Source organism: Aquimarina besae (genome assembly GCF_042434905.1).
Lineage (GTDB): Bacteria > Bacteroidota > Bacteroidia > Flavobacteriales > Flavobacteriaceae > Aquimarina.
Genome location: NZ_CP170199.1, coordinates 3,574,387 through 3,632,057, shown reverse-complemented (window position 1 = coordinate 3,632,057; position 57,671 = coordinate 3,574,387). Strand labels below are relative to the sequence as shown.

Here is a 57,671-nt window from a genome sequence, read left to right as displayed (position 1 = left end):
CTACCGTTAATGCTGACTATAATCGTGTCACGATGCACGGTTTAAGAGAGGAATTATTGGATAAGCAAATACATAGCTTAGATTTACCGTTTCAAAAAGTATATCTTCCTAAGGACGTATCGATGGAATTATATGAGGAGAAGATGCTAGAGGCGGTATCTCAACTTAAAGCAGAAGGCTTTACCCACAGTATTTTTGGTGACATTTTTCTACAAGATTTGCGAAGTTATCGAGAAGAACAACTCAGAAAAATAGGAATCAAAGCTGTATTTCCGTTATGGAAAAAAGATACAAAAGAATTATTAGTAGATTTTATCAATGAAGGTTTTAAGGCTATAACCGTTTGCGTAAATGCCAAATATCTTGATAAATCCTTTTGTGGTAGACTTATAGATCATAGCTTTCTAAAAGACTTACCAAACAATGTGGATCCATGCGGAGAAAATGGAGAATTTCACACCTTTGTTTTTGATGGTCCGATCTTTGCCAAACCAATTAATTTTACAATAGGAGAGAAGGTATTACGAAGTTATACGTTATCAAAGAACAACACTGATAATTGTTTTACCGATACGGAAGAAAAAAATTGGGATTCTTCATTTTGGTATTGTGATTTGGTCCCTAAATAAAATTTATAGAGAAGAGTAACAATTTTTACGTTTTGGACACTAATATATAACTTAACATTATATTTATTAATAAATGAAAATTTTTTATACGTCAATTTTGTTTCTTTTTATTTCGATTTTAACTCAGGCTCAGGATACTAAAGTTCGATATGGAATAAAAGGAGGAGCAAATTTATCTACAATTACCGGAAGAGAAATATTTGATAAAAATAATCCAAGAATTAGCTTTCATGCAGGGGGGGTTATAGAAATACCTTTATCTGAGGTGTTTTCTTTACAGCCCGAATTATTGTATTCACAACAAGGATCCAGGTTTGTGCAAACTATAGAATTAAGAGATGGAGCCAATGAAGAACCAGTCTTGCTTGATATTAATTATGATTTCAATCTAAATTATATCACAGTTCCTTTATTAGCAAAGTATTATGTTTCAGAGCGATTTAATTTTAATTTAGGTCCTCAAATTGCATATTTACTTACTGCGAAAGAAAAGAATAATTTTCCAACACAGACACAAGGAGAATCAGAAACACAAAACGATATAAAAGATGGTTATAAAGATTTAGATTTTAGTGTGAAGATTGGTGCAGAATATTACTTTAAAAGCGATATATTCTTAGGAGTTTCTTATGGGTTAAGTCTTACCAAAATCAATAAGTTTGAAAATACTATTGAAGATAACGCACAAAGGAATAGCGTATTTCAATTATCAATAGGTTATAAATTTTAATGCCCCTTTTGTTTGTTAAAAATACTATATTTCAAGATAAAAAAAATAGACCTGATTTTCTTCAGGTCTATTTTTATATACTTTTCAGCATTAGGAATCGATTGACCCCTAGGATTATAAATGTATCACTTCATCATAAGCATCCGCAACAGCTTCCATAACGGCCTCGCTCATGGTTGGGTGTGGATGTATTGCTTTTAAAACTTCATGTCCTGTGGTCTCAAGTTTTCTACCTAAAACTGCTTCTGCTATCATATCCGTTACACCAGCTCCTATCATATGGCATCCTAGCCATTCTCCGTATTTAGCGTCAAAAATCACTTTTACGAAACCATCTTTGGTTCCTGCAGCACTAGCTTTACCAGAAGCAGAGAATGGAAATTTACCAACTTTGATTTCGTAACCGGCTTCTTTTGCTTGCTTTTCTGTCATACCAACACTAGCGATTTCAGGAGAAGCATACGTACATCCAGGAATATTACCATAGTCAATAGCTTCTACATGCATTCCTGCAATTTTTTCTACACAAGTAATCCCTTCTGCAGAAGCAACGTGTGCTAAAGCAGGTCCGTGTACCACATCGCCTATTGCATAAATCCCGGGAATATTAGTTTGATACCAGTCATTTACAACAATTTTATCTCTATCTGTAGCAATACCTAATTCTTCTAATCCGATATTTTCGATATTTGTTTTAATGCCTACAGCTGATAAAACGATGTCTGCTTCAAGGATTTCTTCTCCCTTTTTAGTTTTTACCGTAGCTTTTACGCCATCACCGCTGATATCAACACTTTCTACTGAAGAATTGGTCATTACTTTAATGCCGGCTTTTTTGAAACTTCTTTCAAATTGTTTTGATACTTCTTCATCTTCTAACGGCACCAGATTAGGCAAGAATTCTACAATGGTAACTTCAGTTCCCATTGCATTGTAAAAATGAGCAAACTCTACACCAATTGCCCCGGATCCCACTACAATCATTTTCTTAGGTTGCGATTCTAGAGTCATCGCTTCTCTATATCCAATTACTTTTTTACCATCTTGCGGCAAGCTTGGTAATTCTCTCGATCTTGCTCCAGTAGCTACTATGATATTTTTAGCTTCATAATCAGAAGCATTACCATCTTTATCGGTAACAGTTACTTTATTGTTGGCTTTTAATTTACCAAAACCTTCAATTACATCAATTTTATTTTTTTTCATTAGGAACTGAACACCTTTGCTCATTCCTTCTGCAACGCCACGACTTCGTTTTACAACTGCATTAAAATCTTTGTCGAATTTTTCAATCGTTAAGCCGTAGTCTGATGCGTGTTTCAGATAATCAAATACCTGGGCACTTTTTAGCAATGCTTTTGTAGGTATACACCCCCAATTTAGACAGACACCTCCTAGGCTTTCCTTTTCAATAATAGCAGTTTTAAACCCCAATTGAGAAGCTCTGATAGCAGTAACGTAACCACCCGGTCCACTTCCTAATACGATAATATCATATGCGCTCATAAATGTGAATTTTTTGAAGACACGAATTTACGCATTATTCGGTTAACCTAAAAAGGATTTATAGATTCCATTTTCAGAATAATTGACGAATAAATACCATGAAAAAACACTACCGTAAGGATAGTGTTAATTTTTTTAAATTTTCCTTGTTTTTTTTGAATTATAAAGAAGGATTTTTAATTATTTGATAGATTAGAATTCTAAATTTAATGCGGATTGTACTTCATTAAAATCCAATAAGTTTATATCAGTATTTTCTGCAAATTCTGCCGGAACCACTACAATTCTAAAAGTTTGATTGTCTGTAAATTCTGGACCTGCTAGATTAGGTGCGTCACTTTCTAAGATAATGTCAACATCTCCAACTGTAAAATTAAATCTATAATAAAGAAATCCTTCTATAGCACCCGTAGTATCATTAAAAAAGAAAACAGATCCTGTAGGTAAAGGTTCCCAAACATCTAATCCATTATCAACGGCTTCTAATCTATAGACTAATACCACATCAGAATCGAAAATATTTTGATTGAAGAAAAAACGATCTGCATAATCATTAGCTTGATTAAAACTAGTCGTAAACTCGTAGGTCGTACCAATTTCTCCATCTAGCCCAGGAGGTCCAGGAGGTCCAGGTAATCCTTGGTCGCCCTCACAGGCAGTAAATAAAAATGCTGATAAAAATAATAGTGTGAAAATCTTTTTCATAATATGTACTTATTTGTTGTTTTGATATAGGAATTAGTAATCAATAAGTGTTCCAAAGTTTTTAATTCGCGTTTTTTATGATTTGTCAAAATCTATACTCACCGAATTTACGCAGTAGCGCTGTCCCGTTTCTGTTGGGCCATCATTAAAAACATGTCCTAAATGACTACCACAATTAGCACATAATATTTCTGTTCTAATCATTCCGTGAGAAGTATCTCTTATGTATTCCACACTACCTTCAATAGATTCATCAAAACTAGGCCAGCCGCAACCCGAATCAAATTTAGAGCTACTTTCGAATAATGGGGTATTACAAGCCATACACTTATAGGTGCCATCTTCTGCGTGTATATTATATTTACCAGTGAAGGGACGTTCAGTTCCTTTTTGCCTTAATACTCTGTACTGTTCTTCAGAGAGTTCTTTTTTCCACTCTTCTTCTGTTTTTTGATAGGGATATTTATTCATTATTTAGTCTCTTTTGGTTCAAAAATTAAAGCATCGCCATTGATACAATGTCTTTTGCCGGTAGTTTCTCTTGGTCCGTCATTAAAAACATGTCCTAAATGTCCACCGCAGGTGGCACAAAGTAATTCGGTCCTGGCGTATCCTAGCTTATAATCTGTATCGACAGTAACATTTCCTTTTACAGCTCTGTCAAAACTTGGCCAGCCGGTACCGCTATCAAATTTATGCTCACTTTCGTACAATGGAGTTTTACAACCGGCACAGTAAAAAGTTCCTGCTGCATATACTTTATTTAATGGACTAGAAAAAGGTCTTTCAGTCCCTGCTTGTCTAAGAATGTAATACTGATCGTTTGTTAGTATTTCTTTCCATTCTGCGTTTGTTTTAGAAACCGGATATTCCTTTTGTTCCTTTTTTACTTCTTTCTGAGCATTACCAGTGCAGCTTATTGTCAAAACACTGATAAAAAGTATAAGAATTTTATTCATTGTCATTATTTATAATGGTTATTTTTATATAGTCGTAAAATGCTTGTCCACATAACGTAAACGTCATTTTAGTAAAATAAAATTTATGATTTTATTAATTATTTCTTCATCTCCTAAAATCTTTCTATGGCCTAGTTTTTCTGTAAGTAGTAGTGTTCCGTTTTTAAGTTTTTCATGAATTTCTACAGCTGCGCTGTAATGTACATCAACGTCATTTTTATCGTGAACTACTAATGTTGGTATTTTTATGCCTTCTGCAGAGATTGCACCAGAATAATTATCTAAATCTTCTTGATAGCGTTCATCAAAATACCGTTTCATTAATTTACCTGTTTTCTGCCCTAATTGTAAATTTTTAACAAAGTTTTGAGTTATTTTAGTAATACTATTGGCTGTACCTATAATCACCAGTTTATGAATGTCAAGACCATTTTTCGTAGCTCTTAGTAAAGACATGCCACCTAACGAATGACCAATCGCAGCCTTAAAAGGCCCATGTGTGGCACTTAGTTGATGGATTGTTTCTATGAAATGTAGCATGTTACTTCGTTTTCCTGGTGCTTCGCCATGTGCAGGAGCATCAAAACTTACCGTACTATATCCGTTAACAAGTAATTGATCCGCAATCTTAGAAAGTTGAGTGCCACTTCCAGACCATCCGTGTGCCAGTAAAATCTTTTTATTAGAATGACCGTATTTGTAAATAACCACTTCTCTGTTTATCTTTTCAATTTTAATTTTTTCTCTATAACTATTTAGGGCCATGTTTTTTTCTCGTTCAGGCCGCTCATACTTAAAAGGCGTTAAGAACAATCGAGCACCAAATCTTGAAGCCAAAAAAGGTGAAATCCAACTTAGTATTTTTCCTGTATACAAAATTGGTTTTGGTATAAGTAGTGTTTGAACAGGTATTAGATCTTTATTAATCTTTGTCATTAAAGGACTAATCAATTTTTAACTAAAATTAAAACAACAAATACATTTGTAAGAAATATTATGAATAATTAACATTATGTAGGAGAACTGTCGAATTAAAACTAAATATATCCTCCTTATTCTTGTGTTTAAGCTATGAAAGTGTTTAATTTTGTAGCTTATTTTTAATTTGAAGCAAATGCGGGTGGATCCCACGGAAATAGAAAAAAAAGAACAAAAAGTACTTTATGACTATCAGGCCAGAGATATAGATAAAATTTTTGGGCGTTTGCAGGAGTTTCCAAATAACTATAATTTATTGTATCAGCTTCCTACAGGAGGAGGAAAAACGGTAATTTTCTCTGAGATAGTAAGAAGATACATCGAAACTACCAGAAAGAAAGTCGTGGTGCTTACACATCGTATAGAACTGTGTGATCAAACTTCTAATATGCTTACTGAGTTTAAAGTTAAAAACAAGATTATTAACAGTAATGTAAAAAAACTGGAGGATCAACATGAGTATATGTGCTTTGTAGCCATGGTAGAAACACTTAACAACAGATTAAATGATGATCAGTTAGAGATTGATAATGTAGGTATGGTAATCATAGATGAAGCTCATTATAATTCTTTTAGAAAGTTATTTCGTTTCTTTAAATCTTGTTTCATTTTGGGCGTTACTGCGACTCCTCTTAGTTCTAATATGAAACTCCCAATGAAAGATAACTATCGGGAGCTGATTGTTGGAGATACGATTTCATCTTTGATTCAGAATGGGTTTCTGGCCAAACCGGTAACATATACCTATGATGTAGGATTGGGCTCGCTTAAAATCGGAATGAATGGCGATTATACCGTAAAATCATCAGAGGAACTTTATACCAATGCTTTGATGCAGGATAAACTTCTGAAGGCTTATGAGGAAAGAGCTAAAGGAAAAAAAACATTAATTTTTAATAATGGAATTAATACTTCTATTCAGGTATATGATGTTTTTCGTAGGGCGGGATATCCCATAAGACATCTGGATAATACAAATAGTAAACAAGAAAGAGCGGATATTTTAAAATGGTTTAAAAAAACGGATGATGCAATATTGTCTTCCGTAAGTATATTGACTACAGGTTTTGACGAACCAACTGTCGAAACTGTAATTCTTAACAGAGCTACCAAATCTTTGACACTCTACTTTCAGATGATCGGTAGGGGATCCAGAATATTGCCGAACAAACAAGAATTTTCTATCATAGATATGGGAAATAATATTGCGCGATTTGGGCTTTGGAATGGAGAAATTGATTGGCAATCTATATTTAGATCACCAGATTTTTACTATGACAGTTTAGTAAGTGATGATGAAATAGAGCGTAACTTTAAATATGTAATGCCCGAAGAGGTTCGAAAGGAATTTAGCAATTCTACAAATGTCGATTTTGATATCGAGACTGAGTACGCGAATACTAAAAAATACGGCTTGCGTAGCAAAAGCGTTTTGGAAAAATCGATAGAACAGCACGCCAAAATGTGCGCCGAGAATAGTGAGGATGTTTTTGATGCACGTATTTTAAGCAAATTACTTGATCAAGATATTGAATATAGAGTTCGAAGGTATTCTTATTGTATCAGTAAAAGCACCAAAAATTATAGAGATTGGTTGCAAGAAGATTATAGCAGAAAACTCCGTTCTCGTATTAATCAGATGTTTCTGTAAAACTTTTGATGCTTTTTTCGATACGCATTTTTTAAATTTCAATTTCACCAATTAAATAAGGAACTGCATACCCACTAAGAAATACTCTATCACCTTCTAATCTACAATCAATCTCACCACCTCTTTTAGATAACTGACGCGCTTTAAGTTCTGTTTTTTTTAGTTTTTTAGCCCAAAACGGGACTAGTGCTGCATGAGCAGAACCTGTAACAGGATCTTCTAGAGGTATATCCGGATTGGCATCAAATACTCTGGATACAAAATCTGATGTAGTTCCTTTACTAGTAATAATCGTACACAAATAGGGAAGTCCTTTCAATAATGCTAGTTTCGGTTCTTCTTTTAGTATTTCTTCTTCAGACGCAACAGTAATTATTAAATCTCTTCCCGCGAATGCACTTATGGGTTTAGCATTAAATGCATCGTATACCTCTTTCGGGATATCAACTGAATGCGGTGGTCTTGAAGGAAAATCTAGTGTTATAGATCCGTTTTTCTCTTTTTTTGCTTTTAGAATTCCGCTTTTGCAGGTAAAAGTCACTTCGTTAATTGAAGTGTCTATGTAGTTAAAGATAACAAAGGCCGAAGCTAAAGTCGCGTGACCACAAAGATCAATTTCTGCATAGGGCATAAACCATCTGATTTCATAAATATCATCCTTTCGTACAAAATAGCCTGTTTCTGCAAGATTGTTTTCGATCGCAATATTTAATAAGGTTTCGTCGTCTAACCAATGAGGTAAATGACAGATTGCTGCTGGATTGCCACCAAAAAGTTTTTGTGTAAAAGCATCGATTTGATACATTGGTATTTTCATAAGTTCTGGTGGTTTAATAAAATTTAAGAATTTGACCTGTTTTGTTATTGTGTAAAATTTGTTTGTATATTTCAACTACATCTTTAATATGTACAGGAAAATACCCTGCAAATTTTTTGTCTTTAGGAAAGTCATTGCTAATCGCTCCCGGTGCTACTACATTTAGGCGTATGCCTCGTAGTAATTCATTAGAAGCGGCGTTTACAAAGCTATGAATGGCACCATTGACCAAAGAAAGAGCTACTGCGTTGGGTTCGTAATGTTCTGCGAGTATTCCCGTAGTTAATGTAATTGACCCTTGATCATTAAGATGATCTTTGGCTATATGTACAAGATTTACTTGTCCCATTAATTTACTTTTGATGCCCAAATAATAATCATCTTCAGTAAGTTCAGATAGGGATTTCCAGCTTGCTGTACCAGCCGCATTGATTACTGCATCCAGCTTTGGTAATTTTTCAAACAATAATTTAATAGAGTTTTTATTTGTAATATCAATAGGGTAGGTGTCGCTATTTCTATGAGCGCCATATACTTCGTGATTACTTTTTAGGGATGCATAAATTTCTTTACCAATAGTTCCTGTAGAACCAATTACTAAAATCTTCATAATTATATATTTAATTTTATAAATATGTATAGATAAAATTTTATAAATTTTCTATCATTTCATCAATATATTCCTTGATAACTTTTTCATTTCTTTTAAAATAGGTCCACTTTCCGTGCCTGGTTGGAATTAACAATCCTGCTTTATGCATCGTAGCTAAATAATGAGAAATAGTGGGTTGAGATAAACCGGACTTATCTTGAATAAATTGTCCACAAACACCAAAGTCGAAATGTCCCAATTCTGAATGTGGTGGAAAATTGGATTCGGGATCTTTTAACCATTTTAATATATCCAACCTTGTGGAATTGGCTAAAGCTTTTTTTATTTCAAGTATTTCCTTTTTCTTCACGGTCCAAATATACATATTTAATTTTATAAATATGTTATATGGCTGTTTTTTTGTATTTTAATCTGCTGTTAGCGTGCTAAACATTCTTGATTAATACATTAATATATTTATCCAGATTTTTCAAAACGATATCACTACCTTTTACAACTACTTCTAGAGGATTATCTCCTTTGTATACGGGCAATTCGGTAACAGTCGAAAATCGTATGTCCAAACCTCTTAACATAGAGCCTCCTCCTGTTAAGAAGATACCTGTGTTATATATGTCGGCAGAAATTTCGGGCGGAATATCTGATAATGTTTCCAAAACAGCATTTTCTATCTGTGTAATAGACTTATCAAGGCTTCTGGCTATTTCTTTATAAGTAATATAGACTTGTTTTGGTTTGCCTGTTAACATATCTCTACCTTGTACCGAGATTTTTTTTGGGGGAGATGCTAATACATCAAGTGCAGAACCGATTCTAATTTTTATCTCTTCCGCAGTGCTCTCGCCGATATGCAAATTATGCTTTTCTCTTATATATTGAATAATGTCATCATTAAATACGTTGCCCGCAATTTTTACAGATTGGCCTGATATAATTCCGCCAAGTGTAATGACTGCGATTTCAGTAGTACCACCTCCAATGTCGATCACCATATGACCTTTTGGCTGTAATACATCAATACCGGCTCCAATGGCAGCTGCCATTGGCTCAGGAATAAGATATACTTGTTTTGCATTAAGACGTCTTGCAGAATCTTTAACAGCCCTCATTTCGACCTTGGTAATTCCGCAAGGAATTGCAATTATCATTTTAAATGATTTAATAAAAATCGTGTTGCTTAGATCAGATAGCTTTTTGATAAGAATTTTAAGCATTTTTTCCGATAGGTCAAAATTTGCAATGACTCCATTTCTTAATGGATAAAATGTTTTAATGTTTTTGTGAATTTTACCACGCATCGAATTCGCCTCTTTTCCTACAGCAATTATTTTTCCACTTATTCTGTTTACCGCAATGATAGATGGTGTATCGATCGCTATTTTGCCTTTGTGAGCAATTAGCGTGTTGGTGGTACCTAAATCCACCGCAATTTTATTGGTTAAAAAGTCAAAAAAGCCCATTGTTGTTAGTTAAGTTAGTATTGATTTGTGGGTGGCCATAATAAATGGTCGCTAATGCATAATAACTCGAATAAGTCAATAATATTGTTGTTTTATATACATTAAATTGATTGTCAGTTGTTTATGTGTTTTATGTATAATTTTTGTTTACTATGATTCTGTATCCTTTTATATACGACTAGCTAGCTCGATGGCAAATCAGTACGTGTATCGTGAGGGTTTTATTTAGTGCCGGATAAAATTTTTGTTACTAACTATCGTTTTCCAGATAGTTTCTTTTATTTTTGCTGCTAATGATGCGTACATACATATTTTTGGTAATTGTTCTTTTTACCACTTTTACCTATTCGCAAATAGGAGGAAGGTATACCTATCAATTTTTAAATTTGGTTTCTTCGCCAAGACAAGCGGCACTGGGTGGGAAGTATGTTACTGGTTATAATTCTGACCCAACATCGGCGATGTTAAATCCTGCTGCAATAAATATTGAGATGGATAACCAATTGGCAGTAAATTATGTAAACTACATCGCAGATGTAAATTATGGTTCTGTATCGTATGCTAAATCCTTTGGAGAAAAGAGCCGAGTGTTTCATACAGGAATAACATATATTAATTATGGTCGATTTGATGGATTTGATGAATTTGGAAACGCCACAGGTGATTTTGGAGCGGGAGAAGTTGCCATATCTGTTGGATACGGGTACGCTATTCCTAATTCAAATTTTCACGTAGGTGCCAGTGGGAAATTTATTTCCTCGAAGTTGGAGGAATATACTTCATTGGGTGGCGCATTAGATCTAGGAGTCATATATCACAACCCGGAGTCTAAATTTGATTTTGGATTTTCGGTACGTAATCTTGGTACACAATTTACAACGTATGCCGACACAAGAGAAGATCTACCATTATCTGTCGATATGGGTTTTGCACAAACACTAAAAAATGTACCTATCCGATGGAATTTAACTTTAGAAAATTTACAGGTATGGGATGTGGCATTTCGTAACCCTGCTCGAGATATAACGGATCTAGAAGGAAATGTGGAAGCCGATGATCCTAGTTTTTTCAATAATGCATTACGCCATGTGGTTTTAGGACTTGAGTTTTTTCCTGAAAGCGGTTTTAATATTCGATTAGGATATAATTTTAGAAGATCAGAAGAATTAAGAATTGAAGATCAACGATCTTTCGCAGGTTTAAGTGGAGGATTTTCACTAAAACTTGGTAAATTTCGATTTGCTTATTCGTATGCACGTTACAATTCTGCTGCCTCTTCTAGTACTTTTGGCGTTAACGTAAATCTTCAATAATGAATAAAAAAATCATTATAGCGATAGATGGTCATTCTTCAACTGGAAAAAGTACCGTAGCAAGACAATTAGCAAAAGAGCTTGGATATATATATGTGGATACTGGTGCGATGTATCGAGCTGTAACATTATATGCGATGCGGAAGTGTTTTATAGACGAAAACCATTTCAATGAAGAAGCTTTAGAACGATTTTTACCTTTTATCCATATTAAATTTGAGGTAAATTCTAAAACTGGTTTAGCCGAAGTTTTTTTAAATAATGAAAATGTCGAAAAGACTATACGTAAACTTGATGTGTCCAATTTTGTAAGTCAAATAGCAGCTGTTTCACTAGTTCGAAAAAAGCTGGTAGAGCAACAACAACTTATGGGTAAGGACAAAGGTATCGTTATGGATGGCCGCGATATTGGCACTGTTGTTTTTCCGGATGCAGAGTTGAAATTGTTTATGACGGCAACGGCTAAAGATCGAGCAGAACGCAGATATAATGAGCTTTTAGAAAGAGGTGAAAAAGTTACATATGAAGACGTTCTAAAGAATGTAGTTGACAGAGATCATATTGATAGCACCAGAAAAGACTCTCCCTTAAGAAAAGCAGAAGATGCTATTGTGATTGACAATTCAAATTTGACCTTGGAGGAGCAATTTGATCAAATTCTTACGATAGCTAAGAATGTTATTTCAGAACAAGCTAATTGATCATAACGGTTTTATAGTGATGTGAGTTCTTCTTAGTATTAGATAAAAGAGAAATCTCTCTTATTTCAATACATCAACAAGTTTTAACTAATCTTTGTTAAAACTATTTCGTATCTTATGGTTCTCTGAGTTCGTAAAATGTCATTTTGCCTTTTACCCATTCTATAAGCTGCTTTTGTTTATTTTCTTCAGCAACTAATAACACCCTATTTAAAATAAGTGTTTTATCTTTAAACGTATACTTTAATGGAATGGTTGTATCTGTGACTGCATAGAGAGGAGTTTCTTTTAGAATTTTATACTCCTTGCCATTGTTCATTACGACAGATTTTTTAGACTCATAAATAATACTGGTTTTGGATAAAACTTGCCCATAGCCAGAAATTGTTAATATAAGGAAAAAAGAAAATAAGATGGTTTTCATAATTAATTATAGATTTGGCGGGGTTTACTTACGGTAAAACCACAAATTTAAGCATTTTATTGTTTTTGACCAGTACTTTTCGGCGAACGTCTAAATTTTATATTTTTTTTATGATATATATCTTGAACTTTGAGAGTCTTACTAAACAGAAAAACCATCAAAACTTATGTTTTGATGGTTTTTAATTTTTACATACGCTACTAAAGCGTTTTAGTTATCCAATTGCAGGTATTGCTTATTTTACAATAACTGCGTGTGTAGATAATTTTCCTGCAATATCCAGCGAAAGAATATAGGATCCCGCTTGAATACCATTTATGTTGATCGATTTATTTGTCACTTTTCCTTGTAAAACTCTTCTTCCTTGAAGATCAAAAAGGTTATAATTAATATTTGTGTTTGGAGCTACAATGTTAAGCACTCCGTTCGAACTAACAGGGTTTGGATAAGCTCTAATTTGAACAGCTTCAGTTGTTGTAAAGCTTTCTACTTCTGGACCTCTTGCCGAACCTCCAACAGAGAAGGTTGTTGATTCAGATCCACCAAATGCTCCTCCACTTGCTAATGTTGTACTTCCTGCCGTAAGAGCATATGATCCGTTTCCGTAGGCGCAGCAGATACCATCGCCATACGAATCATTGATAGTAAAGGTATATGATCCTGCATCCAAACATTCTGTAACGGTAACCGTTGATCCGTCTGGTTGAGAGGCGTATGTTCCACCCGACGCTACTATTTGATTGCTACTATTTATAATTTGCCAACTTGTTTCTTCAGGATAGTTGTCTAAAGTAATCGATAAGGTAACATCTGTGCACGTTGGAGGTGTTACCGTTCCTGTTGTTAACCGAATATCATCTACAGTCATATCTCCTGCCCAGGAAGAGCCGGTAAGACCGTTAAACCTAAGTTGAACTCCAGCACCGGTTAGTGACGCAAGGTCTACACTAGCTGATTCCCACGAGTTCCCCTGATTTCCTGATCTAGACCATAAGGAAACCCAAGTAGCTCCATTATCATTACTAGCTTCTAAAGTTAGGCTACCCATACTGTTTCCATACATATGATATTGAAATGTAAACGTAGCTTGAGAAGTTCCTGTCAAATCAAAACAAGGAGAGTTTAAAATAGCTCTTTTGTTTGGATATCCGTTACCGTTACCAGATGCCTCTACATACATATAGAAAGATCCTTCGGTTGCGCTTGACGGTCCGGTATTTCGAGATGGAGTTCCATTTGCATCTCTTGTCCAGTTAATATCATCACCAGAAGATTGAGTCCAGCTACCTAGTCCACTTTCAAAACCTTCGCTATAAGGGAATGAAGAAATCCCACCTGTACAACCTGTATTTGGTGTTCCTGCTTCGGTTGTAATATTTACTGTATTACTGAAACCAGATTCATTTCCTGCAGCATCTTTGGCTTTAACTCTAAAAGAATAAGTTGTTTCTGGAGATAAACCAGAAGCAGTATACGATGTACTTGCAACAGTAGCAATAACCGTACTTCCTCTATATACATCATATCCTGTAACTCCAACATTATCTGTAGATGCATTCCAAGATAAATCCGTAGTACTAGTTGTAGTATTAGAAGCTGTTAGGCTTGATGGAGTAGAAGGAGCTTGTGTATCTGGAGTGACAACACCAGAAATTTCAAAATTTGTATTAGAAATATCGAAAAAGATGTTTCCTGATCCTTTTACCATTACTCTATTTTGAGTACCCTGAACATTTGGAACGGTAATATCGTGAGAACCATCGTTAGGGACTCCGGTTGCCAAAGCAATTGGGTACGTGTCTCCACCATCTGTAGATAATAGTATATCTACATTGGCAGCATTGATTCCATTTCCTGTAGTACCAGCTACATCCCAGGTTACAGTTTCTATTGCATTTGCTGCCCAGCTTACGTTGGTATTTGGCACATTCACCACAAATGGTCCTGCATTAGCCGTAACATTTACGCTCATATCATCACTATTATTTCCGCCGCCACCAGCTCTGTTATCTCTTACAGACAATCGGAAATTTAAGGTTCTGGTAACATTAGGAACCGCTTCCCATTGCCATGAAGTAGCACCTGTTTTTATAGTTGATAATCTAGGAAAATATCTTTTATTAGAAGTCGTTGGGTTAAATGACCTAAATGCGACTCCAGAAGTTCCCGTAACACTTGGATAAGTAGTTGCAGCGTTGTTTTCATCTCTTTGTTCCCAGCAATATGTTAACACATCACCAGAATTAGCGTCAGACGCCTGACCTTCTAAAACAAAAGGTGTTCCTCTTGGTATTGTATAGTTTGCTCCAGCATTAACGGTTGGAATTGAATTACCGGTATTTGTATTGGTTTGGCAACTTGTAGTTTTTATATAGTTTGTTACTTGCTGAATAGAGAAGAAGTGAAAATATGGATCACTATTTTGTTGTACATCCGTTGCTCCGGTAATTCCTGCATATCCCATAATCGTAGTACCACTACCTGGTTCGAAATGCGCATTAGTGCCTTCATTTCTGAATGAGAATGTATGGTTAGCACCAAACTGATGACCAATTTCGTGAGCTACGTAATCCACGTCAAATGCATCTCCTACTGGTGTACTTCTGGATGTAAATCCACTTCCTTTACTTCCGTTAACACATACACAACCAATACATCCTGCATTTCCGTTGTCACCAGCTTTTGCAAATAAATGTCCAATATCATAATTGGCTTCTCCAATAACACTAGTAAGTGTAGATTGTAGCTGACTGTTAAAATTTCCTGTGTATGGATCTGTACTAGGATTCGTGTAGATCACATCATCCGTATTTCCGATAACAACCATAGTTACGGCGAAATCACTTTCAAAAATACCATTCACACGTGTCATAGTTGTATTGATGGCAGCCAAAGCACCTGCTTTAGTTCCTCCGTGAAATTGAGTGTATTCTCCGTTTGTAGAAACGGCAATTCGGTATGTACGTAATGTACTGTCGTCTGCATTTTTATTATTAAATGAAGGAGAATTACTTAAGTTAGGAGTATTTCCATCTACTAAACATTCGAATTTTTCTATACTAGCAGATTTTTGGTCTCTGGTATAGATGGCATAAGTAGATCCATCTATCGAGATTGGTTCAATAAAAACTGCTGCTGCTTCTCCACCCAGACGCATACTTTGCAAACCTAAAGGCGATACACTGAATCGTACTCTTGCCGATGGATTTTGAATACTTTGTCCTGCATATGATTTAATTCCTGGATATTTTGCTGCAAGTTCATCGCTTAAAACCGGCGCTTCCATTACTCTATAAGACTCCATACTACCATCAGCATTTGGAAGTGGAATGATTACAGAAGAAAAATTTGACTTTCCTCTTAGCGGAGAATCCGCAAGCATTTTTTGAATACTATTGATATCCAAATTGAAAAGGATGTTTGTTGGTAAGTCCTTTTTTGTAGCGATTAAATCAGTACTTTTTAAGTTAGTGGTGGTTCTAGTCCAAGGATTTTGGGAGAAACCAAGACTTATCATAAGTAAGCCCATGATTAAAGATAATCGTGTTTTCATATTAATAATAAATTGAGTTAGCAACGCCAAATGTAAAAATATTTTTAATATAAATGTGAAATATTTAACAATAAAACAATGTTTAGTTAATAATAAGACTGTTTTTGATAATTTTATATTGATTAAAATATAGATTATGTAATTGGGTAGTGGAATTTTAAATTCAAATTATCATATCAATAATGTTAAAGTATTAAGAAATCATCAAAAGGTGTAAATAAGCAATTTTATGGTAATCCATATTTAGATACATAAAAAAAAGACCGCTCACTGGCGGTCTTTCTAAAAGTATGTTTAAAATATTTCTTAGAGATTAGGAATGATCAATTCCTGATCTGGATGAATTACATCGGGATTTTTTAGTATATGCGTATTTGCGGCAAAAATTTCCTTGTATTTCATAGGATCTTTATAATAGTGTTTAGCAATTTTACTCAAAGACTCTCCGCTTTTTACCGTGTGTCTATGATAAATAGAAGTATCAGCTACATCAATATCCGCTTCAATATCAGAAGGGGATTCGCCACCGATTTCTTTTATTTTGTCCCAAAGTTGATTTTTTTCATATTGTGTCTGGGCAGTTCCTTTCACCTTAAGAACACCATTTTCTTCAGAAACATCGCCATTTTGTATATTTAATTCTTGTCCAAGATCCAAAACATCTTGATATTTTGCTTTAACCATAACTAAGTTGATTTTTTAAATTATTAATTTAGATTTACTCAAATATAATAATTTCTGAAGACGATTTTATATTATTTCATTATTAAAAACCTTCTTATTATCGATGAAATACATAATTTATCTATATTCGATTACTTATTAATCTATTTTATATGTTTCGAAAAAGATTCTACTACCTTATTCAACTACAATATTTAGGTTTTAGATATCACGGATGGCAAAAGCAGCCGTCTGTAAACACTTTACAGAGAATGGTGGAGCGAACCATAAAATATGTTTTAGAAATCAATGATTTTAAAGTATTGGCAGCCGGACGAACTGATGCAAAAGTTTCTGCGAATGAAGCCTTTATTGAACTATTTGTCGATCATAAACCACTAGAATTGAAAGTCTTTTTTGATTTGTTTAATCAAAATTTACCACAAGATATTAGGGCTATTAGCATACAAGAAACAGATGAACAGTTTAATATTATACAACACCCTAAAATAAAGGAGTATCTATATCTTTTTGCTTTTGGTAAAAAGTTTCATCCGTTTAGCGCACCCTTTATGTATAATATTATGGAAGACCTCGATATTGATACAATGATGAAAGCTGCTAAATTGTTTGAAGGAAAACATAACTTTAGGTCTTATTGCCATCGTCCCAATGAGAATACAATAGTCTACGGAGAAATTATACAGTGCGAAATAGAAAAGAATACCTTATACACAGCAAATTTTTTTCCTGAAGAGAGTTATCTATTACGTGTGAAAGGAGAAGGGTTCAAAAGAAATCAGATTCGCTTAATGATGGGAGTACTGCTTGATTTAGGTAAGGGGAAAGTCAATATCGATTTCATAAAAAAAACGTTAGATCCAAATGAAGAAGAAATTGTCTTGGAGCATATAGTGCCAGGTTCCGGGTTGATTTTAAATTCAGTAACACTTAAAAAAGAAGCATAATGAAAGTTGTATCTACTAACATAGGAGAACCACAAGTGATTTCCTGGAGAGGAAAAGAAATAAAAACCGGTATTTACAAATATCCTGTGAACAAACCTATTTTTTTGGATACCGAAGATGTAAAAGATGATCACGTAATTGATAGGCGTGTTCACGGAGGTGTTGACAAAGCATGTTACCTTTATGCAGCAGAACATTATCCGCATTGGAAAGAAAAATATCCTGATCTGGATTGGAACTATGGTATGTTTGGAGAAAACTTAACTGTTTTAGGTTTAGACGAGCGTATTATTAAGATCGGAGATATTTATAAATTAGGTGATGCTATAGTTCAGGTTTCTCAACCCAGACAACCTTGCTATAAATTGGGAGTGCGTTTTGGAACACAAGCCGTTTTAAAGCAGTTTATCCAAGCATTAATGCCAGGTATTTATGTAAGAGTGTTGACTTCAGGGAATGTTAAGACGGGTGATATGATGGTGCCCGAAGAAATTCATACTGATGGGATATCAATTCGGGATATGTTTTTATTATTTTACGATCAAAACTCTCATACTGATTTAGCCAAAAAAGCTTTAGATAATCAATTCGTTACTTTGCATAATAAAAAGAATATTTTGAATAAATATGGAAGTTCAATTCAAGGTTAATTGATCAATATTTTTAAAAAAGCCTCAATAATAAAATGAAAAACTCTATGAAACGCTCTAAAAAGTTATGTAAGATTTTGGGTATGATGGCTTGTCTTTTTATGGCAGTAAGTTGTTCAAATACCATCTCTGTTTCTTCAAAAAAAACATTTCAATCCGTTAATCTTCCTGATGGCTCATTAGTTCTTATAAATCGCAACAGTTCTATTGCATATAAAGAAGATTTTGATGTACGAATAGTTCAATTAGAAGGAGAAGCATTCTTTGACGTTGTTCCCGGTAAAGAAAGATTTATAGTTACAACGGATTTAGGAGAAATTGAGGTTTTGGGTACAGAATTCAACGTTAAGACTACAGCAAGTCAACTGGAAGTGGATGTAAAAGAAGGCGTTGTCGAAGTCAAAACAGCATACAATAAAAGCAAGCTCAAAAAAGGAATAAATGCTGTATATACTAAAGGTGAAAAGACTGTTCAACAAATAAAATCCAATCAGGAATTCAAAAAATGGACAAATGAATTAAGACATGAATTCAAAAAATTGGGAAAGGATATCAAGCCTGTGGTAAAAACTATTGGTAATGAGTTCAGAGATACAGGTAAAGAGATTAAAAAGGAATTCAAGAAATTGAAAAAGAACTAAATATCTCACGAATGCAGCTTAAGGAAGTAAAAAATCTAATTATTGGATCTGGACCCGCTGGTCTGGCCGTAGCCGGTCGTTTTAGAAAGAAAAATATTCCTTTTGAACTCGTAGAGAAAACTGATAAAATAGCCTGGAGTTGGCACAACCATTATGATCGGCTATTGCTACATACGGTAAAAGAACTCTCGCATTTACCTCATTTAGAATTCCCGGAAGAATTTCCAAGATACGTTCCAAAAGCTAAACTAGCCGAGTATTATGAAAATTATGCAAAGCATTTTGATATAAATCCTCAATTTAATGTAGAAGTTAAATCTATTAAAAGAGAATATGGTCATTGGGTCGTTAGCACCAATAAAGAAAATTACAAATCAGAAAATGTGATTGTCGCCACTGGAGTGAATAGAGTTCCTTTTTCACCAGTTTGGAAAGATCAGGAGAATTTTCAAGGTAAAATCATTCATAGTAGACAATATAAGAATGTAATCCCTTTTAAGGATAAGAAAGTATTGATAGTAGGTATGGGAAATACCGGAGCCGAATTAGCGCTGGATCTTAGCGAACACCAAATAGATGTTACTGTTTCTGTAAAAAGTCCGTTGCTTATTGTACCAAGAGATATTAATGGAAGACCTGTTCAAACTACGGCTAAAAAATTAGAGAAATTACCTTTTGGATTAGGGAGATGGATCGGTAAGCAAGTAAGAAGAATGGTAATTGGCGATCTTTCGAAATACGGAATTTCAATATCTAAAGAAGATCCTATTGATCATCTAAAACAAACCGGAAAAACTCCTGTTATTGACTTGGGAACTGTAAAGCAAATTAAATCTGGTAAGATTAAAGTAGTAGGCGATATAGAATCTTTTTATGAGCACGGTGTTCAATTGCAAGAAGGAACACAATTGGAAATAGATACGGTGATTTTAGCAACAGGATATAGAGCGAAAGTAGAACAGTTTATTCATAATACTAAAGGCTTACTAGATCAATATGGTGTTCCTAAAAATACAATTGGAACTGGAATTCATCAGGGATTGTTTTTTGTTGGTTTTGATAACTATAAACTAGGTGGCATATTAGGAACTATCTTTAATGATTCTAAAACTATTGTCGATAAGATTTCTAAAGAAGGATAGTATATTCACGGTTTACAGCCTATCATTGAGGTGATTTTTACAAGAAGTTTGTAAAAGCTTTGGTTTTTATTAATTACACGCCATCAATGAACTATAAATTCTTACTTCTGATGTTAATAATGTCAGTCAAATTTTTGACTGCACAGGAAACACTAAAGCCATTTGTGGATCATTATGGAGATAATCTGGTTTTAGAAGGTTTTCCTGCAATTTCGAAAGACGGAACTCATTATTTGGTAGTATATAGTCAATATGTATGTTGTATAGTTCCTGAAGAAACACTACAAAAAATAGACTTGAAAAGTGGAAAGATATTAGATGAAATACTTTTGTCACGAAGTCAGGTAGAAGAGCAATTCACAGTTCAAGAGCAAAAAGAAATTTCCGAAGAAGTCCAACAATTATTGGATAGTGATAGCTATACAAGTTTCATTGAGATAGAAATATTTAAACCTGTATACTCGAAGGATAAGAAAATGCACATAGAAGTGAGTATATTGGATAGAATTTATAGGAGTGAAGAAATAGTGCTTTCGAGAATACCATCCCACGGCTTCTGTTGTAATGGAGGAACAGATATCGAAGAGAATTGTTTATTGTATCAAACCATAATCGCGGTATATTTATCTATGGAACATAAGGTGTTATTGATAGAATCCGGACTAGATCAAATGATGGACGGCTGTGATCAGGGGCCTTTTTATAAGGTTATTCCCTTGGTTGTTGATTAAATCTTACTTGCTCTCCAAAACTGCGAGTGCTAATTTAATCGTATTATAATCCATGGCTTGCTCAAAATGTTCAAAATAGGGTTTGAGCGTATCCGGGTTATCAAGTGTTTCTTTGGCTTCTTTGACAGAATTAATATCTTCTTTGCTTACAAATTGTTTCAGATCAATATCTTCTCCAGCGTTATACAGTTTCATAATATGAGAAAAGATAGTAGACTGCGCCAGTTTTCTTTCTCGTGCAATTTCTTCAATCGAGAAACCTTGCTTGTATAAACTCAGGGTTTCTTTATAAGAATTGCCTTTGTTTTTATTTGATTTTTTCTTCTTTTTTGTCTTTTCTGTAGAAAAGTCAACAATCGCTTTAATGAACTGGTATCCGTAGTTCTGCATCTTGAGTTTACCAACTCCGCTGATTTGCATAAATTCCTCATCACTCATTGGTCTGGACTTTTCCATTTCCTTTAAAGAGGCATCATTAAAAATCTGATACGCGGGAATACCTGCTTCTTGGGCTAGTTCTAATCGCAATGCTCGTAACTTATCGAATAAAGTATTCGCAGTCACTTTTTTTGCTTGTTCGGCAGCAGTTTCCTTCAGCTTGTCAAATTCAGCGAGATTGGCAAGGCTTACTTTTTCACCTTCAAAAAGTATCTTTTTAGAAATAGGAGTAAGCTTAAGTTTGTTATTCTGATGAAAAGCAATTTCAAGATATCCTTGGTTAATTAATTGAATGATATATTGTTGCCAATCTTTCCAGGATATGTCTTTGGCAATTCCGTAAGTTTTTACGTTTTGATAGCCTTTATCCAGGATCAAAGCGTTCTGAGCGCCTCTAAGAATATCTATGACCATTCCAATAGGTTCTTCTTCTTTAATTCTTGCTATGGTTGATAATGCTTTTTGTGCGATAATGGTTCCATCAATAAAGCTTGGTGGATTTTTACAAACATCACAATTACCGCAATCTTCTTTGATCAATTCTCCAAAATAGCTTAGTAATATTTTTCTCCGACAGCTTAGAGAGTCTGCATATTGCTTCATTCTATCCAGTTTAGCCATCTGTACTTCTTGATTACCGGATGTGGTTGCAAACTTCTGTAGTTGGACAACATCGGCATAGCTGTGAAAGAGAAGGGTAGAAGAGGGCAATCCATCACGACCGGCCCGGCCAATTTCCTGATAATATCCTTCTATATTTTTAGGTAAATTATAATGAATGACCCAGCGTACATTAGATTTATCGATTCCCATACCAAATGCAATTGTAGCACATACGATCTGTACATTGTCATTTATAAAACCTTCTTGTACTTCTGCTCGTTTATCATGATTGATACCAGCGTGATATGCTTCTGCTACAAACCCTTGTGCTTGCAGCTTTTCTGCGAGCATTTCTGTAGTTTTTCGACTTAGACAATAGATAATACCTGCATCATTGGGTTTGTCCTTCAGGAAATCTATAATCTGTTCAATTCTTTTATTTCCCGGACGTACTTCTAAACTTAGATTTTTACGATCAAATGAAGCTAAAAATTGTTTTGCATTCGGAATATTTAATTGTTCACAAATATCCTGTCTTGTCGCCTTATCAGCAGTAGCTGTCAATGCAATAATTGGTATGTTCAAAAACCTATTTTTGAGGTATCCAAGTTGCGTATATGCAGGTCTGAAATCGTGACCCCAAGCCGAAATGCAGTGAGCTTCATCTATAGCGATCAAACTTATTTCAATTTGAGAAAAAAATACATCCAAAAGGCTTAAGCTTTCTGGTGCTGCATAAAGTAATTTGATTTCCTTATTTAGGATTCTTTGATAAATTTCTTGTTGTTCTTTTTCATTCTGACTGCTATTAACAAATGCAGCTTGTACGCCATTTGCCAATAACCCGTCTACCTGATCTTTCATCAAAGCAATTAAAGGCGAAATAACCAACGTGATACCTTCGAGTAGAAGTGCCGGTAGTTGATAACAGATGGATTTTCCACCTCCTGTTGGCATAATGACCAAGTTATCGTTTCCTTCAAATATAGAGTTTATGATGTCTTGTTGTAATGGTCGAAAACTATCGTAACCAAAATATTCTTTTAGAGTATGTAGTATTTGATTTTGCGGTGGTATAAGCATAAATACAAATAACGGAAAAAGGTTTCACGATATATTAAGCTACTTGCAAAAAATCAGTATAATTTTAATGTATGCTGATAGTTGTTCTTATAATATAGAATATCCAAGTATAAGCGAAACCGAACTGTATTTGGAATTCCAAGAAGGAAAGGTACCCAAAACATTTCGAATTGTCTGATTTCTTAGTTCAATACTATATTTGTTCTTATAAGTAAAACCTATTCCATATGCAAAGTTAACCTCGGACACAATATCAAGCACTCTACCATTTTCATAGGTGATTGCCGAATTACCAATTGGAAAATCGAAAACAGCAGCTCCGTTAAGAAATAACTTAGATCTTTTGCTTAAAAATAGATAGTGCCGTATTCCAAACGGTAATTCAATGGATGTATACTTTGCATCCACTTTTCTACCGCTTATCAAGTTAAAAGTGCTATTGAAGGATTGATAGGTAGGTTCTGCAAAAAAGGCCCATTTATTTCTATTAAAAGGCATTACGAATTCTGCTTCTATGCCAAATCGAGCAGTAGTATTACTGCCAAAATCAATTGAAAACTCACTAGCTGTTGTTGTAAAATTATTAATAGAAAGGGATGAGTGCCTTATTCCAGGTCTAATGTTTAAGTTAAAAAAATCTCTTTTTTCCTGAATTTCATATTTGGTAAATTCGGCATTTTCACATTGATTATAGGTTTCAAAAAATTGACTAAGATTTTTTTTGTTGTACCCCGTTTTTTCTAATGTTTTAATATTGATGGAATTGCACTTTAGATTTTCCCATAGTTGCGCTCTGTACGATTCGTTTTTACCAATTTTGTTTCCGGAAATCAGATATTTTTTAAATATGAGTTGTGTAATGGAGGTGTTCTCTTTATTAAAAAAAAATCTTTTTAAGTTCCTATTTCTAAACTCATATAAATTTGCTTTTCCCTCTATGAGTACTTTAAGAAAAAGGGTTTCTTCATTAAAAACAGGTTGTTTTTGTTCTCTCAGATCACTGGTGTTTTCACTAGATCTATCTATTTTGACTACTGCTCGTATATATTTGGATGCATTGTAAACACCAAACTCCTTACAGTTGATAACAGAAAGTATTTTTTTTTCTGAGTCTTCTGTTAATTTGTATTCAATTTCAGTAGGATTGTTTTTCCAATCAATATTTCTAATAAAGCAATCTACCTTTTGATTAGTATTATTGATAAAGTAGCCTTTATCAAAAGTAATTTGACCAAATGAATTCAAACTATATAAAATTACGATTATTGCCAGAAATGATTTTCTCATGAATAGGGTTGTTTTGATTTTATGTTACACTTATAAGTATCTTAAAAAGGGAAATTGTTACCTCGAAATTGGAAACTTTTTCAGTAAAAAGAACAAATCGACAGCCAAATTTTGTTTTTGTTCAGGGAGATAGAGTTAACAGGGGATCAAAAAATATTAAAAAATGATTTATGTATATTATAAATTATAAAGAGCTTATCTTTTTCATTCTAACGGGTAAACCATCTTTTGGCACCTGCAATGGCACTGGTTTTACGGGCATTTCGTAATCATTTTCCACAGACCATTCATGAGAAAGTAATAACGTACTGATCACGTATTTTATTTGCATTTCTGCAAACGCAAAACCGATACAATAATGAGCGCCTGCTCCAAACGGAGTATAGGTGTAGGGACATTTTGTATGTTCGCTTCTTTCTTTTGAAAAGCGCTCAGGATCAAAACTGGCCGGACAAGACCAAACTTCGGGATTATGATGATTTTGATCAATATCTACAGAAACGTGGGTACCTTCCGGAATACTAAAACCTTTATACTCGAGATCTTTGGTAGACATTCTTCCAATAGAAACGAGAGGAGGAAAACGGCGTAAAGTTTCCTTTAAAGCCAAACCGAATTGCTCCAATTTTCGTAAGTCTTTTACAGTAAAATCATCCCCGTGTTCTGCATAAAATTCTTGTGCTTCTGTTCTTAATTTTTCTTGCCAATCCGGATATTTAGCAAGAAAATAACAAAAACTTGTTTGAGTACTTGCTGTAGTGTCGTGAGCCGCCATTAATATAAATATGAGATGATCAACAATTTGTTCATCATTTAAAGAGTTACCATCTTCATTTTTAGCATTTGCCAGTATACTAAAAAGATCTTTTTTAGGATTATTTTTTCTTTCTGGTAATAAATCTTTAAAAAATGAAACTAAATATTTTCGGGCTTTAATTCCTTTACCGTAGGTGGTAAAAGGAAGTTTAATGGGTAGGGCAGAACTGGCATCTACAATATCTGTTATTGCTTTATTAATTTTAGAAAACTGTTGTGTTTTATTGATGCCAAAAAATACTTCTAAGGCAATCTCTAAGGTAAATTTTTTTAATAATGGAAACATTTGTGGATGTGGATCATTCCAGGAAGCCATGTGTTTCGGAACTATGTTTTTCATCATTTCCAGATAACCTTCCATCGGTTGCTTCTTAAAAGCCTCGGCAATGATGGATCGATGATGTTTGTGTTTTTCTCCGTCCATTAGCATCAATCCATTCGGAAATAGATCTTTTAGAATCAGATCCCAGGCTTCTTTACTATTAAAATCTTTATCGTGTTCTACCAGCGTATATCGTGCAGCATCTTTGTCATGAAGTGTAGAGATTTCTCTATTTAAGATTCTAACCTTATAAAGCTCTCCGTACTTTTTTAATTTTTTCTTTTTGAAACCGTGATAATCTTTAAAAAAGGATAATAAATCTCCCCAAGGTAATAATGATGAAGTTTTACCAGGAATTTCTGATAAGCCCGAGTTTTTCATGAAAGTAGATTTGTATGATTTGCTTATAAAGCTAATGAAACAAAAAAGAATTTATAACATACTCTTACCATTAATAAAAAAGAATATCTCATATAACTTTGGTGATTTAAAGTCGTAATTTACCTTTTTAAATATGTTGATCAATCAAAATTGTATTTCCATCAGGATCTATAAGTACGACACTTCCTGGACCGGATGAAGTTTCATCAGTTTCTTGCTCTAATTTTATGCCCTTGTTTTTTAGATGCTTTTGTATATCTCTTACATCGTCAAAATTTTTGAGTGTATTAGCATTGGTATCCCATCCTGGATTGAAAGTCAAAATATTATTTTCAAACATACCCTGAAAAAGCCCGACAAGCGCATCTCCATTCTTCATTATTAAATAATTTTTTTCCATTTCCCCTGCAAATACGTGGAATCCTAAATTTTCATAAAATTCTTTTGATATTTTTAAATCTTTCACACTCAGACTTATTGAAAATGCTCCTAGTTTCATGTTATATACTTTGTTAGGTTATATAGTTTATATAGTTTATTTATTCTTAAATAATAATCCTTAGCTTTATTGGCATATGGACCATATGAATTTACAAATATTTTAATAGATACAACGTATTTATTAACTAGAGAAAGAGATTAGTGATACGGGTGATGAATGTATGAGGTGATCATAGCCCAAAATAACATAAAGAATGTTATTCCCAATTGTACAAAAGCTTTTGCGCTAATTTGTTTTGTTTTATTGTTGATGATTGATGAAAAATTAGGTTGATAATTATAGGTATGTATACAACGAAATACGTTACAATTGCTTTAATAGTAAATGGTTTAAGATGTTGATGTAATAGGAAGTAAAACTAATTTTAATATGTTATGTTTTCAAATTCCTCCAAACACGTATTCAGAGGTTTCCCTTCTTTATGAACGCATTGACAAAACTGAAATCCTTTGGTTTCTTTTTCAGTATGTATGAATTGTTTTTTGCAATCTGATAATGAGTTTTTTGGCATTACTTCATGACTATAGATAAATACTAATAATATCAATCCGAAGACAACAGTAACTGTGGTAAAGAATAGAAAAGGAAACTTATTGCTATATTTTTTGGGCTTTTCTATGATTCCATAGTAAGGTATTTTTTTAAAAGGTAAAATATATTTCAGCTTGTCGTAGTTCCAGACCAGAATGTATACATTGGCAAGTACCATTAATGGAGCAGAAACGAAGGATCCGTCAAATCGAACAGCAAATGAAAGTATACATATATTTACGATAATCGGGAAATATAGTAATGCTCCTAAAGTTACCGTTCTGGGTATTAATAATAATATTGCTGTAGCAACTTGGGCAATACCAATAAATGTGTAGTAATATCCTGTATGATGAAGTGCTTCTAAATAAGAGCCCATTGGATGATTGGTCGATAATCCACTGGCAAATCGTTCATCCATAATTTTTACCATTCCGGAAATAAAAAAGCCAAGGGCTAATGTAAGCCTACAAAAGATTGAAAAGTACCAATGCCATCTATTTTGCTTAATCTTAAAATAGAACTGGTCAAATTTGGATAGATTGTCCAATTGTTTGGTGTGTTTATTTATAATGACTGACGTTTAAAAGTACTATAAAAATTCTAGATATAAACGTAATGCAATAGTCATCTAAAATCAATATCAGTTTTTTAATTATGCTTATAATTCATAGGCTTTTTTGGCACTTTCTATTTGTTCTTTTTCGGTGGTTTCAGGGTACAGTATATACTTGGGAGCAATGATTGGTTTTACTTGTTCAATTTTAATTTTTGTAATCGACGCAAATGGAAATTTTCCACCTGTCATTTGAACCAATACTTTTTCCATTAAAGAAAATTCTGAATGAGTTGTACCGATAATTTCGGCTTTTCCCTTTATCTGAAATCCTTTTTGTACTAGGATATCAATAAAGCTAATACAAACATTCATATTTTGCTTAATATTCCTAACAGTTTGTGGAGAGGCAATGTTGGCAACAATTATAAAATTTTCTTCATAATAATTAAATATTTCCTTTGGCGAAACATTGGGAATACCATCAGCTGATACTGTGGCAAGCCAGCACAGTACACTCTTGTTCATATATTCCTTTATTTCTGATGTTAGTTGCACATTTATTCCTTTAAGATTTCTAGCAAATAATTGTTATATAAAATTAATTATATGACGTACTAATTTTGAAACAAAACCATCATCGATATTGGTGGAACAGCAATCTTATTTTTCACGATTTTCTTTCCTTCTGTATCAAAATCATCTCCTGAAACAGCTACTTGCCAATCTCCTATAAGCTGATATGTTGTTGCCTCTGAATTACTATTGTATATAACATAAATGTTTTTCCAGGAATCTCCGTTTGCGTGATTACTAATTTGATAGCTAATCAATCCATCGTTATCATCTTTAAATTCTAAATTGGCTCTGACATCCTCTGCTTTGGTCATTCTAAATGCAGGATGAGATTTTCTTAACTCAATTAAGTTTTTATGATAAGTAAAGACATCTGCGTGTTTATTTTTCCAGTTCCAATCAATTTGATTAATACTATCCGGTAGGTTATAAGAGTTATGCTCTCCATTTTTAGTTCGCAACATTTCTGCTCCGGCATGCATAAATGCAATTCCTTGTGAAGTCATTACAATTGCATTTGTCAGTTTTTGCATGGCAATGAGTTGCTCATTGGTAGCATCTTTTCTAGAAATTTTTAATTTATCAAATACCGTATGATTATCATGACAAGAAACGTATGATACAGATTGCCAGGGTTCATTAGCCCAAGGTGCTTTTGAATAATTCACTTTAGCATAATCGATCTGAGGATGTTGGATAGAACCTACAATCCCCATTTTCACGGATTCCTCTTCTTTTTTTGCACCACTCACAAAGCCGGTACTTTCTTCTTTAAAAACAGAACCTTTTAATCCGTCTCTTAGGTCATCACTAAAAGCTGATACTTGTGGCATCTGTAAAGTATTCTTTTTTAATGCTCTTTTTTCTTCAGGCAGGGGAGAATCTCCTGCAGTCCAACCTTCACCATATACAAAGATATTTGGATTTATTTTTTTTACCGTTTCGGCTACCTTATTCATAGTTTCGGTATCGTGTATGCCCATTAAGTCGAATCGAAAACCATCCAAGTGATATTCTTTTGCCCAGTAAGCCACCGATTCTATTATGTATTTTTGAACCATAGCACGATCAGAAGCTGTTTCGTTACCGCAGGCAGATGCATCAGAAGGTTTACCATCTTCCCATTGACGATAATAATATCCCGGAACTTCTAAATTAAAGTTAGAATTTTCAGTTCTTCCGGTATGATTATAAACCACATCTAAAATGACGCCAATTCCGTTATCGTGAAACGCTTTAACCATTTGCTTGAACTCTTTAATTCTCACTTCGGCGTTATACGGATCGGATGAAAAAGATCCTTCTGGCACATTATAATTTTGTGGATCATATCCCCAATTAAATTGAGGTGTGTCTAATTTTGTTTCATCGATAGAGTAGTGGTCATAGGTTGGAAGCAGATGTACGTGGGTAATTCCTAAATCTTTTAAATGATCAAATCCTGTTGCTACACTATCAGGTCCTTTCGTTCCTTTTTCTACCAATCCCAGATACTTACCGGGCATACTGGATCCTGATTGAGGGTGAATTGTCATGTCTCTAATATGCAGCTCATATATTATGGCTTCATTAGGGTATTTTAATTCAATTCCACGATCTTGGTCCCATTCTTCCGGATTAGTAGTTTCAAAATCCAAAACCATCGCTCTTTTACCATTCACACCGGTCGCTTTAGCATAGATACCCGGAGTTTCTTCTAACCATTTACTATCAATCATAGTCTGATATGTATAGTATGTGCCGTGTAGGTCTCTCTTAATTTGTTTGGTCCAGACTCCTTTTTCGCCTTTATCCAACAATAAGGTTTCGATAGGAGTCCCTTCATTACCTTCTTTATATAGGTGTAATTGTATTTTTTCTGCAACTGGCGACCATATTTTGAAGGTAGTAGCCTCTTTAGAATAATCCAACCAAAGATCGGCTTCTATTGGAGCAGGATAATCTTCAAAATTAGCATACTCCACTTTGTTTTCAGAACAAGAGATAATAGCTGATGAGATAAATAGATACATGAAAATACGTTTCATACGTTGATACTTGTGGTTTATAAAGGGTTATGGTTGGTTAATCTAGGTTTTAAGTATACCCGTCTGGCTTATTCAAACAAATCAGAACTTAGATATCGATCTCCTCGATCGCAAATAATGGCAACCAGCACACCGCTGTCTAATGTTTCTGCCAATTTTAATGCTGCGGTAACAGAACCGCCACTACTCATACCAGAAAACACTCCTTCTTCTTTGGCTAATCTTTTAGCCATTTCGGTGGCTTCACCCTGACTAACTTCTATTACCTGATCTACTTTGTCAGGATTAAAAATTTTTGGCAGGTATTCTTTTGGCCATTTTCTGATTCCAGGGATTCTAGATTCATCGGTAGGTTGTACACCTACAATTTGGATGTCTTGTGATTTTTCTTTTAGATAGGTCGAAGTTCCCATAATAGTTCCTGTGGTTCCCATAGAAGAGACAAAGTGGGTGATTTTACCTTCTGTATCTTTCCAAATTTCTGGTCCAGTTGTTTTGTAATGAGCTTTCCAGTTATCATCATTGGCAAACTGATTTAGCATAACGTACCCTTCATTATTTACTTTTGCTTCAGCATAATCACGTGCTCCTTCGATTCCTACGTCTTCAGAGGTCAAGGTCACTTTGGCACCATAGGCACGCATTGTTTGCACGCGTTCTTTGGTAGAATTCTCTGGCATCACCAGTTCTATATCCAATTTAAATATGCCTGCAATCATCGCTAACGCAATACCTGTGTTACCACTTGTTGCTTCAATCAGTTTTGTGCTTTGATCAATATCCCCTCTATCTAATGCGGATTTAATCATATTATAAGCAGCTCTATCTTTTACACTTCCTCCGGGATTGTGACCTTCTAGTTTTAAGAATAATGTAATATTAGGATTTTTAAGTAAAGAAGTAGCCTTCACCAAAGGCGTGTTTCCGATAAGGTCTAGAATGCTATGAGACATTAAATAACTTTTTTGATCTTTATTTCTGAAGTATTCGATATGATGGAGTTTTCTGGGACAGAGGATGTAATCCACGCATTACCTCCAATGGTACTATTAGCTCCAATGACTGTAGTACCACCAAGAATGGTTGCATTTGCGTAAATAGTTACATTGTCTTCTACTGTAGGATGTCTTTTTACATTTCGAAGTTTTCTGTCAACATATAGTCCACCCAAAGTAACTCCTTGATAGATTTTCACATTATCTTTTATAATTGCTGTTTCTCCAATTACGATTCCGGTGGCGTGATCAATAAAAAAAGATTCACCAATCTCGGCTCCGGGATTAATATCAGTTCCTGTTAATCTATGAGAATACTCTGTCATTAACCTTGGAATTAGTGGTAAACCAAATTTTAATAATTCGTGACTTAATCTATAAATTGCTATGGCATAGAAACCGGGATATGCCAGGTATACTTCTTCTATAGAATTAGCGGCTGGATCACTTTTCATAAATGAATCTGCATCCTTATTTAATTTTTGTAAAATCTCAGGTAACTTTTCTAAGTATGATTGCCAAATTTTACTACAGGGTTTTTCGGTTTCCCAACAGGCAAGATCAACTAATTCTTCAAAGGTTTGCTCCAGAACGTTAATATTCTTTTCAACCTCAGTTTCAGAATCGAATAACGTATAAAAAAGGAGGTTTGTAAAATACTCCGTTCTCTCCTTAAGTTTTAGTCTAAGATTTGGATTTTTTTTCTGCTCCTTGATCTGAGCTATGATTTGATCTCTTGCTTTAGTCATTGTGCTTCTTTATGAAAAGTCTAGTAAATATATAGAATAAAGAATATATACGTCTCAAAAAGCCTTAAATCCTTACATTTTTACAATAATAATAACAAAGAACGCTATCAATTGACAGTAATATATAATTATTAGTTAAAAATGCAGCGTAGTATAGCAATAAAGAACTACATCATAATCTATTCATGTATTGTAAAAAAGGAAGTCAATTAGCAAAGGAAATTCATCTGGTTTCGTTTGTATTTTATTATCAAAACCACTGATATTTATCATAATATATCTTAAAATAGGATGATACATTTGAAGATCATTTTAAATTAATTCAACATGAAAAAAAGGACTCCTGTTTCCAGAATAATGACTTCTGATGTTATCACTTTAAATAGTACTAATGGCTTAGAAACAGCAGAAATGTTATTTAAAGAACATAAAATAAGACATATACCGGTTGTTAAAGGTAATAAGATCATAGGAATGTTAAGCTATACAGATTTGCTTCGCATAAGCTTTGCAGATGCTGTGAACGATACAGATGGTGATGTGGACACCGTTGTTTACGAAATGTTTACGATAGAACAAGTAATGGCTAAAAATTTAGTTAGTGTTAGTTCTACAACCACCGTCAAAGAAGTAGCAGAAATACTTGCAAAAAAAGAATTTCATGCATTACCTGTAATCGATGATGGAAAACTGGTTGGTATTGTGACCACAACCGATTTGATAAACTATTTATTAGAACAGTTTTAAGTTCTTTCTTAAACAATCATTATTAAAAATAAACCTTCTTTGCTCTAGACAAGGAAGGTTTTGTTTTGTTTTAAAATTACGTTAAACTTCTGTACAGCGGTTAGATTTTAGTAATTTTAGGCATAAAGTAAACTTCATGACTACGATACCAAAATCATCTTTTGATTTTTTAAAAGATTTAAAAAAGAACAATCATAGAGATTGGATGCAAGAGCATAAGAAACGTTATCAGTCCAATGAAAAAGAATTGAAAGCATTTTATGCTGCTGTTGTGGAAAGACTCAATGAACACGATGAGATTGAAAAAACAAAGGTTTTTCGTATTAATAGAGATGTTCGTTTTAGTAAGGATAAAACTCCTTATAATGTTCATAGAAGTGTTAGTTTTAGTAGGGCAGGAGCTCATCGTCGTGGCGGGTACTATTTACGATTAGAACCGGGCAATTCTTTAATGGCCGGAGGTTTTTTTGGTCCGGAGCCTAAAGACCTGTTGCGTATTCGAAAGGAGTTTGAGATGGATGATCAGGAAATCCGAGATATACTTGCAAATCCGGATTTTAAAAAGGCATTTGGTGATTTTAATTCAGAATATCAGGTAAAAACTGCACCCAAAGGCTTTAGTAAAGATCATCCTGCAATCGATTTGATAAAAAATAAATCGTTTTTTGTAAGTCATCAATTTACTGATGCAGAGGTATTTGCACCGGATTTCTTAGATAAATTAATATATCACTATGAATTATTGCGGCCGTATTTCGATTATATGAGTGATGTATTGACGACGGATCTAAATGGAGTATCCCTGATTAATGAATAACGTAATTATTAACACATTATCTTACAAAGTTAGGGAGTTCAGTACATTTAAAAAACCAACAAAAAATTAAAACATGAAAAGAATAGCAATCAATGGATTCGGACGAATAGGTCGCGCAGCGCTAAAGGTTATTATGGAAGAGCCTGGATTACAAGTAGTAGCAGTTAATGACTTAATGTCTATAGAAAATGCTCAGTATCTATTAAAATACGATAGTGTATATGGTATTTACGACAAAGAAGTACGTGTAGACCAAGACTATTTACACGTGAATGGCGAAAAGATATTATATTTTAATCAGAGAGACCCTGAGCAGCTTCCCTGGAAAGAAAATAATATTGATATTGTGATAGAAAGCACAGGTTTTTTTACTAATAGAGAAGATGCAGAAAAACATATCAAAGCTGGTGCAACCAACGTAGTAATTTCGGGACCTACAAAAAGCAAAGATACTCCTACGGTGGTTCACGGAGTAAATACAGAAGACGGTAAAACGGCAATATTCTCTTGTGCCAGCTGTACGACTAATAATATAAGTCCCGTTGTTGAAATTCTAGGAAGAACAATTGGAATCAAAAAAGCAATACTTAATACAATTCATGCCTATACCGCATCGCAAACTTTGGTAGATGCTCCCTCTAAGAAAAACCCTAGAATGGGTAGAGCAGGAGCTATAAATCTAACTCCCACTTCAACCGGAGCGGCCATTGCGACCACAAAAGCACTACCTCAGTTTGAAGGTAAGTTTGATGGTATTGCAGTAAGAACACCTGTACCAGTTGGTTCTGTTAGTGATATTACTTTTATTGCAGAAAGAGATACAGCAGCAGAAGAAATAAACGAAATACTTCTTAAAGAAGCCAAAACAGATCGATATCGAAAGGTGCTAGACATTACTTATGAGCCTATAGTTTCATCAGATATCCAAATGAATCCTTTTGCCTCTACCGTGGATGCTTCTATGACCAGAGTAGTAGATGGAGATTTGGTTAAAATTATGATTTGGTATGATAATGAGTGGGGTTTTACCAATCAGATGATTAGACAGATTTTGGAACTCTAAAGATTTATTAGGTTTAACTATTTCTATTTCTATGATTGGTTTTGTTTGTAATAATTTTAACACAAAGTAAATTTTCGTATTCTATTTTTGAGGATAAAATGTTAAAAACTAATAATTATTAAGAATTAATACGAAAGTTTCTCTATGAGGTTTTGGATTATTGTATGCTGCATAAGTCTTTGTTACCAAAGTTTTGCTCAATCAGTGACCACTGAGAAAAGATCTTTTATAGTTGGTACTACTACAGAGGCTATGAAAATAGATGGGCAATTAGATGAAGCAATTTGGTCTAAATTGACACCAGCAAAAGATTTTACACAGTATTTCCCAAATGATTCGTTACCCGCAGCCGCGCAGACAGAGATTTATATGTGTACAGATAAAAAAAATCTGTATATCGGTATAAAGTGTTATGCAGCTGGAAATAATTGGCTCGTAGAGTCTTTGCGAAGAGACTATCGCGCAGGCGGTAACGATAATATTACATTACTATTTGATACTTTTGATGATCAAACGAACGCTTTTTATTTTGGGATCAATCCTGAAGGTGTTTTAAGAGAAGGGACTATAAGCAATGGCGGAAACGTATTTCAGGATTTTTCTACTTCCTGGGATAACAGATGGAGAGGTAATGCCAAGAAATATGATGGGTATTTTACTGCTGAGTTAGAAATTCCTTTTAGCACGTTTAGATATCCTATTCCTTCAAAAAAATGGGGATTTACATCGTATCGTTTTGATACACAGTCAAATGAAATCAGTACCTATCCTGGTACACCACGAAATCAAGTAGTATTTACTTTGGCGTATCCCGCAGAAATGATTTGGGAGGATGATCTTACCACCAAAAGCAGTGCAGTTTCCTTGATTCCTTTTGTTTCCACAGGCATTAATAAAGATTATGAGGATAATACATCTACCGATGAAATTTTTGAAGTTGGCGGAGATGCCAAAATCGCTTTGACACCTGGATTAAACCTGGATCTTACTGTTAATCCTGATTTCTCTCAGGTCGAAGTTGATGAGCAGATTACCAATCTTGATCGATTTGAGATCTTTTTTCCCGAACGAAGACAATTTTTTTTAGAAAATGCTGATCTTTTTGGGCAATTTGGCTTTTCTAACATCAATCCATTCTTTTCAAGACGCATTGGTGTAGGAGAAGATGTAATTACCGAAGAACTAGCACAGAATAGAATTTATGGAGGGCTACGTCTAAGTGGTAAGGTAGACCCCAAAACAAGAGTAGGTTTATTAAATATGCAGACTGCATCCAGCAAAAAGCAAGGTATACCCGGTACCAATTTTGGAGTGGCTGTGGTTCAACGTAAGATTGGGGTACGATCCAATATCGGGATTATTGCTGTGAATAAACAAGCTGTAAATTTTGATGAAAATCTAGATACACTAGATATCAATAGATACAACAGAATGGCCGGAGTGGATTATAATTATTCTACAAAAAGTAATACCTGGTTTGGTAAAAGTTTTATTCACGGAACCTTTTCTCCAGATAAAGACCTTGCCATAGCACAGGGAACGACCCTAAATTATAATACTAGAGCGTTCGGAGCACTTTGGAAACATGAATATGTACACGAGGATTATAATGCAGAAGTGGGATTTGTACCCAGAACGAATTATTTCAGAATTAACCCAACTGCTGAACTAAGATACTATCCTCAGAATAATCTTATTAATAATCATAGTTACAGAGCAGAAGCAGATATCTTTTGGAGACCAGAGTTTGGTAAAACAGATCATTTTTTCTCTGCAGGATGGGGAGGAGAACTCACGCAGCGATCAAATGTTGGTTTTAATCTTAATCACAGCTATGTGTATCTGTTTGATCCTTTTGACCCAACTGGCACAGACTCTGAAGAATTAGCCGAAGAGCAAGATTTTTCTTGGGTGAGTTTTACTGCGAACTACGGAAGCGACAGACGAAAAGTTTTTAGCTGGAACGTGAGTCCATATATTGGAGAATACTTTAACGGTTGGCGTTATGGCACCAGCGGCGGATTTAATATTCGTTTCCAACCTAAAGGATTTTTTTCACTTAATTACGCAGTTAATATATTTGATCTCCCTCATTTAGAAGGAACCAGAGAAACCTATTTAATAAGTCCTAGAATAGACTATACCTTATCCAAGAGTTTATTCACATCAGTTTTTGTACAATATAATTCTCAAAGTAATAATACAAATATCAACGCTCGTATTCAATGGAGATTTGCACCAGTATCTGATCTGATACTGGTCTATACTGATAATTACTTAACAGGTGATGTGGATCCGATGAACCGTTTTGCGTTTGATGTTAGAACACGTTCTATTGTCCTTAAAATTACCTATTGGTTAAATCTGTAAAAAAAGAAACCTTTCAAATTTTAGGAATCTGAAAGGTTTTATAGGATCAAAAGTGTTTTGATTAGATCTGACTTAATCCACCATCTACTTCTAATTCGACTCCGTTAATAAATGAAGCGTCATCTGAAGCCAGGAATAATGCTGATTTTGCTACTTCTTCAGAGGTTCCAAAACGACCTAAAGGTACCTGTTCTGCAAATCCTTTTCCCATTTCTTCTACTACATCTTCCGGTAATCCCATTTTATCGTATATAGGAGTATCAATAGGTCCCGGTGCAATTGCATTCACTCTTATTCCCCTAGATTTTACTTCTGATGTAAGCACTCTTTGGAATGCTCTCAATGCTCCTTTGGAAGCTGAATAAATTCCTAACCCGTCAAAACCTTTTTGATGCACTATAGAATTAGTGAAGAGAATTGTTCCACCATCATTTATATGTGGTAGAGCTTCTTTGGTAGCGATAATAGGACCTTTAACATTAATATCGAATATATGATTGTAATGCTCTTCGGTGATATCTGCAGTAGGAGTGGGAGGTGCTATTCCAGCATTCAGAAATAGGATATCGATCTTTCCATACTTTTTGGTTGCTTCCTCGATTAAACGTTTGTTATCTGCGGCAATAGCTACATCTGCTTTTACAGTTATAAAATCACCTTCTAATTCTTTAGCAACTTCATCTAATGCTTCTCGTCTTCTTCCGGATAGTACTACTTTAGCACCTTCTTTAAGATATATTTTGGCTGTAGCCAAGCCAATACCGCTGTTAGCTCCGGTTATTACTGCAACTTTGTTTTTTAATTTGTTCATTATATGTTAATTTTTATTTGAAACAATCGTTTCAAAATAGATTAAAAAAATATTAGTGTAGTACTTTTAGTACCGTATGTATTAAATTTCGAAGTTCTTCTTCATTATTATTAAGAATACCTGTCATGCGAAACCCTTGTATTGCCGAGTATAAATAAAGCGCATATTGAGCTGCTGTTTGCTCTTCATTGAAAACTTTTTGCATCTGGCCATTATGTACTAAATCTTCAAGAATAGCGAGCATTTGTTCCTGATTTTGTTCCATAAATGATCTAATCAATGGTTCTTGATTGGTCATTTCCGATTTACAATTGACAATTAAACATCCTTTTTTGTCTGTATCAGTGATAATATCATTAAGATACATCTCAAAAATTAAACGAACAGTATCAGCGGCATTTTGTGCGTGGATGGTTTCCTTTCCAATAGAATTTTTCGCAACTGCTTGATAGTACGAAAGCACTTCCATAAACATACCAAGTTTACTTCCGAATGAATTGTAAATACTAGATCTATTCAAAGAGGTGGCATCAACTAAATCTTGCATAGATGTGCCATTATATCCTTTTTTATGGAATACAGCGGTGGCATTTTGCAAGACTTGTTCTCGATTAAATGTTTCTACCTTCGGCATAATATATTGAAATGATCATTTCAAATTTAATAAGAATAAAACAATTTTACTGTTATGAAAATATTAAAATTGAAAAATTACTTCAAAATCAATTTCAGCATTAAATCGGTTTGTTCGTCAGAACCCAGCATGAATTTATGTTTGGCGAATATTTTAAAATCATTTCGATTATAAAATTGTATAGCATCAAGATTCTTTTCCCACACACCTAACCAAATAAATTCTAGTTTTTGTTCTTTGGCGATTTCTATTATTCTATCCAGTGTATATTTACCTATACCTTTGCCTTGATAAGTGTTTATTATATAAATTCGTTCGATCTCGACAGATTTTCCTTGAACTATTTCTGTTTGAGCAGTTCTGAAATTAATTTTTATATAACCAACAATTTGATTTAGATAAAAGATGAAAAAGAACCGAGATTCAGGATGCAAAATCTCATAAGTGATTTTTTCTAATGTGATATTTTGATCCAGATATGCTTGGATATTTTCTTCAGTGTTTGCAGGAGGGCCAAAAGCTTCGTAGAAGGTTTCTCTACTAATTTTTAATAATTTGTAGTTATCCTCAGGAAGAACTCTTACTATTTTTAATTCCCGAGATTCCATATCTTTTTGATTCTATTGTATATTAAATAACTCGTTTTATTACCCTCAATTGATGGGTGTATAAACGTGTTTCACTGTTAAAAATTCCTGTGTGATCTATACGATCCACACGCACTTTGCCGTGCGCGTGGATGATATAGTTATCTTTCATAATAATACCAACGTGAGTAATAGCTCCTTCATCATTATCAAAAAAAGCAAGATCTCCGGGTTCACTTTCTTCTATAAAGCTCAATGGATCCCCTTGGGTCGCTTGTAAAGAGGCGTCACGCAATAGTTTATACCCATTTAGTTTATACACCATTTGTGTAAAGCCACTGCAATCGATTCCAAAGTTTGTTTTGCCTCCCCATAAGTATGGAGCGTTTAGAAATAGATAAGCAGTTTCTACTAATTTTTCTTTTGGCTGTACTTTTCTGATTCTGTTACCTTCATAATGATGTTCAAAATAATCTAAGGCACCCAAAGAAGATCCTAATACAATTGGCATTAGCTGATTATCTTTACAGCTTACAAAATCAATAAAATCTGATGAAACATCTAATGGTTTTGAATCAAAATTTTTATACGTTTCTTCGGTGATTTCTATGTATTGTTTATTATCAATCCAGCCTTCATAGGTGTCAAAAGCAAGTCGTATTCGACTCCATTTTTTTCGTTTTTCTAAAACTTTAAAATGCTCGCCGTATAATACCTGTGATACCATTTCACTTGGATCGCTTGGTTCTGAGCGTAAAGGAACAATACTAAGATTGCAGATACCGTATAGCATGAATTTTTAAGGATACTAAATATTAGACACTGAACTAATTTCAATAAAGATGTATCCCATTAGATACGCTCTATTACCATAGCAGATGCGCCACCTCCACCATTACAGATAGCCGCCGCTCCGATTTTTGCATTATTTTGATCTAAAACATTCATCAATGTAATTAGAATGCGCACACCAGAACAACCTAGGGGATGCCCTAAAGATACGGCACCACCGTTAACATTAGTATTCGAATCATTGAGTCCAAGTATTTTCATATTAGCGAGTCCAACGACGGAGAAAGCTTCATTAAATTCAAAAAAGTCTACATCTTCTAAAGAAATACCAGCTTTTGCAATTGCTTTTGGCAGTGCCTTTGCAGGAGCGGTAGTGAACCATTTAGGTTCTTGGGCAGCATCTGCATAGCTTTTAATTCTTACCAGGGGTTTTAGGCCAAGTTCTGCGGCTTTTTCTGCACTCATTACTACAACGGCACCAGCACCGTCATTAATAGTTGATGCATTTGCCGCTGTTACTGTTCCATCCTTTGTAAAAGCAGGTCTCAATGATGCAATCTTTTCCATTTTTACATTTTTATATTCCTCATCTTCTGTAACCATCACAGGTTCTCCGCGGCGTTGTGGTACAGGAACTGGCACTACTTCATTTGCAAATTTACCTTCAGACCAGGCTTTTGCCGAACGCTCGTAAGACTGAATTGCGAAGGCATCCTGATCTTCTCTACTAAAATTATGCTCGGTAGCACATAAATCAGCACAAACACCCATTGCATTTTGATCATAAACATCTACTAAGCCATCTCGTTGCATACCATCTTCTAATGTTTGAGGACCAAATTTATGTCCTGCTCTTAATCTAACATAATGAGGAATCAAGCTCATATTTTCCATTCCGCCGGCAACCACAATATCAGCATCTCCTAACGCGATTGCTTGCGCAGCGTGCATTACCGCTTTCATACCACTTGCACATACTTTATTGACAGTTGTACAAGGTACAGAATCACTAAGACCTGCACCCAATGCTGCCTGTCTTGCAGGTGCTTGTCCATTACCTGCCTGAACAACATTACCCATAAATACTTCCTGTACTAATGAAGGGTCTAAATTTATTTTATCTAAAGCACCTTTGATTGCAATGGATCCCAATTGGGTGGCAGGAACTGTAGATAAACTTCCTAAAAAACTACCAATCGGTGTACGTGCTGCTGATACTATTACGACTTCTTTGCTCATTATATTATAGATTTATTATGTGTGTTTGTTTTTTTGCGAATTTAAGGATTTTTAAAGTATATACATAGCTAAGTTAACAGTGCGATTTATTATTCTTTGGGATCAAGGTTACACTAATTTTGTAGCTGCTTTGTACTGACTTATTTTTTAGTACTTTTGGATAATATCTAGTATCATTCTTGTGAAGAAGTTTTTAAATAATTTTTATAAAAATCAGTCTTTTCTATACAAAGGCTTTCTTTTTGTTACTACCTTGATTCTCATCGTATACCTATTTCCAAAGGGAGGGGTTTTTAAATATGAGTTTACCAAAGGGAAACCTTGGCAATATGAAAATTTGTATGCTCCTTTTGATTTTGCCATTGCAAAGACTCAAGAAGATATTGATGCGGAGAAGAAGCGTATAAAAGACAATAATATACCTTATTTTGAGTATGATACCATTGTCGCAAATACGGCAAAAGACGCTTATGATGGAGCTTTTAAGAGTAATTTAGAAACTTTAGATCAAAGTAGTTCAGGAAAACAGGCTAAGCTTTTTGGTAGGATAATCCTTAATGATATTTATCGCTATGGTATTTTACAGGAGTCATATTCTTATGATAATAAGAAACAAATCTTTTTGAATAAAGGTAATAAAGCAGAAGCGATTACTTTTGGTCAGATATTAACTCCCAATGCTGTTACGGATCTCATTAATTCCAGAATTGACAAAAGTGAGTATGTAAAATTTAAAAGTGGTTTTGTTGCGCTGTTCTATGATTTAGTAAAACCAAACGTTTCCCTGAATCAGAAATTGACAGAAAGTACTCTAGACGATGAGTTAGCTCAGGTACTTACAACTAGAGGAAGCGTTTCAAAGGGAAGCAGGATAATTGCCAAAGGAGAAGTCGTTGAAGGAAATCGACTGCAAATATTAACTTCGTTAAAAGCTGAGTACGAGTCTCAGGTATGGAGTGATAAAAACTTTTATTGGATAGTTTTTGGATATGGTATTCTTGTTTCGTTGGCGCTACTCATGTTATTACTTTTTATCCGAAAATACAGAAGGGAAATATATGCTAATAATACTCAAGTTACTTTTATAGCATTTAATATCCTTTTAATGGTATTGATCACCACGTTAGTGGTAAAATACAAATCGGATTATATTTATATTGTTCCGCTATGTATTTTACCATTGATTTTAAAAGCTTTCTTCGATTCTAGACTTGGTTTATTTACGCATGTAGTTACAGTAATGATTTTAGGTTTTGTTGTGCCTAATAGTTATGAGTACACCTTTTTACAAATTATCGCAGGTATCGTCACCATTTTAACCATTTCTGAATCCTATAAGCGGGCCAACTTATTTATTACAGTAGGTCAGATTACAATCATTTACGTCCTAGCTTATATAGCATTTCATATCATTCATGAAGGAAGCATTAGTGAGGTTGATTGGACAACAATAGGATTATTCGTGATTAGTGGTTTTGCTACTTTAATTGTGCATCCATTAATTTATGCGTATGAAAAAATGTTTGGTTTAATTTCTGATGTATCGCTTCTTGAACTTAGTGATACTAATTCATCGTTATTAAAAGAATTGTCTGATAAAGCACCAGGTACTTTTCACCATTCTCTTAATGTAGCAAACATTGCCGAAGCAGCAGCCAGTGAAATTGGAGCAAACGCTATGTTAGTAAGGGTTGGTGCATTATATCATGACATTGGCAAAATGGCCAATCCTACGTATTTTACAGAAAATCAGACCGCTTCTGGTAATGCGCACGATGTTTTATCGCCCAAAGAAAGCGCTAAAATTATTATCAACCACGTAATTAGGGGAATTGAGATTGCCAAAAAAAATAAACTTCCTGACAGGGTTATTGACTTTATAAGAACGCATCACGGAACCAGTACTGTGTATTACTTTTATATGAAAGCAAAGGAAATCAATGAGAATGTAAGCATGGAAGATTTTCAATATCCCGGACCCAAGCCTTTTTCTAAAGAAACCGCTATTTTAATGATGAGTGATAGTGTCGAGGCGGCTTCTAAGAGTTTAAAAAACCCTACCAGTAGTTTAATCGATTCTTTTGTAGAGAAAATCGTAAATAAACAAATGGAGGACGGTCAGTTTTTGAACGCAAATATTACCTTTAAAGAAATTCAGCAAGTAAAGAAGGTGTTTAAAAGAAAACTCACCAATATCTATCACCTCAGGATTGAATACCCAGAGTAAGTCTATTGGTTCTTAAGTATTTCATCTCTAAATTTCAACGTGGTATTGCGTTTGAAAACCAAATAATACAAAAACTTCTAATTCTTCAAATATTTTCCATCCATCCAAAACGTTCCAAACGGAATTACAGAACACAATAGCACGATTCCTAACGTTTTATTATTCCATTCTTTCTCTGGTTTGATCAGGAAAGCTAATACGATATAGGCTAGAAATAGAAACCCATGAGCCATTCCGATGACTTTATTAGGTTCGGGTGATGCAAACAAATATTTTAGAGGCATCGTTACAAACAATATGGCTAAGTAAGAAATTCCTTCGAGGTAACTAATGAATCGAAAACCGGTAATCATATGTATTATTTAAAATTAAATAATCTGTTTTAAATTTCAAGCTTTTGGATATACCAATCGATTTTTAAAGTTTTATACTAAACTAAAAATTGCGACTGCATACAAATAGAATCTTACAAAACGTAACAATCCAAACAGAAGATAGTTGATAAACGGGTATTTTATCATACCGGCTGCAATGCTTGTTATAGAAAAGGGAATAGGAAGTAAAGCTCCAACGATAATCAAAAAACCACCCCATTTACGGGTGTTTCTGATATGCTTAGCCATTTTCACTTCTAAGTATTCGTGTACAGAAGGTATTTTGGTAATTGACTTTCCTATAAAATAAGAAATAACTCCGCCTAAATATGATAATAAAGCTAGTATGGAGAGATATAAAATAGGGCTGGACGCTTTGTCACTCCATGCAATGAAAATTTCTGGTGGAATAAGACCTAATAAAGATTCTGAAGCAAAAAACACACTGAAAACAACATAGTCCGCATAGTTTTGTGTTACATAAATCAAAACATCGTTGATATTAATTACAAAATAATTTACAATTAATAATCCAGCTATAAACAGTAGAATAGGAGGTAGTGCTTTTTTCATACTGGTTCCTAAAAACTTATAAAAACCGGTATAACTATAATATTGATGCAATAACTGTAATCGTGTTTTTTTAATAGATTTGGGATTTGTTTTCATAGTAATTTTTCCGCAAGGCACAAAAATAATATTTATATGATCTTTTGACGTTTATAAAATCATAAAATTTGTCGAAATAATGTGAAAGTCATTACATAAACTGAGGAAATTAAATAAAACGATTGTATTAATTCTCCGAAAAATAGAAAAAGCCCTGATATTTCAGGACTTCTATAATATTTTGATCAGGAATATGCTGATTATGCATTTAAAGCATCTCTGTAATCTGCCAAATCCATAATGTTCATTTTGTTTTTTAAATCCTTTAAAAGAGAAATAAGGTACATTAAGCTTTCTACGGGATCTGAATCTACATCTTTTTCTAAAGGTGCCCCATCTTCTTCGATAGGATCATCATCTGGAATTGGGATAAGAAAGCTATCATTTTCCTCAATATGTTCGTAAGTTAGTCTTAATACCTTAACAACTAAAGGTATCTGTTGTTCTAACGCATAAGATCGCAGGGTTTTAAGATCATCTATGAGTGTGTCAGTGTTGATTCCGGATGTTTCCAGATCTTTCAGAATTTTGTCAATTAATTTGAGCGCCTTTTTATTTTCCAAGGATTATTAGATTAGTATGGTTTAAAAAATGATTATGGCAAATTTAACCCCTTTATACAAATCTTTAAAATCTTTTAAAGCAATAAATTTAATTTTAAATGTTAAATAAATATTTCTAGAAAAAAAACTCCTTCGTAAATGGGGAATTTTCCGTATAATCCATTGATAAATAAGGGTTTATTCTTTCTATACTAATATTCCAGCTAAAGTTTGAGGTTTAACCGTAACCAAAATTCCATAATCCTCTTTATCTTTGAAAAGTATTCCAATTACAATTTTTCCCTTACTTTTTTTGTTTTCCCCAACACTTACCTCCTTGAATACAGGAGGTAAGTTCTTTTTGGGGTCATTTGTAATTAAAATAGTGGTACTGTAGTATCCTTATCTTCTTCTTTAATAGTTATTAAAAGTTTTCTTTTTCCTAATGTACTAACTTTATACACCTTGGTTCCTGTTGTCCAATTTTCTTTTCTGGTAGCCTGTGGCATCATTGGGAAACCATAACTAAACGAAGATCCATCCGGTTTTGGACCGATGACAAAAAAGTGATTTCTGGTCAGGGAGTTATTCTGAATTTTGAATTTTATATATTTTACAGAGAGATTCTCAACTTCCGGTTGTCTTGATGTTTTTATTTTAGCATCACCTTTTAGTTTCTTTGGAGTATTCATTATGTTTAAAGTAGCTTCATTACTTAATTTTGCATCAATTTCATTGGTTACAAAGACTTTAGTAGTTCCTCGACTCCAGATATCTACTCTGGCGTTTTCTGCAATGAGATCAGATGCATCAACAGAAGCAAGTTCTGAGGCGATTCGTAACTCTTTTGTTTTACCATTCATAAAAACCTTTCCAATAGGAGCAAGAACTTGTATATAATCGTTGTCGAGATTTATAATTCTGGTCGTGTCGTGGGTACCGCTTTCTACTTTTCGAATTTTTGGAGCTCCTATAACGATTTTAGCATTTTCTGAAGGTTGTATCCATTCCTTTTGATCAAGGTATAATGTACCATCTACAACTTCTTTTTCTATGTAATCAAAAAGATTAGCATCGGTTGTAATGGTTATGCCTTCTGTTTTGGATTGATCAATAATTACTTGTGCATAGAAATTAATTTTTATGTTTTTTATATTGTTACCATTGAAAGTTCGGGTCGTAATTTCTTTATTTCCTTTTATTTGAGCCATATTAGAAAGGCTAACAAATAGTATTAATAGATTTATTATTTTTTTCATGATTAGATATTTTAAATTAAGGATACGTTTGTTTTTGGTAGTTTAAACCATTTTTTACTGATTATGTAATCGATACCAAATCTTCCTGATCCGAGAACAAGGTTATACATAGAAATCCAGAGAAATCCCATGGCTGGTAGCATTCCCCATAATCCATTTTCCCATTTCTGGAAAAGAATAGCTACTAGCATAGTACACATAATAAAAAAAGAGGCCACTCTGGTTTTTAATCCTAACATTAAGAATACTCCTCCGATAGCTTCACTTGCAGCCCCCATCCAAGCAAAGAATACCGGGAACATAGAGAATAAGCCTCCATATTCTGCAATGTCTTTTGGAAACCACTCCACAACTTCCAGGAAGCCTAAGTCAGGAGATCCTTCAGGACTCCAAGGAACCCCAAACTTACTTCCTCCAAAATTTACTGCTAAAAAATAACCACAAATGATTCTAGGAAATGCAAATAATAAATCTATAGACCAATGTTGCATTGTGATAGGTGAAATGATTTTTTGAATAATATTCTTCATAACTGAAACGATTTTAGATTGTTTGATGGTTCAAATGTCTGAATCAGTTGTGAATACTGCGCCCCAAAACAAAATAGGACGGCTCAAATCATAATTTGAGCCGTCCTATTTTAAGTGAGTCGGTCTGTAAATGAACTATTTTTTAACTTCTAATAGTATGATATCATAATCAGATTTGATAGTTAAACTACCATCTTTTACAGTAGCTTCTTCACCAGAATATGCATCGGTTAAAACCGTACCATCCTTAAAAATTGAATTCACCTTGACGGTTTTAGTTCCTTTTCTCAGATTTAACCCCACGATTACAGCATCAAAAAGACCATCTTTATCATATGTTCTTGAAAAGACATATGGGGTTTCTGTAATCATTTTGTGTTTTCCTGCGCCGATCGCCGGATGATCTTTTCTGAAATTACCTAATTTTGACCAATGTTGTAGTAAAGATTTTGTTTCATCAGTTTCCAAATCATCCCAGTTCATATTAGATCTCAGCGTTGCATCTCCTTGTGCGCCTTCTATAATTAAGGTTCTTCCAGTTTCATCTCCGTAGTATACTTGCGAAATACCTGGAGTTAGTAAGAGTTTTGTAGCAGATTCGTAAGTCTTTTTTCGTTTTTTATCAAAAGGGTCTCCATCATCGTGAGAACTGATATAATTCATAACGCTTTTTCCGATCAAACCAGTTTGTAATGCATTACTGTATTTACTAAATAATGCTTCGTAGTCCAGTCTTCCTGCATCATATTTAAATTGAAAATTTATAAGATTATCAAAGCCATTGGCATAATAATCTACTTTTCTATCTCCAAAATCATAAAAGCGTTTGCCATCAATTCCGTATCCATATAATTCGCCAAGAACATAGAATTGATTATTGTCCAACACTTTGTCTGGATTATTTTTCTTCCATTCTTCAAAAGCTAGTTTGGCTTGTTCTGCTAATACAGCCCAAACATCTTCTTCTACGTGCTTTACGGTATCGACGCGGTATCCATCAATTCCTAGTTCCCGTACATAATCGGTCAACCATTTTATTATATAGTTCTTTGGTGATCGCTTAAGACCCGTTTTGGCGAAAAACAGTTCTAATTCATCCATTTCTGCCTCTAATCTTCCTTCTTTTGTCCATTTAGCAACAAGCGCTTCAGGCAGTTTAACCTCTTCATCGCTTTCAGTTTTGATATCCGGAAGATTCTCAACCAACGTGCACTGCACTGCCGTTTCATAATTTTTATATGTGCATTGAGGCGAGGTACGAACCCATTCTTCGGACCATACCGGATCTTTATCAGTTACGGGGCCTGTGTGATTAATAACAACATCCATTAAAATTCTTATTCCGTTTGCGTGGGCAACTTCTACTAATTTTTTTAGATCCTCATAGGTTCCAAAATTTGGATCTATAGCTGTCCAGTCCTTTGCCCAATATCCGTGGAAAGCATAAGTGTTACCGGTTCCTTCATCCACACTATCATGAATTTGTTCTACAAGTGGATTCACCCAAAGTGCATTGATTCCGAGGTTTTTGAAATATCCATCTTCAATCATCTGAATAATACCCTTAATATCACCTCCTTCAAAACCACGCAACACTCCGGTCTCTTTTGTTCTGTCTAAAACCTCGTCGTTTGTAGGGTCTCCATTTTTAAATCTATCTGCAAGTAGGAAATATACATTCGCACCTTCCCAAATAAAAGGCATCTTTTCTTTAGTCAATGGTTTGATTTCTTGGGATTCAGCCGTTTCTGCTATAGTTGATGTAGTTTTGGGCTCATTTTTACAAGAAATAAGAATGGTAAAAAGTCCCAATAGGATAGTTGTTAATAAATGTTTCATTTGTTTGTTTTTAATGTTTTTAAGTATTTTGATTGAACTTCAATAATAACATACTTTGAAAACAATAATCAATACTGGTTTAAGTTGCTAATCTATAAAATTGAATATAAAAATCCAGTTTTGTACAATTGCGAATTTCATAAAAATGGCAAAATCAGCTATTTTTTTGAGATGCAACATATTGAGAAGGTGAAGTATTTGTAAGTTTTTTAAAGACCCTGTTGAAAGTTGCTTTACTATTGAAACCACATTCATAAGCAATACCCAATAACGATAAATGTTCTTGTTTACCTTGTTGAAGCATAGTTTGTACTGCCTTAACTCGATAGGAATTTACAAAATCATTAAAATTTTTATCAAATCCAGAGTTGATTGTATCAGAAACGATTGATGCGGGAATTTTAAGCATTTTAGATAATTCAGTAAGATTAAGATCGGGATTTAGAAATGGTTTTTCTTCTTCCATATACTGCTGTATCTTTTCTTTGTTTTTAACTACATCATCGCTAAGCACAGTTTGTGTTTCATTAATTTCTTCTTTAACAACAACCGAAAAATTAAGCTCATTCAGTTTATTGGTATCTGTAAAATACCCTTTAATTCCTATATATATAATGGCTACTGCAGTAAAGAAGTGATACCACCATCGTTGGGTCCAATGTAAATCAGTAATTACAGAGTCGATGACACCTTGAAATACACTGTATAGGAATAAAAAAGAGTAAATAAAAAGAAAGTTCCGGATCCAATTCAACTCTAGACTATAGGTGTTAGAAAAAAACTGTTGAATTTTTTTTCGATAGATATAATAGAGTTGAATGGTAAAGGCAAGATATAAAAGCATTTGTAAGTTTTCTACAATTCCTATCAGTGGACTTACATATTTTTCATCTAAAAAAACTTTGAGATACCCATTTTGAGTGTCACTAAACCCTGGCTGGGATGCATCGTAGATAAAAATAAAAATTTTATAGATAACATATAAGGTAACCGGAATAAAATGTATAATATCCTTTTTTCTGAACCTGAAATTAGAAGTAGTTATTGATTTGACATAAAAATACAGCAAGGGACCAATTGCTAATGAGAGTGCAATGAGCCAATAATTGATTTTAGTATTTCTGTAGGTATCATACCATTCCATAAAACCAATGGTATAGGTAGTTCTATGATAACCTGTAATAAAGATAAGAATTGATAAAATTAAAGCCGATAAGTACTTCTTTTTAAAATATTTAACTAATAAAAGAAAAGCAAAAACGAAAGCTTGTAAAACTAACAGCAATAATGGTGTACTATAGATATTAAAGGAAGGAAATTCTAATGGTATTAAAATAGGCATAGTGCTAATTTAAATAATTCAGAGAATTATTTTTTATTTTTTTTTAAATTAAAATACTGTTCCTTTGACTATAATTTAGATTATAATGACCAAATTCAAAGCGTGGATCTCTGCAGCACGACTTCGTACCTTACCATTATCAGTATCCGGTATTATTGTTGGGTCCGTTTTAGGACAGGCAGATATGTTAGCCACATCTAATGATCCAACAGTATTATATGATTGTGTTCCAAAAATGTTTTTTGAGACTAGAATTTTTTTACTTGCTATTCTTACTACGTTGGGATTACAAATCTTATCCAATTTTGCTAACGATTATGGGGATGGAGTAAAAGGTACGGATAATGAAGATAGAGTAGGGCCAGAAAGGGCATTGCAAAGTGGAGCCATCTCTAAAAAGGAGATGTTTAAAGGGATTGTTATAACCGCAATCATAACACTAATTCTAGCTGTATTGCTCATTTATATCTCCTTCGGAAGAGCCTATTTCTTTTATTCCGTTTTCTTTTTTATATTAGGAATAATCGCAATTGCGGCTGCCATAAAATATACAGTGGGAGATTCTGCTTATGGATATCGTGGATTAGGTGATCTCTTTGTTTTTATTTTCTTCGGGGTAGTGAGTGTCGTAGGGTGTTATTTTTTATTTACAAAGAATTTAAACTGGTTGGTATTTCTTCCCGCAACAACCGTAGGTTTTCTTAGTGTGGCCGTATTGAATCTCAATAATATGCGCGATCACGATAGTGATAAAAAAGCAGATAAAAATACGTTAGTGGTGAAATTAGGCATAGCAAAAGCTAAAAAGTATCATTATTTTCTAATTATAGGTGCTATCTTAATAATGATTATATTTTTATTTTTTACCTATCAAAATCACGTTAACCTATTGTTTTTGGTAGCATTTATTCCCTTGGTTATTCATATAATCAAAGTACGAAAAACAAAAGACACAAAGGATTTGGATCCTGAATTAAAAAAAGTAGCACTGTCAACATTTTTATTGGCCATATTGTTTAGTTTAGGACAGATTTTATAATTTAGTGATACTTAGTTTTAAAGAGCTTGCAAAGCGAATTTAAAACTATTAGTGGAACTTATTCCGCTGCAGAGCGGGATCTATACATAAAAAAACTCACACAATGAAAATTACATTTTACGGACATCATACCTTATTATTAGAAATTAAAGAAACTAAAGTTTTGGTGGATCCTTTTATTTCTGGAAATCCTTTAACTAAGGATAAATTGAATATTGACGATTTTAAAGTTGATTTTATACTCTTAACGCACGCGCATCAGGATCATACGCTAGACGCAGAAGCTATAGCCAAAAACAGCGATGCCACGATCGTTTCGAATTATGAAATTGCTATGCATTATCAAGAGAAAGGTATAGAAGTACACCCAATGAATCACGGTGGTAATTGGGAGTTTGACTTCGGAAAAGTAAAGTATGTTAATGCAATTCATACCAGTAGTTTTCCAGATGGGAGTTATGGTGGACAACCGGGAGGATTTGTGATAGAAGGAGAACACAAAAACATTTACATAGCTGGGGATACTGCATTGACGATGGATATGAAATTAATTCCTTTATCTACTAAATTGGATTTAGCAATACTACCTATTGGTGATAATTTTACTATGGGAATTGATGACGCTATTCTAGCTAGTGATTTTGTAGAATGTGATAAAGTACTAGGTGTTCACTATGATACTTTTGGATATATAGAAATTGATCACGATGAAGCTAAAAGAAAGTTTTTTGCTAAAGATAAAGATTTGATGTTGTTAGATGTCGGTCAGAGTATAGAGCTATAATGAAGGCTACTTATCATAAACACATTCTAGAATTCAAAAGACCTAGTGGAACTTCTCGCGGAGTATTAAAGACTAAAGAAACCTGGTTTATTGTTATTACTGCTGAAGGAAAGCAAGGTATTGGAGAATGCGGAATTCTAAGAACCTTGAGCATAGATGATCGACCAGATTATGAAGAAAAGTTGGAATGGACCTGTAATCATATACATTTAGGAGTAGAACAACTATGGAAAGAATTAGTTGAATTTCCCAGTATTCAGTTCGGTGTGGAAATGGCTTTCAAATCATTAGAAAGTGATTCTCCGTTTATCTTATTTCCCTCAAAATTTACAGAAGGAAAAGAAGCCATACCTATTAATGGATTGATTTGGATGGGCGAGGAACAGTTTATGAGAAACCAGATCATCGAAAAGTTAGAGCAGGGATTTGATTGTATAAAAATGAAAATCGGAGCAATTGACTTTGAAGCAGAACTGGAACTTATTTCTTATATACGTTCTCAATTTAATAAAGAGACTATCGAGCTGCGAGTAGATGCCAACGGTGCTTTTACACCTGCCAATGCCTTAGACAAGTTAAACAGGTTAAGCACATACGATCTCCATAGTATAGAACAGCCAATTAAACAAGGTCAGTTAGAGGAGATGAAAGGCTTGTGTGGGAAAACTCCGTTACCAATTGCATTGGATGAAGAATTAATTGGTGTTTTTAGTGTAACGGATAAGAAAAAACTACTACTAACTATACAACCTCAATACATCATTTTAAAACCAAGTTTGATAGGAGGGTTTAAAGGAACACAAGAATGGATTGACCTTGCGGATGAATTAGGTATTGGATGGTGGATTACGAGTGCATTAGAATGTAATATTGGATTAAACGCAATAGCGCAGTATACTTTTACTTTAAATAATAAAATGCCACAAGGTCTAGGAACCGGAGGTTTATATAGTAATAATATAAATTCGCCTTTGGAAGTCCAAAAAGGGACATTGACGTATCTACCTGAAAATAAATGGGAGGTACCATATTTGGTTAAAAAATAAATTATACATGTATATAGAAGAAGCTTTAAAAATAAAAAATGATTGGTGGAGGTATTTGCTAGGACTAGTCATAGTATTTATAGGTTGGCAAGTAATTGGTGTAATTCCTTTGATAGGGGTTGCTTTTTCCAAATCTGAGAACCTACAAGATTTTATAGAAGCAGGGGAAACCAGTTTTATGGGATTAGGTATTAATTCTAATTTATTCTTGGCACTCATAATTTTTAGTTTCGCTATGGGATTGGTAGGCTTGTTATTTGCAGCCAGATATATAAATGAACAAAAAATCACAAGTTTAACTACCGCCAGAAACACCATTGATTGGAGTAGAATACGCTTTTCATTTTTTCTTGTTGTAGGTATCAATAGTGTATTATTCTTAATTGTGTACTTCACAGAACCAGAGATTCTTGTTTGGAATTTTAAACTGATACCGTTTTTAATTCTTTTTTTGATAGCCATATTTTTATTGCCATTACAGACTAGTTTTGAAGAATACTTATTTAGAGGTTATTTAATGCAGGGACTTGGTGTTTTAGCTAAAAATAGATGGCTACCCTTGATACTGACTTCTGTCACGTTTGGATTGTTACACGGACTAAATCCAGAGGTAGAGAAATTAGGAAATATTATGATGGTTTTTTACATCGGTACAGGTTTTTTGTTAGGCATAATGACTTTAATGGATGACGGTATGGAGTTGGCATTAGGCTTTCATGCAGCGAACAATATTATTGCAGCTATCCTGGTGACTACGGATTGGAGCGCTTTTCAAACTGAAGCATTATTTATAGATACTTCTGAACCTTCTGCAGGAATAGATGTTATATTACCTATAGCAATTCAATATCCTATAATCCTATTCATATTGGCTAAAAAATATAAGTGGTCTGGATGGAAAGATAAACTGTTTGGAAAGCTAGCTCCCGAACCAAGCCTAGAAGAATGATAACAAATTGATAATATACAATTTACCCACGCATAACCTACGAGTATTGAAGAAAATTGAAATTTGGATATGCAAAAAGAGAGTACATTCACAATTCCCGAAATACACGAAGATTTTAGGATTAATAAACAGTCGCTGGATAAAATAGGATTGCAGCAAATCGCTTATAATTTTATTAAAGAAGGGGAGTTTTATGAACAAGAAGTCGGTAATTTCTTGTTGGATTGGTTGAGTGATAAAGATCATATTATTGTTAAGACTTCGGGATCTACGGGCACGCCAAAAAGTATTAAGATTTATAAACAGCATATGATTAATAGTGCTTTTGCAACGGGCACTTTTTTTAAAGTGCAAGAAGGAACAACTGCTTTATTATGCTTACCAGCTGCCTATATTGCAGGTAAAATGATGCTGGTTCGAGCAATGGTTTTAGGATGGAAAATAGACTTGGTTCCTCCAAAAACAAATCCTTTGGATACTGTTTTTAAACAATATGATTTTTGTGCAATGGTACCTTTGCAATTAGATAACTCGATCAATAGATTACATCTAATAAAAAAGCTAATTGTAGGTGGCGGAAAAGTGTCAGAAAATCTTAAAGAACTGGTACAAGGCATAAAAACCAAGATTTTTGAAACTTATGGGATGACAGAAACTGTAACCCATATCGCTGCCAGAAGAATCAACCCAAAGAAAAAAGAAAAAAAAGATGCTAAATATTTTAGAGCATTACCTAATATAACCTTAAGCATAGATCACAGGAATTGCTTGATGATCAAAGCACCGCAGTTAAATGAAGAAACCATTGTTACCAATGACGTTGTAGAACTCAAAACTTATAAAAAGTTCAGTTGGAAAGGACGCTTTGATAATGTAATTAATAGTGGCGGAATAAAATTATATCCGGAAGAAATTGAAACGAAACTTCAACTTCTTATCGCACATCGTTTTTTTATAGCGGGTATTCCAGATGATGTGCTAGGTGATAAGGTTGTTTTGTTAATAGAGCGTAGTTTAGATATCACTGCAAAAGAAAAGCTAGAAGAAGCAATACAACATCTTCGTATTTTAACTAAATATGAAATTCCTAAAGAAATTCATTTCTTACCTCAATTCATAGAAACCGATACGGGTAAAGTTCAGCGCAATAAGACATTGGAACTTATTTATAATAAACGATCCTAAATGTTTTGGTAATTTCACTAAACCATAGTACTACTTCACTCAATATACGTTGTGATTAGATAGTTCTAAGAGTAGTTTTATTTCATAATCAAAAACAATCAATTATGAAATCACTACACTATTGTATGCTATTATTCTTTTTTACAGGAATAACCGTTGCACAACAAATAACAATATCAGGAACCGTTACAGATATCACAACCAGTGATCCCATTCCCGGAGTAAATATCTTTGTTAAAAATACCAATACCGGAACACAAACTGATTTTGATGGAAACTATAGTATCGAATCCAAAGTAGGAGATATCTTATCATTCTCTTTCATCGGATATGAAACAAAAGAAATAGAGATAAAAAAAGATAGTTCTATTATAAATGTAACAATGTCGATTGCAGCAGGTGAGCTGGAGGAAGTCGTTGTTGTTGCCCACGGAATACAGAGAAAACAAACATTATTGGGGTATGCGGTTTCTACAATTACCAGTGAATCAAGGCGCTCAACTAAAGCAGAAAGAAGAAGAACCCGAAAGGAAAGAAAAAATGGAAACGCTTCTTTAAATAAGGTGCCAAACGGCAGAGTAGCGGGAATAGCTATCACTAATAATAATGGTTATACAAATTCAAATAGTTCTGTAAGAATTAGAGGCGCCAGTAGTATTTCAGCCTCAGGACAACCATTATACATTATAGATGGGGTGCCTTTGGATAAAAAAGATGTAGCTAAAATTCAGCAGATTGATCCAGCTAAAATTGCGGATGTGAAAGTACTGAAAGATAAAAAAGCTACTTCTCTCTATGGATCAAGAGCGGTTCACGGATGCATTTTAATTACCACACACCAAGGGAATTACAAAATAGAAAATAACGAGTCTTACGAAGAAATTGTTGAAAATAATTTTGAAAAAGTACAGACATCTCCATTGTCTACATTTTCTATAGATGTAGATAAAGCTTCTTATAGCAATATAAGACGGATGATTAATAATGGTCAACAAATACCAGCTGATGCTGTAAAGGTTGAAGAAATGATCAATTATTTTGAGTATGATTATGAACAACCAACAGGAGATCATCCATTTGCAATTCATACCGAATATGGTAAAACACCTTGGAACAAGGAAACTCAATTAGTAAAAATTGGTCTAAAAGGAAAAGAAATTCCGCAAGAAGCTATTCCTGCTTCGAATTTAGTCTTTCTATTGGATGTGTCTGGTTCCATGAATCAAGCAAACAAATTGCCATTGTTAAAGCGAGCTTTTAAATTACTGGTAAATCAACTAAGAGAGAAAGATAAAGTCTCTATTGTAGTATATGCAGGAGCGGCCGGTATGGTATTAAAACCAACATCCGGGGCTCATAAAAATGAAATCAATCAAGCACTGGATAATCTGAGTGCAGGTGGATCAACAGCAGGTGGAGCGGGAATCCAACTTGCGTATAAAATTGCTCAAGAAAATTTTATAGAAAACGGTAATAATCGTGTCATTCTGGCAACCGACGGAGATTTTAACGTGGGAATGAGCAGTGATAAGGATATGAAAACCTTGATAGAAGAAAAGCGTAAATCTGGAGTATTCTTAACCTGTTTAGGCTTTGGAATGTATAATTACAAGGACAGTAAATTAGAAATCCTGGCAGATAAGGGTAACGGTAATCACGCATACATTGATACGATGCAAGAAGCACAAAGAGTTTTGGGTAAGGAATTTGGAGGAACACTCTATACAATTGCAAAAGATGTAAAGATTCAAGTAGAATTTAATCCAGCAAAAGTACAGGCGTATCGTTTAATTGGGTACGAAAACAGGTTATTGGCTGACGAAGACTTCGTGGATGACACAAAAGATGCCGGAGAATTAGGAAGTGGACATACGGTTACTGCCTTGTATGAAGTAATTCCTGTTGGCACAAAAAGCAACTATTTGAAGCATATCCCAGATCTGAAATATACAGATGCTCAAATCTCGAAAAATTATGGAGATGAATTGTTAACGGTAAAATTTCGATATAAAAGACCGCAAGAAAGTAAAAGTATTGAGATGGTTCATATATTAAAAACAAAAGAAAGTATAGTGACAAAAGACTTCAATTTTGCGGCTTCTGTGGCTTGGTTCGGAATGAAAATTCGGAAATCAAAATATATAACCAATGAAGATATAAAAGATATTATTACCCTAGCAGAAGAAAACAGATCCAAAGATAATCAGGGGTATCGAGCAGAGTTTATTCGATTGATGAATAGTTATCAAGTGCTGTAGATAAGGTTTGATTGGTTTAATTAAGAAAGAGACACCTGTAAAGCATTGCAGGTGTCTCTTTTTTGTGATACATTTATTCGAATTTAATGAAATCACACAAATGAGAAAACTCTTTACAATACTATTGATCCTATTTACTTTTGTTTCGTCGGCTCAAATCTTGCCGGAAAGAGATAGAGCAGAATTAGTAGATCAAATATTATCAGATCGTTTTAATACTTTATTGCCAAAACTTATGGATCGAACCGGTTTCGATATGTGGATATTGATTTCCAGAGAATACAACGAAGATCCTGTGTTAAAGACAATGCTACCTGCTAAATGGTTGAACGCAAGGAGAAGGACGATTCTTGTTTTTTATAGAGACAAAGAAAAGAATACCATGGAACATCTGGCAGTAGCTAGGTATAATGTGGGTAAGAATATTGATTCTGCTTGGGATAAAGAAAAACAACCGGATCAGTGGAAAGCACTGATGGATATTATCATAGCTAGAGATCCAGAAAAAATAGGAATCAACTTTTCTGAACATTTTGGTATTGTAGATGGTATTGTAAAAACAGACTATGAAGAGTTTATGCAACAATTGCCTGATAATTACAAACCGAAAGTAACTTCTGCAGAGAAATTGGCAATTGCTTGGATAGAAACCAGAACCGAACAGGAAATGGAGTTGTTTAAAGAACTTGTTCAAATAACACACGATATCATTTCAGAAGCTTTTAGCACTAAAGTTATCAAACCGGGTACTACAACTACTGATGATGTGGTGTGGTGGCTACGCCAAAAAGTGACCGATATGGGATTAGAAACTTGGTTTCATCCTACGGTAGATATTCAAAGAAAGGATGAAAAATTAGAGAGTCAT

General features: G+C 34.1%; 55 protein-coding genes (2 of these 55 only partly in view). 22 read left to right on the top strand and 33 right to left on the bottom strand.

Annotation, left to right across the window (positions count from 1 at the left end; translation table 11 throughout):
• Together ACE94K_RS16085 and ACE94K_RS16080 are read left to right on the top strand one after the other, a co-directional pair.
• Positions 1-629 carry the 3' portion of a diphthine--ammonia ligase gene (locus ACE94K_RS16085; protein ID WP_378174525.1) on the top strand. 100 nt of this gene lie to the left of the window's left edge, so 629 of the gene's 729 nt are visible here — the last part of the coding sequence; its start codon lies off the left edge, out of view; it ends in the stop codon at positions 627-629.
• A gap of 73 nt (positions 630-702) precedes the next feature.
• Positions 703-1,359 carry a porin family protein gene (locus ACE94K_RS16080; protein ID WP_378174522.1) on the top strand — a complete coding sequence of 219 codons (657 nt, stop codon included), beginning with the start codon at positions 703-705 and terminating at the stop codon, positions 1,357-1,359.
• Between the two features lie 114 nt (positions 1,360-1,473).
• On the opposite strand, the gene lpdA is transcribed toward ACE94K_RS16080, so the two are convergent.
• The 5 genes from lpdA to ACE94K_RS16055 form a co-directional block, all read right to left on the bottom strand.
• Complete coding sequence (lpdA, locus tag ACE94K_RS16075; RefSeq protein ID WP_378174520.1) at positions 1,474-2,865, bottom strand: dihydrolipoyl dehydrogenase; 1,392 nt, start codon at positions 2,863-2,865, stop codon at positions 1,474-1,476.
• A gap of 192 nt (positions 2,866-3,057) precedes the next feature.
• Positions 3,058-3,570, bottom strand: coding sequence for a collagen-like protein (locus ACE94K_RS16070; RefSeq protein WP_378174517.1), 513 nt, complete (start codon positions 3,568-3,570; stop codon positions 3,058-3,060).
• 75 nt (positions 3,571-3,645) lie between these two features.
• Positions 3,646-4,041: a peptide-methionine (R)-S-oxide reductase MsrB gene (gene msrB / locus ACE94K_RS16065; RefSeq protein WP_378174514.1), complete on the bottom strand. Its 396-nt coding sequence runs from the start codon at positions 4,039-4,041 to the stop codon at positions 3,646-3,648.
• Positions 4,041-4,529: a peptide-methionine (R)-S-oxide reductase MsrB gene (gene msrB, locus ACE94K_RS16060; RefSeq protein ID WP_378174511.1), complete on the bottom strand. Its 489-nt coding sequence runs from the start codon at positions 4,527-4,529 to the stop codon at positions 4,041-4,043. The genes msrB (ACE94K_RS16065) and msrB (ACE94K_RS16060) overlap by 1 nt, the downstream gene beginning before the upstream one ends.
• Before the next feature lie 63 nt (positions 4,530-4,592).
• The gene (locus ACE94K_RS16055) at positions 4,593-5,465 is read right to left on the bottom strand and encodes an alpha/beta hydrolase (RefSeq protein WP_378174508.1); all 873 of its coding nucleotides are present in this window, start codon (positions 5,463-5,465) and stop codon (positions 4,593-4,595) included.
• Between the two features lie 178 nt (positions 5,466-5,643).
• Between ACE94K_RS16055 and ACE94K_RS16050 the strand changes: the two genes are divergently transcribed.
• Positions 5,644-7,158, top strand: a complete 1,515-nt coding sequence (locus ACE94K_RS16050) for a DEAD/DEAH box helicase (RefSeq protein ID WP_378174505.1) — start codon at positions 5,644-5,646, stop codon at positions 7,156-7,158.
• A gap of 31 nt (positions 7,159-7,189) precedes the next feature.
• Here ACE94K_RS16050 and ACE94K_RS16045 read toward each other — a convergent pair whose 3' ends face one another.
• The 4 genes from ACE94K_RS16045 to ACE94K_RS16030 all read right to left on the bottom strand — a co-directional run bounded on the left by ACE94K_RS16045 (position 7,190) and on the right by ACE94K_RS16030 (position 10,048).
• Entirely contained in the window at positions 7,190-7,975 is a 786-nt protein-coding gene (locus ACE94K_RS16045) for a PhzF family phenazine biosynthesis protein (RefSeq protein WP_378174502.1), read from the bottom strand.
• A 13-nt stretch (positions 7,976-7,988) separates the two neighbouring features.
• The gene (locus ACE94K_RS16040) at positions 7,989-8,585 is read right to left on the bottom strand and encodes a short chain dehydrogenase (RefSeq protein ID WP_378174499.1); all 597 of its coding nucleotides are present in this window, start codon (positions 8,583-8,585) and stop codon (positions 7,989-7,991) included.
• Between the two features lie 40 nt (positions 8,586-8,625).
• A complete protein-coding gene (locus ACE94K_RS16035; RefSeq protein ID WP_378174496.1) occupies positions 8,626-8,952 on the bottom strand; it encodes an ArsR/SmtB family transcription factor in 327 nt (108 codons plus the stop codon).
• Between the two features lie 61 nt (positions 8,953-9,013).
• Positions 9,014-10,048, bottom strand: coding sequence for a rod shape-determining protein (locus tag ACE94K_RS16030; RefSeq protein WP_378174493.1), 1,035 nt, complete (start codon positions 10,046-10,048; stop codon positions 9,014-9,016).
• Positions 10,049-10,341: 293 nt separating this feature from the next.
• On the opposite strand from ACE94K_RS16030, the gene porQ reads away from it, so the two are divergent.
• Together porQ and cmk are read left to right on the top strand one after the other, a co-directional pair.
• On the top strand, positions 10,342-11,361 hold the full coding sequence (porQ, locus tag ACE94K_RS16025; protein WP_378174490.1) for a type IX secretion system protein PorQ: 1,020 nt from the start codon (positions 10,342-10,344) through the stop codon (positions 11,359-11,361).
• Complete coding sequence (gene cmk / locus ACE94K_RS16020) at positions 11,361-12,062, top strand: (d)CMP kinase (protein WP_378174487.1); 702 nt, start codon at positions 11,361-11,363, stop codon at positions 12,060-12,062. The genes porQ and cmk overlap by 1 nt, the downstream gene beginning before the upstream one ends.
• Positions 12,063-12,177: 115 nt before the next feature.
• Here cmk and ACE94K_RS16015 read toward each other — a convergent pair whose 3' ends face one another.
• The 3 genes from ACE94K_RS16015 to ACE94K_RS16005 form a co-directional block, all read right to left on the bottom strand.
• A complete protein-coding gene (locus tag ACE94K_RS16015; protein ID WP_378174484.1) occupies positions 12,178-12,486 on the bottom strand; it encodes a hypothetical protein in 309 nt (102 codons plus the stop codon).
• 235 nt (positions 12,487-12,721) lie between these two features.
• The gene (locus ACE94K_RS16010; protein ID WP_378174481.1) at positions 12,722-16,039 is read right to left on the bottom strand and encodes a reprolysin-like metallopeptidase; all 3,318 of its coding nucleotides are present in this window, start codon (positions 16,037-16,039) and stop codon (positions 12,722-12,724) included.
• A 306-nt stretch (positions 16,040-16,345) separates the two neighbouring features.
• Positions 16,346-16,723, bottom strand: coding sequence for a LysM peptidoglycan-binding domain-containing protein (locus ACE94K_RS16005; protein ID WP_378174478.1), 378 nt, complete (start codon positions 16,721-16,723; stop codon positions 16,346-16,348).
• Positions 16,724-16,875: 152 nt separating this feature from the next.
• Between ACE94K_RS16005 and ACE94K_RS16000 the strand changes: the two genes are divergently transcribed.
• The 5 genes from ACE94K_RS16000 to ACE94K_RS15980 all read left to right on the top strand — a co-directional run bounded on the left by ACE94K_RS16000 (position 16,876) and on the right by ACE94K_RS15980 (position 20,834).
• Positions 16,876-17,670, top strand: coding sequence for a tRNA pseudouridine(38-40) synthase TruA (locus ACE94K_RS16000; RefSeq protein ID WP_378174475.1), 795 nt, complete (start codon positions 16,876-16,878; stop codon positions 17,668-17,670).
• On the top strand, positions 17,670-18,320 hold the full coding sequence (locus ACE94K_RS15995) for an MOSC domain-containing protein (RefSeq protein ID WP_378174472.1): 651 nt from the start codon (positions 17,670-17,672) through the stop codon (positions 18,318-18,320). Before ACE94K_RS16000 ends, ACE94K_RS15995 begins: the two co-directional genes overlap by 1 nt.
• Positions 18,321-18,367: 47 nt before the next feature.
• On the top strand, positions 18,368-18,961 hold the full coding sequence (locus tag ACE94K_RS15990) for a FecR family protein (RefSeq protein WP_378174469.1): 594 nt from the start codon (positions 18,368-18,370) through the stop codon (positions 18,959-18,961).
• Positions 18,962-18,972: 11 nt separating this feature from the next.
• Positions 18,973-20,103, top strand: coding sequence for a flavin-containing monooxygenase (locus ACE94K_RS15985; protein ID WP_378174466.1), 1,131 nt, complete (start codon positions 18,973-18,975; stop codon positions 20,101-20,103).
• A gap of 119 nt (positions 20,104-20,222) precedes the next feature.
• Positions 20,223-20,834, top strand: coding sequence for a hypothetical protein (locus tag ACE94K_RS15980; RefSeq protein WP_378174463.1), 612 nt, complete (start codon positions 20,223-20,225; stop codon positions 20,832-20,834).
• A gap of 3 nt (positions 20,835-20,837) precedes the next feature.
• Here ACE94K_RS15980 and recQ read toward each other — a convergent pair whose 3' ends face one another.
• The 9 genes from recQ to epsC form a co-directional block, all read right to left on the bottom strand.
• Entirely contained in the window at positions 20,838-22,958 is a 2,121-nt protein-coding gene (recQ, locus tag ACE94K_RS15975) for a DNA helicase RecQ (protein WP_378174460.1), read from the bottom strand.
• A gap of 87 nt (positions 22,959-23,045) precedes the next feature.
• Positions 23,046-24,245: a tRNA modification GTPase gene (locus ACE94K_RS15970; protein ID WP_378174457.1), complete on the bottom strand. Its 1,200-nt coding sequence runs from the start codon at positions 24,243-24,245 to the stop codon at positions 23,046-23,048.
• A 184-nt stretch (positions 24,246-24,429) separates the two neighbouring features.
• Positions 24,430-25,764: a cytochrome P450 gene (locus ACE94K_RS15965; RefSeq protein ID WP_378174454.1), complete on the bottom strand. Its 1,335-nt coding sequence runs from the start codon at positions 25,762-25,764 to the stop codon at positions 24,430-24,432.
• A gap of 127 nt (positions 25,765-25,891) precedes the next feature.
• Complete coding sequence (locus ACE94K_RS15960; RefSeq protein ID WP_378174451.1) at positions 25,892-26,263, bottom strand: VOC family protein; 372 nt, start codon at positions 26,261-26,263, stop codon at positions 25,892-25,894.
• 367 nt (positions 26,264-26,630) lie between these two features.
• Complete coding sequence (locus ACE94K_RS15955) at positions 26,631-27,218, bottom strand: DoxX family protein (protein ID WP_378174448.1); 588 nt, start codon at positions 27,216-27,218, stop codon at positions 26,631-26,633.
• Positions 27,219-27,458: 240 nt separating this feature from the next.
• Positions 27,459-27,911: a pyridoxamine 5'-phosphate oxidase family protein gene (locus tag ACE94K_RS15950; protein WP_378174445.1), complete on the bottom strand. Its 453-nt coding sequence runs from the start codon at positions 27,909-27,911 to the stop codon at positions 27,459-27,461.
• A 59-nt stretch (positions 27,912-27,970) separates the two neighbouring features.
• Positions 27,971-29,956 carry a type I pullulanase gene (pulA, locus tag ACE94K_RS15945; protein WP_378174442.1) on the bottom strand — a complete coding sequence of 662 codons (1,986 nt, stop codon included), beginning with the start codon at positions 29,954-29,956 and terminating at the stop codon, positions 27,971-27,973.
• A gap of 68 nt (positions 29,957-30,024) precedes the next feature.
• Entirely contained in the window at positions 30,025-30,909 is an 885-nt protein-coding gene (gene cysM / locus ACE94K_RS15940) for a cysteine synthase CysM (protein ID WP_378174439.1), read from the bottom strand.
• Positions 30,909-31,700 carry a serine O-acetyltransferase EpsC gene (gene epsC, locus ACE94K_RS15935; RefSeq protein ID WP_378174436.1) on the bottom strand — a complete coding sequence of 264 codons (792 nt, stop codon included), beginning with the start codon at positions 31,698-31,700 and terminating at the stop codon, positions 30,909-30,911. The genes cysM and epsC overlap by 1 nt, the downstream gene beginning before the upstream one ends.
• Before the next feature lie 327 nt (positions 31,701-32,027).
• Between epsC and ACE94K_RS15930 the strand changes: the two genes are divergently transcribed.
• The 4 genes from ACE94K_RS15930 to ACE94K_RS15915 all read left to right on the top strand — a co-directional run bounded on the left by ACE94K_RS15930 (position 32,028) and on the right by ACE94K_RS15915 (position 36,697).
• Positions 32,028-32,447: a CBS domain-containing protein gene (locus tag ACE94K_RS15930; RefSeq protein WP_378174433.1), complete on the top strand. Its 420-nt coding sequence runs from the start codon at positions 32,028-32,030 to the stop codon at positions 32,445-32,447.
• Between the two features lie 136 nt (positions 32,448-32,583).
• Positions 32,584-33,264, top strand: a complete 681-nt coding sequence (locus ACE94K_RS15925) for a DUF2461 domain-containing protein (protein WP_378174430.1) — start codon at positions 32,584-32,586, stop codon at positions 33,262-33,264.
• Positions 33,265-33,337: 73 nt separating this feature from the next.
• Complete coding sequence (gap, locus tag ACE94K_RS15920) at positions 33,338-34,327, top strand: type I glyceraldehyde-3-phosphate dehydrogenase (RefSeq protein WP_378174427.1); 990 nt, start codon at positions 33,338-33,340, stop codon at positions 34,325-34,327.
• A 204-nt stretch (positions 34,328-34,531) separates the two neighbouring features.
• Positions 34,532-36,697: a DUF5916 domain-containing protein gene (locus ACE94K_RS15915; RefSeq protein WP_378174424.1), complete on the top strand. Its 2,166-nt coding sequence runs from the start codon at positions 34,532-34,534 to the stop codon at positions 36,695-36,697.
• A 61-nt stretch (positions 36,698-36,758) separates the two neighbouring features.
• Here the strand turns inward: ACE94K_RS15915 and ACE94K_RS15910 are convergent, their stop codons facing one another.
• From ACE94K_RS15910 to ACE94K_RS15890, 5 genes are all read right to left on the bottom strand, one after another.
• Complete coding sequence (locus tag ACE94K_RS15910) at positions 36,759-37,508, bottom strand: SDR family NAD(P)-dependent oxidoreductase (protein ID WP_378174421.1); 750 nt, start codon at positions 37,506-37,508, stop codon at positions 36,759-36,761.
• Positions 37,509-37,560: 52 nt separating this feature from the next.
• Complete coding sequence (locus ACE94K_RS15905) at positions 37,561-38,142, bottom strand: TetR/AcrR family transcriptional regulator (RefSeq protein ID WP_378174418.1); 582 nt, start codon at positions 38,140-38,142, stop codon at positions 37,561-37,563.
• A 77-nt stretch (positions 38,143-38,219) separates the two neighbouring features.
• Positions 38,220-38,750 (bottom strand): GNAT family N-acetyltransferase, encoded by a 531-nt coding sequence (locus ACE94K_RS15900; protein ID WP_378174415.1) that lies wholly within the window; start codon positions 38,748-38,750, stop codon positions 38,220-38,222.
• Positions 38,751-38,772: 22 nt separating this feature from the next.
• Complete coding sequence (locus tag ACE94K_RS15895; RefSeq protein ID WP_378174412.1) at positions 38,773-39,522, bottom strand: NlpC/P60 family protein; 750 nt, start codon at positions 39,520-39,522, stop codon at positions 38,773-38,775.
• Positions 39,523-39,581: 59 nt separating this feature from the next.
• Entirely contained in the window at positions 39,582-40,760 is a 1,179-nt protein-coding gene (locus tag ACE94K_RS15890; protein WP_378174409.1) for an acetyl-CoA C-acyltransferase, read from the bottom strand.
• Between the two features lie 181 nt (positions 40,761-40,941).
• Between ACE94K_RS15890 and ACE94K_RS15885 the strand changes: the two genes are divergently transcribed.
• Complete coding sequence (locus ACE94K_RS15885) at positions 40,942-42,987, top strand: HD family phosphohydrolase (RefSeq protein ID WP_378174406.1); 2,046 nt, start codon at positions 40,942-40,944, stop codon at positions 42,985-42,987.
• A gap of 77 nt (positions 42,988-43,064) precedes the next feature.
• Here ACE94K_RS15885 and ACE94K_RS15880 read toward each other — a convergent pair whose 3' ends face one another.
• The 7 genes from ACE94K_RS15880 to ACE94K_RS15850 all read right to left on the bottom strand — a co-directional run bounded on the left by ACE94K_RS15880 (position 43,065) and on the right by ACE94K_RS15850 (position 49,542).
• The gene (locus ACE94K_RS15880) at positions 43,065-43,340 is read right to left on the bottom strand and encodes a DUF3817 domain-containing protein (RefSeq protein WP_378174403.1); all 276 of its coding nucleotides are present in this window, start codon (positions 43,338-43,340) and stop codon (positions 43,065-43,067) included.
• A gap of 72 nt (positions 43,341-43,412) precedes the next feature.
• On the bottom strand, positions 43,413-44,030 hold the full coding sequence (locus ACE94K_RS15875) for a YqaA family protein (protein WP_378174400.1): 618 nt from the start codon (positions 44,028-44,030) through the stop codon (positions 43,413-43,415).
• A gap of 200 nt (positions 44,031-44,230) precedes the next feature.
• Positions 44,231-44,593: a hypothetical protein gene (locus ACE94K_RS15870; protein ID WP_378174397.1), complete on the bottom strand. Its 363-nt coding sequence runs from the start codon at positions 44,591-44,593 to the stop codon at positions 44,231-44,233.
• 356 nt (positions 44,594-44,949) lie between these two features.
• Positions 44,950-45,831, bottom strand: coding sequence for a GIN domain-containing protein (locus ACE94K_RS15865; RefSeq protein WP_378174394.1), 882 nt, complete (start codon positions 45,829-45,831; stop codon positions 44,950-44,952).
• 11 nt (positions 45,832-45,842) lie between these two features.
• On the bottom strand, positions 45,843-46,361 hold the full coding sequence (locus tag ACE94K_RS15860; protein ID WP_378174391.1) for a DoxX family protein: 519 nt from the start codon (positions 46,359-46,361) through the stop codon (positions 45,843-45,845).
• A gap of 135 nt (positions 46,362-46,496) precedes the next feature.
• Positions 46,497-48,200 carry an alpha-amylase family glycosyl hydrolase gene (locus tag ACE94K_RS15855; protein WP_378174388.1) on the bottom strand — a complete coding sequence of 568 codons (1,704 nt, stop codon included), beginning with the start codon at positions 48,198-48,200 and terminating at the stop codon, positions 46,497-46,499.
• Positions 48,201-48,354: 154 nt separating this feature from the next.
• On the bottom strand, positions 48,355-49,542 hold the full coding sequence (locus ACE94K_RS15850) for a helix-turn-helix domain-containing protein (RefSeq protein WP_378174385.1): 1,188 nt from the start codon (positions 49,540-49,542) through the stop codon (positions 48,355-48,357).
• Positions 49,543-49,627: 85 nt separating this feature from the next.
• On the opposite strand from ACE94K_RS15850, the gene menA reads away from it, so the two are divergent.
• The 7 genes from menA to ACE94K_RS15815 all read left to right on the top strand — a co-directional run.
• Positions 49,628-50,581, top strand: a complete 954-nt coding sequence (gene menA, locus ACE94K_RS15845) for a 1,4-dihydroxy-2-naphthoate octaprenyltransferase (RefSeq protein ID WP_378174382.1) — start codon at positions 49,628-49,630, stop codon at positions 50,579-50,581.
• 103 nt (positions 50,582-50,684) lie between these two features.
• Entirely contained in the window at positions 50,685-51,365 is a 681-nt protein-coding gene (locus ACE94K_RS15840) for a metal-dependent hydrolase (RefSeq protein ID WP_378174379.1), read from the top strand.
• A complete protein-coding gene (locus tag ACE94K_RS15835) occupies positions 51,365-52,411 on the top strand; it encodes an o-succinylbenzoate synthase (RefSeq protein WP_378174376.1) in 1,047 nt (348 codons plus the stop codon). Before ACE94K_RS15840 ends, ACE94K_RS15835 begins: the two co-directional genes overlap by 1 nt.
• A 7-nt stretch (positions 52,412-52,418) precedes the next feature.
• Complete coding sequence (locus tag ACE94K_RS15830; RefSeq protein WP_378174373.1) at positions 52,419-53,360, top strand: lysostaphin resistance A-like protein; 942 nt, start codon at positions 52,419-52,421, stop codon at positions 53,358-53,360.
• A gap of 69 nt (positions 53,361-53,429) precedes the next feature.
• Positions 53,430-54,545, top strand: coding sequence for an AMP-binding protein (locus ACE94K_RS15825; protein ID WP_378174370.1), 1,116 nt, complete (start codon positions 53,430-53,432; stop codon positions 54,543-54,545).
• 104 nt (positions 54,546-54,649) lie between these two features.
• Entirely contained in the window at positions 54,650-56,803 is a 2,154-nt protein-coding gene (locus ACE94K_RS15820; protein WP_378174367.1) for a von Willebrand factor type A domain-containing protein, read from the top strand.
• A gap of 100 nt (positions 56,804-56,903) precedes the next feature.
• Positions 56,904-57,671: the 5' portion of a M24 family metallopeptidase gene (locus ACE94K_RS15815; protein WP_378174364.1), read on the top strand. The gene runs 552 nt beyond the window's last position; only the first 768 of its 1,320 coding nucleotides appear in the window; the start codon lies at positions 56,904-56,906; the stop codon falls past the right edge of the window.

Bases quoted from the DNA above. Each gene is read 5' to 3' on its own strand.
- ACE94K_RS16080 (WP_378174522.1), top strand. From the start codon at position 703: ATGAAAATTTTTTATACGTCAATTTTGTTTCTTTTTATTTCGATTTTA.
- ACE94K_RS15955 (WP_378174448.1), bottom strand. From the start codon at position 27,218: ATGGATGAACGATTTGCCAGTGGATTATCGACCAATCATCCAATGGGC.
- pulA (WP_378174442.1), bottom strand. From the start codon at position 29,956: ATGAAACGTATTTTCATGTATCTATTTATCTCATCAGCTATTATCTCT.
- ACE94K_RS15820 (WP_378174367.1), top strand. From the start codon at position 54,650: ATGAAATCACTACACTATTGTATGCTATTATTCTTTTTTACAGGAATA.
- ACE94K_RS15835 (WP_378174376.1), top strand. From the start codon at position 51,365: ATGAAGGCTACTTATCATAAACACATTCTAGAATTCAAAAGACCTAGT.
- msrB (WP_378174511.1), bottom strand. From the start codon at position 4,529: ATGAATAAAATTCTTATACTTTTTATCAGTGTTTTGACAATAAGCTGC.
- ACE94K_RS16070 (WP_378174517.1), bottom strand. From the start codon at position 3,570: ATGAAAAAGATTTTCACACTATTATTTTTATCAGCATTTTTATTTACT.
- ACE94K_RS16015 (WP_378174484.1), bottom strand. From the start codon at position 12,486: ATGAAAACCATCTTATTTTCTTTTTTCCTTATATTAACAATTTCTGGC.
- ACE94K_RS15865 (WP_378174394.1), bottom strand. From the start codon at position 45,831: ATGAAAAAAATAATAAATCTATTAATACTATTTGTTAGCCTTTCTAAT.
- lpdA (WP_378174520.1), bottom strand. From the start codon at position 2,865: ATGAGCGCATATGATATTATCGTATTAGGAAGTGGACCGGGTGGTTAC.
- ACE94K_RS15960 (WP_378174451.1), bottom strand. From the start codon at position 26,263: ATGAAACTAGGAGCATTTTCAATAAGTCTGAGTGTGAAAGATTTAAAA.
- ACE94K_RS16030 (WP_378174493.1), bottom strand. From the start codon at position 10,048: ATGGGCTTTTTTGACTTTTTAACCAATAAAATTGCGGTGGATTTAGGT.
- ACE94K_RS15980 (WP_378174463.1), top strand. From the start codon at position 20,223: ATGTCAGTCAAATTTTTGACTGCACAGGAAACACTAAAGCCATTTGTG.
- ACE94K_RS15860 (WP_378174391.1), bottom strand. From the start codon at position 46,361: ATGAAGAATATTATTCAAAAAATCATTTCACCTATCACAATGCAACAT.
- ACE94K_RS15985 (WP_378174466.1), top strand. From the start codon at position 18,973: ATGCAGCTTAAGGAAGTAAAAAATCTAATTATTGGATCTGGACCCGCT.
- ACE94K_RS15875 (WP_378174400.1), bottom strand. From the start codon at position 44,030: ATGAAAACAAATCCCAAATCTATTAAAAAAACACGATTACAGTTATTG.
- ACE94K_RS16035 (WP_378174496.1), bottom strand. From the start codon at position 8,952: ATGTATATTTGGACCGTGAAGAAAAAGGAAATACTTGAAATAAAAAAA.
- ACE94K_RS15825 (WP_378174370.1), top strand. From the start codon at position 53,430: ATGCAAAAAGAGAGTACATTCACAATTCCCGAAATACACGAAGATTTT.
- ACE94K_RS16010 (WP_378174481.1), bottom strand. From the start codon at position 16,039: ATGAAAACACGATTATCTTTAATCATGGGCTTACTTATGATAAGTCTT.
- ACE94K_RS15970 (WP_378174457.1), bottom strand. From the start codon at position 24,245: ATGAGAAAATCATTTCTGGCAATAATCGTAATTTTATATAGTTTGAAT.
- recQ (WP_378174460.1), bottom strand. From the start codon at position 22,958: ATGCTTATACCACCGCAAAATCAAATACTACATACTCTAAAAGAATAT.
- msrB (WP_378174514.1), bottom strand. From the start codon at position 4,041: ATGAATAAATATCCCTATCAAAAAACAGAAGAAGAGTGGAAAAAAGAA.
- ACE94K_RS15895 (WP_378174412.1), bottom strand. From the start codon at position 39,522: ATGCTATACGGTATCTGCAATCTTAGTATTGTTCCTTTACGCTCAGAA.
- epsC (WP_378174436.1), bottom strand. From the start codon at position 31,700: ATGACTAAAGCAAGAGATCAAATCATAGCTCAGATCAAGGAGCAGAAA.
- ACE94K_RS15965 (WP_378174454.1), bottom strand. From the start codon at position 25,764: ATGAAAAACTCGGGCTTATCAGAAATTCCTGGTAAAACTTCATCATTA.
- ACE94K_RS16000 (WP_378174475.1), top strand. From the start codon at position 16,876: ATGTTTCGAAAAAGATTCTACTACCTTATTCAACTACAATATTTAGGT.
- cysM (WP_378174439.1), bottom strand. From the start codon at position 30,909: ATGTCTCATAGCATTCTAGACCTTATCGGAAACACGCCTTTGGTGAAG.
- ACE94K_RS15840 (WP_378174379.1), top strand. From the start codon at position 50,685: ATGAAAATTACATTTTACGGACATCATACCTTATTATTAGAAATTAAA.
- ACE94K_RS16050 (WP_378174505.1), top strand. From the start codon at position 5,644: ATGCGGGTGGATCCCACGGAAATAGAAAAAAAAGAACAAAAAGTACTT.
- menA (WP_378174382.1), top strand. From the start codon at position 49,628: ATGACCAAATTCAAAGCGTGGATCTCTGCAGCACGACTTCGTACCTTA.
- cmk (WP_378174487.1), top strand. From the start codon at position 11,361: ATGAATAAAAAAATCATTATAGCGATAGATGGTCATTCTTCAACTGGA.
- ACE94K_RS15910 (WP_378174421.1), bottom strand. From the start codon at position 37,508: ATGAACAAATTAAAAAACAAAGTTGCAGTAATAACCGGAGCTAACAGC.
- ACE94K_RS15990 (WP_378174469.1), top strand. From the start codon at position 18,368: ATGAAACGCTCTAAAAAGTTATGTAAGATTTTGGGTATGATGGCTTGT.
- porQ (WP_378174490.1), top strand. From the start codon at position 10,342: ATGATGCGTACATACATATTTTTGGTAATTGTTCTTTTTACCACTTTT.
- ACE94K_RS16005 (WP_378174478.1), bottom strand. From the start codon at position 16,723: ATGGTTAAAGCAAAATATCAAGATGTTTTGGATCTTGGACAAGAATTA.
- gap (WP_378174427.1), top strand. From the start codon at position 33,338: ATGAAAAGAATAGCAATCAATGGATTCGGACGAATAGGTCGCGCAGCG.
- ACE94K_RS15900 (WP_378174415.1), bottom strand. From the start codon at position 38,750: ATGGAATCTCGGGAATTAAAAATAGTAAGAGTTCTTCCTGAGGATAAC.
- ACE94K_RS15850 (WP_378174385.1), bottom strand. From the start codon at position 49,542: ATGCCTATTTTAATACCATTAGAATTTCCTTCCTTTAATATCTATAGT.
- ACE94K_RS15905 (WP_378174418.1), bottom strand. From the start codon at position 38,142: ATGCCGAAGGTAGAAACATTTAATCGAGAACAAGTCTTGCAAAATGCC.
- ACE94K_RS16040 (WP_378174499.1), bottom strand. From the start codon at position 8,585: ATGAAGATTTTAGTAATTGGTTCTACAGGAACTATTGGTAAAGAAATT.
- ACE94K_RS15925 (WP_378174430.1), top strand. From the start codon at position 32,584: ATGACTACGATACCAAAATCATCTTTTGATTTTTTAAAAGATTTAAAA.
- ACE94K_RS15855 (WP_378174388.1), bottom strand. From the start codon at position 48,200: ATGAAACATTTATTAACAACTATCCTATTGGGACTTTTTACCATTCTT.
- ACE94K_RS15830 (WP_378174373.1), top strand. From the start codon at position 52,419: ATGTATATAGAAGAAGCTTTAAAAATAAAAAATGATTGGTGGAGGTAT.
- ACE94K_RS15995 (WP_378174472.1), top strand. From the start codon at position 17,670: ATGAAAGTTGTATCTACTAACATAGGAGAACCACAAGTGATTTCCTGG.
- ACE94K_RS15880 (WP_378174403.1), bottom strand. From the start codon at position 43,340: ATGATTACCGGTTTTCGATTCATTAGTTACCTCGAAGGAATTTCTTAC.
- ACE94K_RS16045 (WP_378174502.1), bottom strand. From the start codon at position 7,975: ATGAAAATACCAATGTATCAAATCGATGCTTTTACACAAAAACTTTTT.
- ACE94K_RS15930 (WP_378174433.1), top strand. From the start codon at position 32,028: ATGAAAAAAAGGACTCCTGTTTCCAGAATAATGACTTCTGATGTTATC.
- ACE94K_RS15890 (WP_378174409.1), bottom strand. From the start codon at position 40,760: ATGAGCAAAGAAGTCGTAATAGTATCAGCAGCACGTACACCGATTGGT.
- ACE94K_RS16055 (WP_378174508.1), bottom strand. From the start codon at position 5,465: ATGACAAAGATTAATAAAGATCTAATACCTGTTCAAACACTACTTATA.